Annotated in this window: 58 protein-coding genes, 1 pseudogene and 3 other annotated features (2 of these 62 running past the window's edge); of the genes and pseudogenes, 51 read left to right on the forward strand and 8 right to left on the reverse strand. The window is 41.5% G+C overall.

The features are described from left to right. Positions 1-293 carry the end of a metal-dependent hydrolase gene (locus IRB43_RS00585; RefSeq protein WP_203361490.1) on the forward strand. It extends 388 nt beyond the left edge of the window, so 293 of the gene's 681 nt are visible here — the last part of the coding sequence; its start codon lies beyond the left edge, outside the window; its stop codon occupies positions 291-293. A 158-nt stretch (positions 294-451) separates the two neighbouring features. Next, positions 452-1,762, forward strand: coding sequence for a CBS domain-containing protein (locus IRB43_RS00590; protein ID WP_203361972.1), 1,311 nt, complete (start codon positions 452-454; stop codon positions 1,760-1,762). Between the two features lie 34 nt (positions 1,763-1,796). On the opposite strand, the gene IRB43_RS00595 is transcribed toward IRB43_RS00590, so the two are convergent. Then, positions 1,797-2,099, reverse strand: a complete 303-nt coding sequence (locus tag IRB43_RS00595; RefSeq protein WP_203361491.1) for a YtpI family protein — start codon at positions 2,097-2,099, stop codon at positions 1,797-1,799. 100 nt (positions 2,100-2,199) lie between these two features. On the opposite strand from IRB43_RS00595, the gene IRB43_RS00600 reads away from it, so the two are divergent. Then, positions 2,200-3,144: a DHH family phosphoesterase gene (locus tag IRB43_RS00600; protein ID WP_203361492.1), complete on the forward strand. Its 945-nt coding sequence runs from the start codon at positions 2,200-2,202 to the stop codon at positions 3,142-3,144. Here the strand turns inward: IRB43_RS00600 and ytrI are convergent. Then, positions 3,141-3,650 (reverse strand): sporulation membrane protein YtrI, encoded by a 510-nt coding sequence (gene ytrI / locus IRB43_RS00605; RefSeq protein ID WP_203361493.1) that lies wholly within the window; start codon positions 3,648-3,650, stop codon positions 3,141-3,143. The genes IRB43_RS00600 and ytrI overlap by 4 nt on opposite strands. Beyond that, entirely contained in the window at positions 3,647-3,982 is a 336-nt protein-coding gene (ytrH, locus tag IRB43_RS00610; protein ID WP_203361973.1) for a sporulation membrane protein YtrH, read from the reverse strand. Before ytrH ends, ytrI begins: the two co-directional genes overlap by 4 nt. Before the next feature lie 148 nt (positions 3,983-4,130). On the opposite strand from ytrH, the gene dnaE reads away from it, so the two are divergent. From dnaE to IRB43_RS00650, 8 genes are all read left to right on the forward strand, one after another. Further along, positions 4,131-7,478: a DNA polymerase III subunit alpha gene (gene dnaE / locus IRB43_RS00615; RefSeq protein ID WP_203361494.1), complete on the forward strand. Its 3,348-nt coding sequence runs from the start codon at positions 4,131-4,133 to the stop codon at positions 7,476-7,478. Between the two features lie 113 nt (positions 7,479-7,591). After that, positions 7,592-8,830 (forward strand): NADP-dependent malic enzyme, encoded by a 1,239-nt coding sequence (ystJ, locus tag IRB43_RS00620; protein WP_203361495.1) that lies wholly within the window; start codon positions 7,592-7,594, stop codon positions 8,828-8,830. Positions 8,831-8,834: 4 nt separating this feature from the next. Continuing rightward, complete coding sequence (locus IRB43_RS00625; RefSeq protein ID WP_203361496.1) at positions 8,835-9,446, forward strand: GntR family transcriptional regulator; 612 nt, start codon at positions 8,835-8,837, stop codon at positions 9,444-9,446. A 66-nt stretch (positions 9,447-9,512) separates the two neighbouring features. Further along, entirely contained in the window at positions 9,513-10,385 is an 873-nt protein-coding gene (gene accD, locus IRB43_RS00630; RefSeq protein ID WP_203361497.1) for an acetyl-CoA carboxylase, carboxyltransferase subunit beta, read from the forward strand. Beyond that, a complete protein-coding gene (gene accA, locus IRB43_RS00635; protein WP_203361498.1) occupies positions 10,382-11,335 on the forward strand; it encodes an acetyl-CoA carboxylase carboxyl transferase subunit alpha in 954 nt (317 codons plus the stop codon). Before accD ends, accA begins: the two co-directional genes overlap by 4 nt. 262 nt (positions 11,336-11,597) lie before the next feature. Continuing rightward, positions 11,598-12,557 (forward strand): 6-phosphofructokinase, encoded by a 960-nt coding sequence (gene pfkA, locus IRB43_RS00640; RefSeq protein WP_203361499.1) that lies wholly within the window; start codon positions 11,598-11,600, stop codon positions 12,555-12,557. A 28-nt stretch (positions 12,558-12,585) separates the two neighbouring features. After that, a complete protein-coding gene (pyk, locus tag IRB43_RS00645; RefSeq protein ID WP_203361500.1) occupies positions 12,586-14,349 on the forward strand; it encodes a pyruvate kinase in 1,764 nt (587 codons plus the stop codon). A gap of 77 nt (positions 14,350-14,426) precedes the next feature. Next, complete coding sequence (locus IRB43_RS00650; protein WP_203361501.1) at positions 14,427-14,816, forward strand: FxsA family protein; 390 nt, start codon at positions 14,427-14,429, stop codon at positions 14,814-14,816. Between the two features lie 72 nt (positions 14,817-14,888). Here the strand turns inward: IRB43_RS00650 and ytvI are convergent, their stop codons facing one another. After that, positions 14,889-16,019 carry a sporulation integral membrane protein YtvI gene (ytvI, locus tag IRB43_RS00655; RefSeq protein ID WP_203361502.1) on the reverse strand — a complete coding sequence of 377 codons (1,131 nt, stop codon included), beginning with the start codon at positions 16,017-16,019 and terminating at the stop codon, positions 14,889-14,891. Between the two features lie 99 nt (positions 16,020-16,118). Here ytvI and IRB43_RS00660 point away from each other — a divergent pair, with 99 nt between their 5' ends. From IRB43_RS00660 to thrS, 16 genes are all read left to right on the forward strand, one after another. Then, the gene (locus tag IRB43_RS00660; RefSeq protein ID WP_203361974.1) at positions 16,119-16,577 is read left to right on the forward strand and encodes a DUF441 domain-containing protein; all 459 of its coding nucleotides are present in this window, start codon (positions 16,119-16,121) and stop codon (positions 16,575-16,577) included. A 277-nt stretch (positions 16,578-16,854) separates the two neighbouring features. Then, entirely contained in the window at positions 16,855-17,970 is a 1,116-nt protein-coding gene (citZ, locus tag IRB43_RS00665) for a citrate synthase (protein WP_203361503.1), read from the forward strand. Between the two features lie 113 nt (positions 17,971-18,083). Continuing rightward, positions 18,084-19,352: an NADP-dependent isocitrate dehydrogenase gene (icd, locus tag IRB43_RS00670; protein WP_203361504.1), complete on the forward strand. Its 1,269-nt coding sequence runs from the start codon at positions 18,084-18,086 to the stop codon at positions 19,350-19,352. A gap of 85 nt (positions 19,353-19,437) precedes the next feature. Next, entirely contained in the window at positions 19,438-20,376 is a 939-nt protein-coding gene (gene mdh, locus IRB43_RS00675; RefSeq protein ID WP_203361505.1) for a malate dehydrogenase, read from the forward strand. Positions 20,377-20,554: 178 nt separating this feature from the next. Further along, positions 20,555-21,271: a response regulator transcription factor gene (locus IRB43_RS00680; protein WP_203361506.1), complete on the forward strand. Its 717-nt coding sequence runs from the start codon at positions 20,555-20,557 to the stop codon at positions 21,269-21,271. Then, positions 21,268-23,049, forward strand: a complete 1,782-nt coding sequence (pnpS, locus tag IRB43_RS00685; RefSeq protein ID WP_203361507.1) for a two-component system histidine kinase PnpS — start codon at positions 21,268-21,270, stop codon at positions 23,047-23,049. Before IRB43_RS00680 ends, pnpS begins: the two co-directional genes overlap by 4 nt. A 243-nt stretch (positions 23,050-23,292) precedes the next feature. After that, complete coding sequence (polA, locus tag IRB43_RS00690; RefSeq protein WP_203361508.1) at positions 23,293-25,917, forward strand: DNA polymerase I; 2,625 nt, start codon at positions 23,293-23,295, stop codon at positions 25,915-25,917. Positions 25,918-25,938: 21 nt separating this feature from the next. Further along, a complete protein-coding gene (gene mutM / locus IRB43_RS00695) occupies positions 25,939-26,772 on the forward strand; it encodes a DNA-formamidopyrimidine glycosylase (RefSeq protein ID WP_203361509.1) in 834 nt (277 codons plus the stop codon). 59 nt (positions 26,773-26,831) lie between these two features. Then, positions 26,832-27,464, forward strand: a complete 633-nt coding sequence (gene ytaF / locus IRB43_RS00700; RefSeq protein ID WP_203361510.1) for a sporulation membrane protein YtaF — start codon at positions 26,832-26,834, stop codon at positions 27,462-27,464. 14 nt (positions 27,465-27,478) lie between these two features. Further along, positions 27,479-28,081: a dephospho-CoA kinase gene (gene coaE, locus IRB43_RS00705; RefSeq protein WP_203361511.1), complete on the forward strand. Its 603-nt coding sequence runs from the start codon at positions 27,479-27,481 to the stop codon at positions 28,079-28,081. Between the two features lie 219 nt (positions 28,082-28,300). Then, on the forward strand, positions 28,301-29,329 hold the full coding sequence (locus IRB43_RS00710; protein ID WP_203361512.1) for a glyceraldehyde-3-phosphate dehydrogenase: 1,029 nt from the start codon (positions 28,301-28,303) through the stop codon (positions 29,327-29,329). A 318-nt stretch (positions 29,330-29,647) separates the two neighbouring features. Further along, positions 29,648-30,034 (forward strand): adenosylmethionine decarboxylase, encoded by a 387-nt coding sequence (speD, locus tag IRB43_RS00715; RefSeq protein WP_203361513.1) that lies wholly within the window; start codon positions 29,648-29,650, stop codon positions 30,032-30,034. Between the two features lie 138 nt (positions 30,035-30,172). After that, positions 30,173-30,631, forward strand: coding sequence for a transcriptional regulator NrdR (gene nrdR / locus IRB43_RS00720; RefSeq protein ID WP_203361514.1), 459 nt, complete (start codon positions 30,173-30,175; stop codon positions 30,629-30,631). A gap of 54 nt (positions 30,632-30,685) precedes the next feature. Then, on the forward strand, positions 30,686-32,086 hold the full coding sequence (locus IRB43_RS00725) for a replication initiation and membrane attachment family protein (protein WP_203361515.1): 1,401 nt from the start codon (positions 30,686-30,688) through the stop codon (positions 32,084-32,086). Beyond that, entirely contained in the window at positions 32,073-33,005 is a 933-nt protein-coding gene (gene dnaI, locus IRB43_RS00730; protein WP_203361516.1) for a primosomal protein DnaI, read from the forward strand. Before IRB43_RS00725 ends, dnaI begins: the two co-directional genes overlap by 14 nt. A 62-nt stretch (positions 33,006-33,067) precedes the next feature. After that, positions 33,068-33,296 (forward strand) — a binding site (T-box leader). A gap of 105 nt (positions 33,297-33,401) precedes the next feature. Further along, positions 33,402-35,342, forward strand: a complete 1,941-nt coding sequence (thrS, locus tag IRB43_RS00735) for a threonine--tRNA ligase (protein WP_203361517.1) — start codon at positions 33,402-33,404, stop codon at positions 35,340-35,342. Here the strand turns inward: thrS and IRB43_RS00740 are convergent. Next, complete coding sequence (locus IRB43_RS00740) at positions 35,339-35,575, reverse strand: hypothetical protein (RefSeq protein WP_203361518.1); 237 nt, start codon at positions 35,573-35,575, stop codon at positions 35,339-35,341. The two genes, thrS and IRB43_RS00740, sit on opposite strands and share 4 nt — an antisense overlap. Continuing rightward, positions 35,453-35,587: a sequence feature (ribosomal protein L20 leader region), on the forward strand. (Overlaps the previous gene by 123 nt.) Before the next feature lie 67 nt (positions 35,588-35,654). Between IRB43_RS00740 and infC the strand changes: the two genes are divergently transcribed. The 13 genes from infC (at position 35,655) to IRB43_RS00805 (ending at position 42,087) form a co-directional block, all read left to right on the forward strand. Further along, positions 35,655-36,176: a translation initiation factor IF-3 gene (gene infC, locus IRB43_RS00745; RefSeq protein ID WP_203361975.1), complete on the forward strand. Its 522-nt coding sequence runs from the start codon at positions 35,655-35,657 to the stop codon at positions 36,174-36,176. 19 nt (positions 36,177-36,195) lie between these two features. Beyond that, on the forward strand, positions 36,196-36,396 hold the full coding sequence (gene rpmI / locus IRB43_RS00750) for a 50S ribosomal protein L35 (RefSeq protein ID WP_041097707.1): 201 nt from the start codon (positions 36,196-36,198) through the stop codon (positions 36,394-36,396). Positions 36,397-36,426: 30 nt separating this feature from the next. Further along, positions 36,427-36,786 (forward strand): 50S ribosomal protein L20, encoded by a 360-nt coding sequence (gene rplT, locus IRB43_RS00755; RefSeq protein WP_095477526.1) that lies wholly within the window; start codon positions 36,427-36,429, stop codon positions 36,784-36,786. Between the two features lie 142 nt (positions 36,787-36,928). Next, positions 36,929-37,213, forward strand: a complete 285-nt coding sequence (locus tag IRB43_RS00760) for a DUF1294 domain-containing protein (protein WP_203361519.1) — start codon at positions 36,929-36,931, stop codon at positions 37,211-37,213. A gap of 21 nt (positions 37,214-37,234) precedes the next feature. Next, positions 37,235-37,672: a dUTP diphosphatase gene (dut, locus tag IRB43_RS00765; protein WP_203361520.1), complete on the forward strand. Its 438-nt coding sequence runs from the start codon at positions 37,235-37,237 to the stop codon at positions 37,670-37,672. A 93-nt stretch (positions 37,673-37,765) separates the two neighbouring features. Continuing rightward, positions 37,766-38,851, forward strand: a complete 1,086-nt coding sequence (locus IRB43_RS00770; RefSeq protein ID WP_203361521.1) for a M42 family metallopeptidase — start codon at positions 37,766-37,768, stop codon at positions 38,849-38,851. Between the two features lie 356 nt (positions 38,852-39,207). Then, positions 39,208-39,645 carry a GNAT family N-acetyltransferase gene (locus IRB43_RS00775; protein ID WP_203361522.1) on the forward strand — a complete coding sequence of 146 codons (438 nt, stop codon included), beginning with the start codon at positions 39,208-39,210 and terminating at the stop codon, positions 39,643-39,645. A 12-nt stretch (positions 39,646-39,657) separates the two neighbouring features. Beyond that, the gene (locus tag IRB43_RS00780) at positions 39,658-40,176 is read left to right on the forward strand and encodes a DUF1648 domain-containing protein (RefSeq protein ID WP_203361523.1); all 519 of its coding nucleotides are present in this window, start codon (positions 39,658-39,660) and stop codon (positions 40,174-40,176) included. Positions 40,177-40,324: 148 nt separating this feature from the next. Continuing rightward, a complete protein-coding gene (locus tag IRB43_RS00785) occupies positions 40,325-40,639 on the forward strand; it encodes a hypothetical protein (protein ID WP_203361976.1) in 315 nt (104 codons plus the stop codon). A gap of 51 nt (positions 40,640-40,690) precedes the next feature. Continuing rightward, positions 40,691-40,918 (forward strand): hypothetical protein, encoded by a 228-nt coding sequence (locus IRB43_RS00790; RefSeq protein ID WP_203361524.1) that lies wholly within the window; start codon positions 40,691-40,693, stop codon positions 40,916-40,918. 113 nt (positions 40,919-41,031) lie between these two features. Next, positions 41,032-41,172, forward strand: a complete 141-nt coding sequence (locus IRB43_RS00795) for a hypothetical protein (RefSeq protein ID WP_203361525.1) — start codon at positions 41,032-41,034, stop codon at positions 41,170-41,172. A gap of 28 nt (positions 41,173-41,200) precedes the next feature. After that, positions 41,201-41,596 carry an alpha-helical endospore appendage domain-containing protein gene (locus IRB43_RS00800; protein ID WP_238941729.1) on the forward strand — a complete coding sequence of 132 codons (396 nt, stop codon included), beginning with the start codon at positions 41,201-41,203 and terminating at the stop codon, positions 41,594-41,596. Further along, positions 41,590-42,087, forward strand: a complete 498-nt coding sequence (locus IRB43_RS00805) for a hypothetical protein (RefSeq protein ID WP_203361526.1) — start codon at positions 41,590-41,592, stop codon at positions 42,085-42,087. Before IRB43_RS00800 ends, IRB43_RS00805 begins: the two co-directional genes overlap by 7 nt. Positions 42,088-42,116: 29 nt before the next feature. Here IRB43_RS00805 and IRB43_RS00810 read toward each other — a convergent pair whose 3' ends face one another. Then, positions 42,117-42,863, reverse strand: a complete 747-nt coding sequence (locus IRB43_RS00810; RefSeq protein WP_203361527.1) for an alpha-helical endospore appendage domain-containing protein — start codon at positions 42,861-42,863, stop codon at positions 42,117-42,119. A gap of 200 nt (positions 42,864-43,063) precedes the next feature. Next, complete coding sequence (sspI, locus tag IRB43_RS00815) at positions 43,064-43,273, reverse strand: small acid-soluble spore protein SspI (RefSeq protein WP_203361528.1); 210 nt, start codon at positions 43,271-43,273, stop codon at positions 43,064-43,066. 116 nt (positions 43,274-43,389) lie between these two features. On the opposite strand from sspI, the gene IRB43_RS00820 reads away from it, so the two are divergent. The 5 genes and pseudogenes from IRB43_RS00820 to IRB43_RS18125 all read left to right on the forward strand — a co-directional run bounded on the left by IRB43_RS00820 (position 43,390) and on the right by IRB43_RS18125 (position 49,883). Then, positions 43,390-44,157 (forward strand): TrmH family RNA methyltransferase, encoded by a 768-nt coding sequence (locus IRB43_RS00820; RefSeq protein ID WP_203361529.1) that lies wholly within the window; start codon positions 43,390-43,392, stop codon positions 44,155-44,157. Between the two features lie 45 nt (positions 44,158-44,202). Further along, positions 44,203-44,431 (forward strand) — a binding site (T-box leader). Positions 44,432-44,504: 73 nt separating this feature from the next. Beyond that, positions 44,505-45,539: a phenylalanine--tRNA ligase subunit alpha gene (gene pheS, locus IRB43_RS00825; RefSeq protein WP_203361530.1), complete on the forward strand. Its 1,035-nt coding sequence runs from the start codon at positions 44,505-44,507 to the stop codon at positions 45,537-45,539. An 18-nt stretch (positions 45,540-45,557) separates the two neighbouring features. Continuing rightward, positions 45,558-47,972, forward strand: coding sequence for a phenylalanine--tRNA ligase subunit beta (pheT, locus tag IRB43_RS00830; RefSeq protein WP_203361531.1), 2,415 nt, complete (start codon positions 45,558-45,560; stop codon positions 47,970-47,972). A gap of 768 nt (positions 47,973-48,740) precedes the next feature. Next, positions 48,741-48,926: pseudogene (locus tag IRB43_RS18120) on the forward strand (HAMP domain-containing protein); the annotation flags it as partial. Between the two features lie 138 nt (positions 48,927-49,064). After that, on the forward strand, positions 49,065-49,883 hold the full coding sequence (locus tag IRB43_RS18125) for a methyl-accepting chemotaxis protein (RefSeq protein ID WP_481748102.1): 819 nt from the start codon (positions 49,065-49,067) through the stop codon (positions 49,881-49,883). Positions 49,884-49,981: 98 nt separating this feature from the next. On the opposite strand, the gene rnhC is transcribed toward IRB43_RS18125, so the two are convergent. Beyond that, positions 49,982-50,911 carry a ribonuclease HIII gene (gene rnhC / locus IRB43_RS00840; RefSeq protein ID WP_203361533.1) on the reverse strand — a complete coding sequence of 310 codons (930 nt, stop codon included), beginning with the start codon at positions 50,909-50,911 and terminating at the stop codon, positions 49,982-49,984. A 91-nt stretch (positions 50,912-51,002) separates the two neighbouring features. On the opposite strand from rnhC, the gene zapA reads away from it, so the two are divergent. The 6 genes from zapA to IRB43_RS00870 all read left to right on the forward strand — a co-directional run. Then, positions 51,003-51,263, forward strand: a complete 261-nt coding sequence (gene zapA / locus IRB43_RS00845; RefSeq protein ID WP_203361534.1) for a cell division protein ZapA — start codon at positions 51,003-51,005, stop codon at positions 51,261-51,263. Positions 51,264-51,268: 5 nt separating this feature from the next. Next, positions 51,269-51,817, forward strand: coding sequence for a CvpA family protein (locus IRB43_RS00850; protein ID WP_203361535.1), 549 nt, complete (start codon positions 51,269-51,271; stop codon positions 51,815-51,817). 78 nt (positions 51,818-51,895) lie between these two features. Beyond that, the gene (gene polX, locus IRB43_RS00855) at positions 51,896-53,605 is read left to right on the forward strand and encodes a DNA polymerase/3'-5' exonuclease PolX (protein ID WP_203361536.1); all 1,710 of its coding nucleotides are present in this window, start codon (positions 51,896-51,898) and stop codon (positions 53,603-53,605) included. 19 nt (positions 53,606-53,624) lie between these two features. Beyond that, on the forward strand, positions 53,625-55,979 hold the full coding sequence (locus IRB43_RS00860) for an endonuclease MutS2 (RefSeq protein WP_203361537.1): 2,355 nt from the start codon (positions 53,625-53,627) through the stop codon (positions 55,977-55,979). Between the two features lie 25 nt (positions 55,980-56,004). Beyond that, positions 56,005-56,415, forward strand: coding sequence for a DUF350 domain-containing protein (locus tag IRB43_RS00865; protein ID WP_203361538.1), 411 nt, complete (start codon positions 56,005-56,007; stop codon positions 56,413-56,415). Between the two features lie 166 nt (positions 56,416-56,581). Continuing rightward, on the forward strand, positions 56,582-57,671 hold the 5' portion of the coding sequence (locus IRB43_RS00870; protein ID WP_203361539.1) for an MFS transporter. The gene runs 107 nt beyond the window's last position; only the first 1,090 of its 1,197 coding nucleotides appear in the window; it begins with the start codon at positions 56,582-56,584; the stop codon falls past the right edge of the window.

Below are 57,671 nucleotides of genomic sequence, written 5' to 3' on the forward strand. Positions count from 1 at the left end.
TAATGATTGAAGGTAAAACGATTTATCATGCGGGAGATACTGGCTTATTCTCCGATATGAAGTTAATTGGTGAACGTCATCCGATTGACCTCGCTTTCTTGCCGATTGGTGATAATTTCACAATGGGTCCAGATGACGCTGCGATTGCTGCTCAGTTTTTACGGGCGAAGCAAGTTATTCCGGTTCATTTCAATACGTTCCCACCAATTAAACAAGATCCTTACGTTTTTATTAATCAGCTTGAAGCAAACAATGGTCTCGTACTTGAGCCAGGTGAAGTGATCGAGCTGTAAATCATCATGAAGAGAGTTGTCTCATAAAGGAGGGAGTGTTCCTATTATGAGACAATCTTTTTTCTCTCCTCTCTAAACATTTTTCCGAAAATTGAATCTGACCACTTTTCGTCTTATAATAGCTGTATTAGAGGAGCGGAAAGGAACAGGTGAAACAGTTGATAACGAAACACGAGCAGATTTTACAATATATTGAAGGTTTGCCAATCGGAGAGAAAATATCGGTAAGGCAAATAGCGAAAGCGTTGTCTGTCAGTGAAGGAACGGCTTATCGGGCGATTAAAGATGCGGAAACGAAAGGGTTAGTATCTGCAATTGAACGGGTAGGTACGATTCGGATTGAACAGAAGAAGAAAGAAAATATCGAAAAGCTGACATTTGCTGAAGTGGTGAAAATTATTGATGGACAAGTGCTCGGCGGTCGAGCAGGACTTCATAAAACGCTAAATAAATTCGTGATTGGTGCGATGAAGCTCGAGGCGATGATGAGATATACAGGGCCTGGAAATTTACTGATTGTGGGAAATCGAACGCAAGCGCATGAGCATGCCCTGCAAGCGGGGGCGGCTGTGTTAATTACAGGCGGATTCGATACAGAGGAAGAGGTGAAGAAGCTCGCAGATGAGCTGGAGCTTCCGGTGATCTCTACAAGTTATGACACGTTCACAGTTGCGACAATGATTAACCGTGCCATCTATGATCAGTTAATTAAAAAAGAAGTGGTGCTCGTTGGCGATATTTTTACCGCTTATGATCAAACGGCGGCCTTATCTGTTCACGATACGATCAATGACTGGCTTGAAAAAAACAGGGAAACCTTACATAGTCGGTTCCCTGTTATTGATGATCAATTAAAGGTGCAAGGGATGGTCACCGCAAAGGATATTATGGGACATGATCAAGACTGGCCCATTGAAAAGGTGATGACGAAAAATCCGATTACGGTGAGTGTGAAAACAAGCGTAGCCTCTGCCGCACATATGATGATTTGGGAAGGAATCGAATTGTTGCCAGTTGTGGATGACCAAAATCGGATTCAAGGGATTATTAGCCGTCAAGATGTGTTAAAAGCATTGCAAATGACACAACGGCAGCCACAAATGGGAGAAACGATTAATGATACGATCACGCACCAAATTGATTTATCAGGAAAAGGGGAAAATGTATACACATTTGAAGTGACGCCGCAAATGACGAATCAACTAGGAACGATTTCATATGGCGTGTTCACGACATTAGTGACGGAAGCAGCTAATCAAGCGATGCGCGCTCAGAAAAAAGGGGATTTAGTCATTGAAAATATTACGATTTACTTTATTAAGCCGGTTCAAATGGAGAGTATGCTAGAAATTCATCCAAAAGTACTTGAAGTGGGTCGAAAGTTTGGGAAAGTGGATGTAGAAGTGTTTAATGCAGGCACACTGGTAGGCAAGGCATTGATGATGTGCCAAGTGATTGAGCGAAATTAAAACACCGCTCCGACATAGGAGCGGTGATGAAGTATTAATGATTGAGTTCTTCGGCTTCTTTTTGCGCATAAGGAAGAAAGTGGCGGTACGCTTTCACGCCAGCCCATACACTGCCGAAACCGACAAGCATAAATAGAGCGGCTACAATATAAGCGACTGTTGTTTGTTGGATAAACAGTGTGTTGATTCCAAAACAGCCCACACAAAGACCAAGAGCGATGCTAGATTTAGCGGAGAGCCACTGTCTTTCCATTGGGCGTCTGCTTCGAACATATTGAACTTTATACATGATATAGAAAGAGAAAGATATAACAATAACAAACACTAAAACAGGCATATAGTTTCCTCCATACAATTCTTTGACTATGTTCATTGTACCGAGAATGGGAGAGAAATTCTACCTTAAAAACTTGTCTAGTGTAAAGGAGAAGTAAATTATGAAACAACAAATCATTGAAAAGATTAAAGAGTATAGCACTATTATTATCCACCGTCATGTCCGTCCAGACCCAGATGCTTACGGATCACAAGGGGGACTTGCGGAAATGATTAAAGCTTCTTTTCCAGAAAAGCAAGTGTATACAGTTGGAGAAGAAGAGCCGACGCTTCGCTTTTTGCGTACGCTTGATGTGATTGATGATCAAGTATATGCAGGTGCGCTTGTCATCGTATGTGACACAGCCAACGAGGAAAGAATTTGTGACAAACGCTATAAATTAGCAAAAGAGTGGATCAAAATAGATCATCACCCGAATGAAGATCCTTACGGTGATGTGAGATGGGTAGATACATCATCCAGTTCGACCAGTGAAATGATTTATGATTTATATAAAAGCGGCAAAGAGCATGGGTTGAAAATGAATATGGAAGCTGCCAGACTGTTGTTTGCAGGCATTGTCGGTGACACGGGCCGCTTCCTTTATCCAAGTACGACAGACCGGACAATGGAATATGCGGGAGAATTGATTGAATATAAGTTTGACCGTCATGAACTATTTACTCGCATGTATGAAACGGAAGAAAAAGTAGTGAAACTGCAAGGGCATATTTTGCAGCATTTTCAATTAGAAGAAACAGGAGAAGCAGTTGTGTCGTTGACAAAAGAGCTGCTGAAAGAGTTTGGGGTTGCTCCATCTGAAGCCTCTCTTCTTGTGAGTTGTCTTGGTGAGGTAAAGGGGATCAAAGCTTGGGTCTTTTTCGTAGAAGAAAATGATCAAATTCGCGTTCGCCTTCGCTCGAAAGGTCCTGTGATTAATGAATTAGCTAAAAAATATAATGGCGGAGGTCACCCGCTGGCTGCTGGCGCCTCTGTTTATTCTTGGGAGGAAGCCGAACAAGTGGCGAAAGACCTCAAACAATTGTGCAGCGCATACAACGGCTAATCAGCTTGAAGCGCCAGTTCTAGTTGAACTTGAATCGTGGTGTGAAAGAGCCATTCTTTGACATGGAGTGAATAGCTTTTTTGATTGATTTTGATCGTTTTATTTTCAATGGTTTGACGAAGTAATTCTTTTTGTGAATAGACGGTCTCTAAATCTTTCGCATAAAGAACAGAGAGATCTTCTTTAATGCTCTCCTGTATTTCATAAATGCTTTGGGCGTCATTGATACCATATTTTTCATAGTTTTTAATTTCGATTTTTACTTCCTGTACAGTTAATTTGTGCAGGTTTTTTTTATTCAATTGTTTGTATTCTTCTTGCCAAATTTCTAAATGCTGGGTTAAGTCGCGGATTTCATTTTTTTGCATTTCGATGGTGATCGCTTGTCTCTCTTGCAGGGAGCCAAACATATAAAGAAATAATAGCCAGCTTATGCAGCTGCCGATAACAGCCCCGCTTAACAGCCATTTTCTCCTTTGACGTTTGTGAAAGACAGGGACTCTCATGGCGCAATATGTTCTCCTGTTAGCCAAGCGATAATAATCGTACCTGTATGTGTCCCGCCCAAAGCTGATAAAATCAGCAGAAACTGTTTAAATACTTCTTTTGTCTCGCCTTCTTGAAAGCCGCGTTCAAAGTTTGACAGCGTATCAAATGTGCCGCCGATCGCTGCGACAATGGCCCAGATGTGCAAGCTTTTACTAATTTGCGCGATCCCTGTAAAAATCGGTTTGCCTGTGATAAAGGAAGCCATTCCTCCAAGTAGGGATCCCCCTAACAAAACGCCGAAAGCGATAAAATAGCATTTTAACAATTCTTGAAAAAAGGTATCCGCCATAGCTCCTCCCATTCATGATCCGCCTTTCTTTCTATATATGCAGCCGCTCAAGCTTGTATGAAAACAGAACATATTTTCCTTTTCATCCACTCCCCCTTATAATGTAAGTAAAGGACAGGATGAAATCTGTAAATAAGGGAATGATCAAATGTTCACACATTTACAAATTCAGACAGGTTATAGTTTGCTTTCAAGCACCATTTCCATTGAGAAGCTCATGGCGAAAGCGAAACAACTTGGCTATCAAGCACTAGCGATTACGGATCACAATGTCATGTATGGGGTGATCCCTTTTTATCAAGCGTGTAAAAAAGCAGGGATTAAGCCGCTGATCGGTTTAACCGTTGATGTGAAAAGTGAGTTTACGGATGATGCTTCCTATCCGCTTGTGCTGCTGGCAAAGAGTCAGGCAGGATATCATCATTTGTTAAAAATTTCGAGTGTGATTCAAACAAAAGCAAAAGAAGGCATTCCGATCAAATGGCTCAAAGGATATTCAGCAGGCTTGTTTGCTTTCACTCCAGGTTTAGAAGGGGAAATTGAAGGGTTGCTTCAAAAAGATCAATCAAAAGCGGAAGAAGTCGCTCAAGCTTTCAAACAATTATTTGCGCCGGGGCACTTTTTTTTATCTATGCAGCGGCATGGAAAGCAAGGAGAGGAGATTGTGAATGAAGGGATGAAAGCTTTGAGTAAGAAGCTGTCCATCCCTCTCATTGCCACTCATCACGTTTCATACATTGAAAAGGATGACGCGTTTGCCTTGCAGTGTTTGCAGGCGATTCGTGATGGTGAAAAATTAGCTGATCAAATGATAGACGATCACCAAGGTGCTTATTTCACTTCCCAGCAAGAAATGGAGACCTTGTTTGCGGATGAGCCTGAAGCGCTGCAAAGAACAAATGAAATAGCGGCTGCTTGTGAAGTGGAGTTGTCGTTTGGACGCGCCTTGCTTCCGCGATTTCCACATACTGAGGGAAAATCAGCAGAAGCCTTTTTACAAGAGCTTTGTATTCAAGGGTTAGAAGAAAGGGGCTTGGCTCAGCAGCCGGCCTATAAAGAACGGCTGTTGTATGAGTTAAATATTATCGAGCGCATGGGATTTAGCGACTATTTTCTTATTGTCTGGGATTTTATGAAGTTTGCTAGAAGCCAGCAGATTTTAACAGGTCCAGGACGGGGGTCAGCGGCGGGGTCACTTGTCGCGTATGTGCTTCATATTACGTCAGTGGATCCGCTTGAATACGGTTTATTATTTGAGCGTTTTTTGAATCCGGAACGCGTCTCAATGCCTGATATTGATCTAGATTTTCCGGATCATCGCCGCGATGAAGTGATTCACTATATTTCACAGAAATACGGGGCACTGCATGCCGCTCAAATTATCACGTTCGGTACACTGTCTGCTAAGGCTGTCATGCGTGATGTGGCAAGAGTATTCGGTTTTTCGACGGCAGAAATGGAACAGTTGTCCAAATCGATTCCGACGCGGCCTGGTGTCACATTAAAGCAAGTGTATAAAGAGTCGGAGAAATTTCGCACATGGGTGAGCAGCTCTGCAAACAATGAAAAATTATATAAAACGGCATTAACGTTAGAAGGACTGCCGCGTCATACGTCGACCCATGCAGCAGGAATGGTTATTACAGAACAGCCTTTAACGGAACTGATTGCGATTCAAGAAGGGCATGATGGGCTGTTTCTTACTCAGTTCCCAATGGATACATTGGAGCAATTAGGGCTGTTGAAAATTGACTTATTAGGTTTGCGCAATTTAACGATTTTGGAGCGTATTTTAGAATCTATTTATTATTCAGAAGGAAAAAAGCTAAACTTGAAGAATATACCTTTACAAGATCATCAAACCTTTCAATTATTGGGAAAGGGGCAAACAACGGGTATTTTTCAATTAGAGTCGGAAGGAATGCGAAAGGTGTTGATGCGCCTGCAGCCTAGCCATTTTGAAGATATTGTGGCAGTGAATGCCTTATATCGTCCAGGTCCAATGGAGCATATTCCTGCCTACATTGAGCGCAAGCATGGTCGAACACCTGTGGAGTACCCTCACTCACATATAAAAGAGATTTTAGAGCCAACTTATGGAGTGTTAATTTACCAGGAGCAAATTATGCAAATTGCCTCGAAGTTAGCGGGTTTTTCATTGGGAGAGGCTGATTTGTTAAGAAGGGCTGTCAGCAAGAAAAAGAAAGATGTACTTGATGCTGAGCGCAAGCATTTTGTGCAAGGTGCGCGGCGAAAGGGATACAGTGAAGAAATAGCGGACAAGGTATATCACTTAATTGTTCAATTTGCCAACTACGGATTCAATAGAAGTCATGCCGTTGCTTACAGCGTGATTGCGTATCAGCTGGCCTATTTAAAGGCTCATTATCCCATGAATTTTATGGCTGCCCTTTTAACATCTGCGATCGGCAATGAAGAAAAAGTGAAACAGTATATAAGTGAAGCAAAAACGATGGGCATTCAACTGCTCCCTCCTTCTATTAATGAGAGCCATTTCCCTTTTAAAGCGGAAAAAGAGGGTATTCGCTATAGTCTAGCAGCTATCCGCGGCATTGGCACAAGTGTACTGAAGGCCATTTTGTCCGCGCGAGAAAAAGGTCCGTTTGTCGATTTATTTGACTTTTGCTTGCGGGTGCCTTTGAAAATTGTGAATAGAAAAGCGATAGAGGCATTGATTGCTTCAGGCACCTTTGATGAGTTCGGTCAAGATCGGGCTGTTTTAATGAAAAGTCTGGATGTGGCGATCGATCACGTCGAACTTGTTGGACCTGAAGATGAGGGACTTGGTTTATTTCAGGATACACACTTTTTTCCGAAGCCCAAATATGTGGAAGTAGAGCCAATGGCTATTCAAGAGAAGCTCACTTTAGAAAAAGAAGTGCTGGGCGTGTATGTCTCTGCTCATCCAACTAAACCTTATGAGCGAATGTTTCATGAGTTTGGGAGTGTTCCTATTAACTTGTTAGTGCCCGGGCGTCGTCAAGTAGCTATCGGTATATTTGTGAATGAAGTGAGAGTTATTCGTACAAAAAAAGGGGAAAATATGGCGTTTGTTCAATGTTCGGATGCAAGTGGAGAAATAGAAGGCGTCCTTTTTCCGGGGGTGTATCGCAACACAGCTACCTTCCTGCAAGAGGGTTCGATCCTTTTCTTAAAAGGGGATACAGAGGAGCGAAATGGTCGAAAACAGTTTATTGTGAAAAGTGTCCAAACAACAGAAGAGCTTGAGCGGTTGCAAGAGGAAAAGAGCAAAGTGCTCTATGTAAAAATTCCTCACACGCCGGATGAACATCTTGTTCTCGAAGATGTTCACCACATTTTTCAACGATTTCCGGGACAGACACCGATCGTGTTGCATTATGAAAGAACCTATCAAACGGTCAAGCTAAGAGAGAAAAGTTGGATTAAGCCTTCACAGCAACTCATAACCGAATTGGAAAAGGTCGTTGGAAAAGAATGTGTTGTATTAAAATAACTTAATACTTTACAACCTTCTTTTCATAGTTTATTGTGTTGTAATAGACAAAAGTGTGGTCTGACCACTTTAGAGATTAAGAGTGGATTGTTTTAAGTAGGGAGTGGTAGTAAGTGTCAATTAGAGAAGAAGCATTACATATGCATAAAGTCAACCAAGGAAAATTATCTACAGGGATTAAAACAGAGGTGAGAAACGCGAGAGATTTAAGTCTTGCTTATTCACCTGGTGTAGCTGAGCCTTGTAAAGAAATCTATGAAAAGCCAGAAACGGTTTATGACTATACGATAAAAGGAAATACTGTAGCTGTTGTATCTGATGGAACAGCGGTACTAGGACTTGGAAATATCGGTCCAGAAGCGGCGATGCCAGTTATGGAAGGGAAAGCTGTTTTATTTAAAAGCTTTGCAGGTGTGGATGCTTTTCCGATTTGTTTAAATACGAATGATATCGATAAAATTGTTGAAACAGTGAAGTTAATGGAGCCAACTTTTGGCGGAGTTAATTTAGAAGATATTGCAGCGCCAAACTGTTTTGAAATTGAAGAGCGTTTAAAGAAAGAAACAAACATTCCTGTGTTTCACGATGATCAGCATGGAACAGCCATTGTTACTGTTGCTGGTTTAATCAATGCGTTAAAGCTGACTGGAAGAAAAATGACGGATATTAAAGTGGTGGCTAACGGGGCAGGTGCTGCTGGTATCGCCATTATTAAATTATTAGTTAGTTACGGTGTAAATAATATTATTATGTGTGACTCTCGCGGCGCGATTTATGAAGGGCGTCCAGAAGGCATGAATCCGGTGAAGGAAGAAGTAGCGAAATATACAAATAGAAACGGCGAATCAGGAACATTAGAAGACATCATTAAAGAAGCAGACGTCTTTATTGGTGTATCCGTTGCAGGTGCTTTAACAAAAGAAATGATTGAGACAATGAATCCAGATCCAATTATTTTCGCCATGGCGAATCCAATGCCTGAAATTATGCCAGATGAGGCGAAAGCTGCGGGAGCGAAAGTAGTGGGAACAGGGCGTTCTGACTTTCCGAATCAAGTGAATAATGTGTTGGCTTTCCCGGGTATTTTCCGTGGTGCGCTTGATGTGCGGGCAACACATATTAACGAAAAGATGAAACAAGCAGCAGTAGAAGCCATTGCTAGCTTAATCTCTGAATCGGAATTAAGTGCTGATCGTGTGATCCCTGGTCCGTTTGATCCAAGAGTGGCACCAGCTGTTGCGGCAGCGGTAGCGAAAGCAGCGATGGAAACGGGTGTTGCTCGTTTGAAGGTGGATCCGGAAGAAATTAGAGATCGGACTATGCAATTATCGGTTATTGGAAAAGGAGAATAATGAGGTGACTCTCTCTCGTTCTCCTTCCAAGTTTGAGAAAGTTGTTGGGCAAATCCGGCAGATCATTTTGGACGATGGCTTAATTCCAGGTGATAAGCTTCCTTCTGAAAGGGAATTGTCAGAGCGGTTATCTGTTGCTCGCTCTTCTGTCAGGGAAGCGCTTAGAGCACTTGAACTGCTTGGACTGATTGAAACGAAGCGCGGAGAAGGAACCTTTCTCCGTGACTTTCGTGATCATCAGCTCATTGAACTCCTCAGTACATTTATTTTACAAACGGATAAGAAGAAGCAGGATGTTATCCAAACGAAAGAAATCGTGGAGCTTGGCTGCTTATCTTTTGTGATTCAGCAAGACCACTTAGACGCCGAATTATCCATCATTGCAGAGGAAATGAAGGCGATTGATTATACAGAAGAGGAGTTCTTTTCCGCTATGATGGATTTATGTGGGAATGAGCTGTTGAAAAAGATTTGGATGATTGTCTCAGACTATGCCGCTTCTTTCTATTCAGTTGACCGCATGGTGACTAGTAAGCCTCATTTTTTGAACTTGATGGAGCAATTAAAAAAGAAAAATATGCCAGCTGTATTTGAAGCATACAAGCAACTTAGTTAAACCATCTCACATGAACAGAAATCTCAACTAAACGAGTTGAAAGCCTTTACAGGGGGAGGATACACGTTGATTAAAGACTTATTTCATAAACAAAAGCCAAAGAAGAAAAAGTATGCGACTATTCCTTCTGCAGCAAGTAAGCAGGATGTGCCTGAAGGGATTATGCAGAAATGTCCAAAGTGCAAAAAAATCATGTATACAAAGGAATTAAAGAAAAATATGCAGATTTGTTTGCAATGTGATTATCACTATGGGATGAATGCCTTCGAACGCCGGGATTCTTTTATCGATGAGGGGACGTTTAAAGAGCTAGATGAAAACTTGCGCTCAGCGAACCCGCTCGACTTTCCAGACTACATCGAGAAGGTCGAGAAAGATCGAGAGAAAACAAAACTGAATGAAGCGATTTTAACTGGCGTAGGTAAAGTGAACGGCTATGAGGTAGTCGTGGCTATTATGGATTCAAACTTCCGAATGGGAAGCATGGGGTCTGTGGTAGGAGAGAAAATTACAAGAGCGATTGAAGAAGCTGGCCGTCTTGGCGTGCCTTTCATCATCTTTACAGCCTCTGGAGGAGCCAGAATGCAAGAAGGTGTGCTGTCTTTAATGCAGATGGCGAAAACGAGTGTCGCTTTAAAACGCTTTAGCGACCAAGGCGGATTAATTATTTCTATTATGACACACCCGACAACAGGCGGGGTATCAGCAAGTTTTGCTTCGTTAGGTGATTACAATTTTGCCGAGCCGGGCGCCTTAATTGGTTTTGCTGGGCGACGTATTATTGAACAAACCATTCGTGAAGATCTGCCAGAAGATTTTCAAACAGCTGAGTTTCTATTAAAGCATGGCCAATTAGATGCTGTGATTCATCGTCATGAGATGAAGGAAAAGATCGGCCTATTATTAGAGATACATCAACCGGGTGGTGAATTAGTATGATCGGATTAGAATTTGAAAAGCCGGTGTTGGAGTTGAAGGAGAAGATTGCTGAGCTAAAAGAATTTACCTCCAATTCAGATGTGGACTTGACGGAGGAAATCCAAAGGCTTGAAGAGCGACTTCGCAAACTAGAGAAAGACATTTATGAAAGCATGAGACCGTGGGATCGTGTTCAAATGGCACGCCATCCAGAACGGCCGACGACGCTTGACTACATTGAACACTTGTTTACAGATTTTATGGAACTTCATGGTGACCGTTTATTTGGAGATGATGAAGCGATCGTTGGCGGTGTGGCAAAATATCACGGTCTTCCGGTTACTGTGATCGGTCATCAGCGCGGACGTGATACGAAAGAAAACATTCGTCGTACATTCGGTATGCCACACCCAGAAGGTTATCGCAAAGCCCTTCGTCTGATGAAGCAAGCAGTGAAATTTAAGCGTCCGATCATTTGCTTAATTGATACAAAGGGAGCTTACCCTGGGAAAGCAGCGGAAGAACGAGGCCAAAGTGAAGCCATTGCCAAAAATTTATTTGAAATGGCAGGCATGGATGTTCCTGTTATCTGTATCGTCATTGGAGAAGGCGGTAGCGGCGGAGCATTAGCTCTTGGTGTAGGGGATCGCTTATTTATGCTTGAAAATTCCACTTATTCCGTTATTTCTCCAGAGGGAGCGGCGGCTTTATTGTGGAAAGATGCATCTCAAGCAAAGCGCGCAGCAGAGACGATGAAAATTACAGCTGGCGATTTAAAAGAACTGGGCATTATCGATGAAATTATTCCGGAAGTAAGCGGAGGCGCTCATCGCAACGTTAAGCAGCAATCGGAGTTTATAGATGCGGTGTTAAAAAGATCTTTAGTTGAATTATTGAAACAGTCATCTGCAGAGATTTTGGAAAAACGCTATGAAAAATACAAAAAAATTGGTGCGTATTTGCAAGAATAGCAAAAGAAGAGAACAAGTTGCTTAAACGGCGCTTGTTCTTTTTTGTTAGTTTTTATTAAAATAGATCATTTTTTGACTCGCTTTTGAACAGTAGATATTCCCTACATATGTCATATAATTTTTGGAAAATTGAATTTTCGTGGTGTATTTATTGATAAAGCTATCGTTAGACGTTGTGAAGGTCAGACCTTTCTGTTATTTTAAAATAGATAAGCTAACTTTTGCATGACAATTACATAAAAATCATTATGAGGTGATCAATGTGAAGCGTATCGGAGTTTTAACGAGTGGCGGCGATGCACCAGGAATGAATGCTGCTGTACGTGCAGTTGTGCGGAAAGCGATTTATGAGGGAGTAGAAGTATATGGTGTTTACCAAGGATACCAAGGTTTAATTGCTGGCCATATTGAAAAGATGGAGGTAGGATCAGTCGGTGACATTATTCATCGCGGTGGTACGATGCTTCGTTCAGCGAGATGTCCAGAATTCACAACGAAAGAAGGGCAACAAAAAGGAGTACAACAGTTAAAAGCACTCGGGATTGAGGGGTTAATTGTCATTGGTGGAGATGGTTCTTATCGTGGAGCTAAAGCATTAACAGAGCTTGGTTTTCCTTGTGTTGGGGTGCCTGGTACGATCGATAATGATATTCCGGGAACAGACTTTACGATCGGCTTTGATACCGCATTAAATACAGTCATTGATGCCATCGATAAAATTAGGGATACAGCCAGTTCACATGAGCGCACCTTTGTGGTAGAAGTAATGGGACGAAATGCGGGAGATTTAGCGCTTTGGGCAGGGTTATCTGCAGGGGCAGAAACGATTTTGATTCCGGAGGATCCATTTGATATGAAGTCCATTAAAGACCGGTTATTGAAAGGGCATGAGCGCGGAAAAAGACATAGTATCATTATCGTAGCTGAAGGTGTAATGAGTGGAAATGAATTTGCTAAGAAGTTAGAAGAGGAGACTCAGTTCGATACAAGAGTCTCTGTTCTAGGTCATATGCAGCGCGGTGGTTCTCCAACGGCTGTTGATCGTATGCTAGCTAGTCGATTGGGGGCGAGAGCTGTAGAACTGCTCATCGAAGGAAAAGGCGGACGAGCTGTAGGAATTGAGAAAAATCGATTAGTGGACTACGATATTAGTGAAGCGTTAGCGATGCCTCATCAGCTTGACTTAGATATTTATCGTTTATCAAAAGAATTATCCATTTAAATGACACCTACGTTGAGGAGGATACAAAATGAGAAAGACAAAGATTGTATGTACGATTGGTCCTGCAAGTGAAAGTTTAGAGATGCTGACCAGCTTAATGGAAGCCGGAATGAATGTTGCTCGATTAAATTTCTCCCATGGAAACCATGAGGAGCATGCCCAGCGGATACAAACAATTAGGAAAGCCGCAGAGATCACAGGAAAGCCAATAGGCATTTTATTAGATACGAAAGGTCCGGAAATCAGAACGCATAATATGGAAAATGACGCGGTTGAATTAGTAGCGGGCAGCCGTGTGATCGTGTCTATGACGGAAGTCCTTGGTACGCATGAGAAATTTTCGATTACTTATAGCGGTTTAATCGATGATGTAACAAAAGGCAGCAAGATTTTATTAGATGATGGATTAATCGCTTTAGAAGTAGTGGAGATTGATCAACAGCAAAAGGAAATTTATACAAAAGTGTTAAATAGCGGCACGTTGAAAAATAAAAAAGGTGTCAATGTGCCTGGCGTGTCCGTGAACCTTCCAGGCATTACAGCAAAAGATGCGGAAGATATTGAATTTGGCATTCGTCAAGACATTGATTTTATCGCGGCTTCCTTTGTTCGCCGTCCATCCGATGTGTTAGAAATTCGCGAGCTGCTCGAAAAGCATGGGGCAGATCATATTCAAATCATTCCAAAAATCGAGAACCAAGAAGGTGTTGATAATATTGACAGCATTCTTGAAGTATCTGATGGTTTGATGGTGGCGCGTGGAGACTTAGGAGTAGAAATTCCAGCAGAAGAGGTGCCGCTTGTACAGAAAAATTTAATTTTAAAATGCAATGTGCTTGGAAAGCCGGTCATTACGGCGACACAAATGCTCGATTCGATGCAGCGGAACCCGCGTCCAACTCGGGCAGAAGCGAGCGATGTAGCGAATGCGATTTTTGACGGAACGGATGCGATTATGTTATCAGGAGAAACAGCTGCAGGAATGTACCCGGTCGAAGCGGTCCAAACGATGCATAATATTGCTGATCGCACAGAGAAGGCTCTGAACTACTCAGATATTTTAACAAGTCGCAGTAAATTGAGTGGTCGCCGGACAATGACCGATGCGATTGGACAGTCAGTGGCACATACATCCAATAATTTAGAGGTTCAAGCGATTGTGACACCGACCGAAAGCGGCCACACAGCGCGAATGATCTCTCGCTACCGGTCAAAGGCACCAATTGTAGCGGTTACGTCTAATGAGCGCATCTCACGAAGTCTTTCGCTTGTTTGGGGAGTGTTTCCGAACATTGGTCCGAAAGTGAAGACAACCGATGAAATGCTCGAATTAGCTGTGCAGCAAAGCCTAGCTTCCGGTATGGTCAAGCATGGAGATTTAATTGTGATCACAGCCGGTGTTCCAGTAGGTGAATCAGGCACAACGAATTTAATGAAAATTCATATCGTCGGCGATGTTTTAATGAAAGGGCAAGGCATCGGCCGCAAATCGGCTTATGGAAAAGTGGTCATCGCTAAAAATGCTGCTGAGGCACTTCAAAAAGTGGAGGAAGGGGCCATTTTAGTTACGCTCGGTACAGATAAAGAAATGATGCCAGCAATTGAAAAATGTACAGCAATCATTACAGAAGAAGGCGGGTTAACAAGCCATGCTGCTGTTGTCGGTATTAATTTAGGTATTCCAGTGATTGTCGGTGTGTACGAGGCTGTGTCTGCGCTGAAGGAAGGACAGGAAATTACGGTTGATGCCGCTCGCGGAATTATTTACAACGGTCACGCAAACGTACTATAAGCGGTTCTTTTTTCTATTGTAGGGCTGGATGGTATAATCAAATGTATAATTTGTATGTGATAAAGGAGAATCATTCTATGAGAGCGATTATTCCATTCTTCATTATTATTCCAGCCTTAGAAATTGGTTTATTGATGTATTTTGGGAAAACATTAGGTATTTGGCTAACCATTTCACTCATTTTAGGAACAGGCTTTCTAGGAGCCTATTTGGCTAAGAAACAAGGGTTACAAACGATGGAAAAGCTGAAAATGGACATTCAAACTGGTCAATATATCGGGGATGCTGTCATTGATGGGGTTTGTATATTGGTAGGAGGGCTCCTGTTACTAACTCCTGGATTTATTACGGACATTACAGGCTGTCTATTGTTGTTCCCTGTTACAAGGAAATACTTTAAGCCGCTGGTATATAAGTTCTTTCGTCGGTGGTTTCAAGGCGGAAGCAATATTATTATTATGAAATAGACATAGCCGAAACCTTTCTCATTGTTCATGAAAGCCAGGTATCAAAAAAACGTCAGCGCTAGTGCTGACGTTTTACTTTTGGGAGGGGGGAGCTTCTTTTCCCATAATATAATTTCGTAGATCCGAAAATACTCCTGCATTTTGCAGGGATTTCAGAATCACTAACGTAACTGGACCTAAAATCAATCCAAAGAAGCCAACGAGCTTAAAACCGATAAATAAAGCTACTAACGTAGCAAGAGGGTCTAAACCGATGCTCGATGACAAAATCTTCGGCTCCATAATTTGCCGTTGAACGACGACAACGGTGTAAAGAATCGTTAACCCAATAGCAAGGCTTGTATCCCCGGCAATAAATTCATAAATAATCCAAGGGACAAATATAGCCCCTGTTCCTAAGTAAGGAAGAACATCAACGAGGCCAGTAATTAAAGCGAGTGTAATCGCGTAATTGACTTTTAAGATCAGAAAGCCAATCAATACGATGACCGTCGTGATGGAAACGAGCGTCATCGTCGCCTTCACATATCCAAACAGCGCTTGCTTCAGTGAAGAAAATACGCGAACTAAGCTGAAAGTCGCTTTGTTGGGCAAATACGTAGAAAAATGCCGGTGAAGACGCTCCCAGTCCTTGCTAATAAAAAAGGCAGCAAGGAAAGAGAAAATGATCACAGTCGCGAAGTTTGGAATCCAAGAGATTAAATTAGGCAGCTTTAAAAAGAAATTTTGCAAAAAGTCTCCTGCCGTTGCAGCAAAACTTCGGCTGGCGTTTTGGATGTTCGTTAAGATGGTTTCTTGCTGATCGGTTTCTAACGATTGAAACATGCCGGATATTCGTTCATAAAAAGGAATGATTTGAGAAGCGAATAGTTCTTCAAAATACTTCACCATCGTGTTGATATGATTCGGCACGACTCTGGCAAAATAATTCGCTCCTGATACAATTTCCGCAATAAGCAGCGTAATAATGCCAGCAAATAAAGCGATGATAGTGACGATCGCTGTCACGACTGCGGCCGGACGAGGGAATTTAGCCTTGTTTTCCAAAAAACGTATGAACGGTTTCATTAAAAAGGCAATGGCAAATCCGATAATAAACGGATAAGTTACTTTTGTAATATAATATAAAGCGACAAAAAGTAAAATGGTGGATACAATGACAATGAACAATCTAACGAGCCGATCCCTATTGATTGGACTCATTCACATACCTCCGTTAATAAGCTCATGTTTGTCCTTATTGTAACGTTTTGGTTAGTGGAAGAAAAGAATAAAGCCTAGAAGAAAGAGAAAGGAATGCTTATGTTACAGTCTTATTTATTTTTATTATTGCTATTGTTGATCAGTGTTATTGCTAAAAATCAATCACTTTTAATTGCTGTCTCCGTTTTATTAGTGATGAAAACGGTTGGCGTGGATGAAAAAGTTTTCTCTATGTTTCAGTCAAAAGGAATCAATTGGGGGGTCACGATTATTACGATCGCTGTTCTAGCTCCGATTGCTACTGGGGAGATTGGGTTTAAAGAGCTGCAGGCAGCACTCAAATCCTCCTATGCCTGGATTGCACTTGTTTCGGGTATGGTTGTTGCTTTATTAGGCAAGCAGGGAATCACGTTATTAGCGGCCGATCCTCATATTACAACTGCGCTCGTATTTGGAACAATCGCAGCAGTTGCTTTGTTTAATGGTGTCGCCGTTGGCCCAGTGATTGGAGCGGGGATTGCCTATGTAGCTATGAAATTATTTGAGTCGTTTCAATAGTCATTGAAAGAAATTGTATTTTAATATAGAATTAAATAATTTTACAGTATAACATGAAATATTCCTTATTCATGTTTTTAAAGTAAAATATTTTTGACTATTTTTCGACGCTTTTGATTCACAAAACATATATACTTGTTTATAATAGGAAATGAAAGCGCAACCTTTTACCAATTCTATTGTTACCTTTGCTTTGCAAGCGCTGAGCAAACGCTCAATAAGGTGTTGGTTTAAAAAAGGTACATGGGGAAATTTAAAGGCGAAGGAGAGAAAAAATATGACTACAACTCGTGGATTAGAAGGAGTAGTTGCAACAACGTCATCAGTTAGTTCTATTATTGATGATACTCTTACATATGCAGGCTATAACATTGATGACTTAGCAGAGAATGCGAGCTTTGAAGAAGTTATTTATTTGCTTTGGCACCGCCGTCTTCCTACACAATCTGAGCTTGATGAATTAAAGCAGCAATTAGCGGATAATTATGCTATTCCTCAAGAAGTATTAAACCACTTTAAAATGTATCCTATTGATCAAGTCCATCCTATGGCAGCATTGCGTACCGCTGTATCTTTATTAGGTTTATATGATAACGAAGCAGATGTGATGACAGAAGAAGCGAATTATCGAAAAGCGATTCGTCTTCAAGCGAAAATTGCGACGCTTGTCCCGGCTTTTGCGCGCATTCGTAAAGGTCAAGATCCCGTTGCTCCACGCAAAGATTTAGGACTAGCTGCTAACTTTTTATACATGCTATCTGGCAAAGAGCCTGAAGCAGTGGAAATAGAAGCTTTTGATAAAGCGCTTGTACTGCACGCCGATCATGAACTAAATGCTTCCACATTTACGGCTCGCGTATGTGTGGCTACATTATCAGATGTATATTCTGGTATTACTGCAGCGATCAGTGCCTTGAAAGGTCCTCTTCATGGCGGAGCGAATGAACAAGTAATGAAAATGCTTACTGAAATTGGTTCAGTAGATAATGTAGAGCCTTACATTTTAAGCAAACTAAACAATAAAGAAAAAATTATGGGATTTGGCCATCGCGTATACCGCAAAGGTGATCCGCGCGCGAAACATTTACGTGAAATGTCTAAAAAATTAACAGCGCTTACTGGCGAACCACAATGGTATGAAATGTCTACACAAATTGAAGAATTAGTAACATCTCAAAAGAATTTGCCGCCAAATGTAGACTTTTACTCAGCATCTGTCTACCACAGCTTAGGAATCGAGCATGATTTATTTACGCCGATCTTCGCTGTAAGCCGTGTATCTGGCTGGCTCGCACATATTTTAGAGCAATATTCAAACAACCGTTTAATTCGTCCTCGTGCGGAGTATACGGGACCAGATATGCAAAAATTTGTGCCGATTAATGAACGTTAATAATTCTGATATTTACAAAATGAATAAAAATTGTTGTAATATATAATGGTAAGTACAAAGGTTAGATGGCCTGTGCCTCTAACCTTTGATTCCGGAATTGGAGGTATTGTAAGATGACTCAAGGCGAAAAAATTACTGTACAAAATGGTGTGTTAAACGTACCAAATCATCCGATTATTCCATTTATCGAAGGGGACGGAATTGGTCCTGATATTTGGGCAGCAGCTTCTCGTGTATTAGACGCAGCTGTTGAAAAAGCTTACAACGGTGAAAAGAAAATCGAATGGAAGGAAGTATACGCTGGTGAGAAAGCGTTCAATAAAACTGGCGAATGGCTTCCTGCTGAAACTTTAGAATTAATTCGTGAATATTTAATTGCAATTAAAGGTCCTTTAACAACTCCGGTTGGTGGCGGTATTCGTTCATTAAACGTAGCGTTACGTCAAGAACTGGATCTATTCGTATGTCTTCGTCCGGTACGCTATTTCGATGGAGTGCCTTCACCGATCAAGCGTCCTGAAGACACTGACATGGTTATTTTCCGTGAAAACACAGAAGATATTTATGCGGGTATTGAATATGCGGAAGGTTCAGAAGGGGTTAAGAAATTATTAGACTTCCTTCAAAATGAAATGGGTGTGAACAAAATCCGCTTCCCTGAAACATCAGGTCTTGGTATTAAGCCAGTTTCAAAAGAAGGTACAAGCCGTCTTGTTCGTTCAGCGATTAACTATGCGATTAAAGAAGGCCGCAAGTCTGTTACTTTAGTACATAAAGGTAACATCATGAAATTTACTGAAGGCGCCTTTAAAAACTGGGGATATGAACTAGCTGAAAAAGAATTCGGCGATCAAGTATTTACTTGGGCACAATATGACAAAATTAAAGAAGAGCAAGGTGCAGAAGCAGCAAACAAAGCGCAAGCGGATGCAGAAGCAGCTGGCAAAATCATCGTAAAAGATGCGATTGCTGATATTTTCCTTCAACAAATTCTAACTCGTCCAAAAGAGTTTGATGTAGTTGCGACAATGAACTTGAACGGAGATTATATTTCTGATGCGTTAGCAGCTCAAGTTGGCGGTATCGGTATCGCTCCAGGTGCAAACATCAACTACGAAACTGGACATGCTATTTTTGAAGCAACACATGGTACAGCTCCAAAATATGCTGGTTTAGATAAAGTAAACCCTTCATCTGTTCTTCTTTCAGGTGTATTAATGCTTGAACACTTAGGCTGGAATGAAGCAGCTCAAATGATCACAAAATCTGTAGAGCAAACAATTGCTTCTAAAGTGGTAACTTATGACTTTGCTCGCCTAATGGAAGGTGCAACAGAAGTAAAAACTTCTGAATTTGCGGATGAATTAATTAAAAACCTATAATTAGTTAGTTAGCCAAGGCGATTTCAAAGGGCCCGTCCCTCATGAGATCGCCTTGGTATTACATATTTTTAGGGAGGGCTTAAATATGAGTTTGCAACGTAAAAAGATTTCTGTTATTGGCGCAGGTTTCACTGGTGCAACAACTGCTTTCTTACTTGCTCAAAAAGAACTTGGAGATGTCGTGTTAGTCGATATTCCACAAGCGGAAGGTCCTACAAAAGGAAAGGCGCTTGATATGCTTGAAGCAAGTCCTATACAAGGATTTGATGCAAACATCATCGGTACTTCTGACTATGTAGATACAAAGGACTCTGACATCGTCATCATCACTGCTGGTATCGCTCGTAAGCCAGGAATGAGCCGTGATGACTTAGTTCAAACGAACCAAAAAGTAATGAAAGCTGTAACAAGCGAAGTCGTGAAAAACTCTCCAAACTGTACTATTATCGTGTTAACAAACCCAGTGGATGCGATGACTTATACAGTTTATAAAGAATCTGGTTTCCCTAAAAACCGTGTAATTGGACAATCAGGTGTTCTTGATACCGCTCGTTTCCGTACGTTCGTCGCTCAAGAATTAAATCTTTCAGTGAAAGATATTACTGGTTTCGTTCTAGGTGGACATGGCGATGATATGGTTCCGCTTGTGCGCTATTCTTATGCTGGCGGAATTCCATTAGAAACATTAATTCCGAAAGATCGTTTAGAGGCAATCGTGGAACGTACTCGTAAAGGAGGCGGCGAAATCGTCGCGCTTTTAGGTAACGGTTCTGCCTATTATGCTCCTGCAGCTGCACTTGTTGAAATGGCAGAAGCCGTTCTTAAAGACCAACGCCGTGTGCTTCCTTCTATCGCTTACTTAGAAGGCGAATACGGATTCGACGGCATTTACCTTGGGGTGCCAACCATCCTTGGTAAAGAGGGTATTGAACAAATTATTGAACTTGAACTAACAGAAGATGAAAAAGCAGCGCTTGCTAAATCGGCTGACTCTGTTCGCAAAGTAATGCAAATTCTTGCTTAATTTGAATCATAAGAAAGAAGATGTCTCGCTTAGGGAGGCATCTTCTTTTTTAGGCGATGCTTCTATCGCTTTTCTTGATCCAGCTCCAGGCGCCTTTCGCTTTTCTTGTTCTTTCGCAAATGGTTTAAATTATATATAATAGATTAGAATGGTTATTATTTCATTTGAGGAGGCTGGCATGACGAAGAAGATTTTGGTTGTTGACGATGAGCAATCCATTGTCACGTTAATTAAATATAATTTAGAACAATCGGGTTATCAAGTGATTACGGCGTTTGATGGCCGGGAGGGGCTTGATAAAGCGATCGAGGAAAGTCCAGATTTAATGATTCTTGATTGGATGCTTCCAGGGATGGATGGGATGGAAGTATGTAAAGAGTTGAGGCAGAGAAAGGTCAGTACTCCTATTTTGATGCTTACAGCAAAGGATGAAGAATTTGATAAAGTACTTGGGCTTGAATTAGGGGCGGATGATTATATGACCAAGCCATTTAGCCCTAGGGAATTGTTGGCGCGTGTGAAAGCAATCTTACGCAGATTGCAGCATGTTGTGAAAGAGGAAGAAGTAGTTGAGAATGAGGATCGTTACTTCGAGGTCGCCGAGTTGAAAATTTACCCTGATCAATATGAGGCTTATTTTCTAGATAACTTAATTGAATTGACGCCAAAAGAGTTTGAATTATTGCTTTATTTGGTGGAGAATAAAGGACGGGTATTGACGCGTGATCAATTGTTAAGCGCAGTATGGAAATATGATTTTGTTGGAGATACACGAATTGTCGATGTTCATATTAGTCATTTGCGTGAAAAGATCGAACAAAATACGAGAAAACCTCAATACATAAAGACCATTAGAGGGCTTGGTTATAAGCTTGAGGAGCCTAAAACTGTATGATGAAGCTTCGCACTCGCTTAGTGTTGGGGCTGACTTTTCTTGTCGTTCTCGTTCTTATTGCCCTCGGTGTCGTGTTAAGCGAAATGTTTAAAACGTATAATTTGCAAACGTTAAATGAGCGTTTAGAGGAAGAGACCGTTCTTTTAGCAGATCAAATTGACCGGGAAGGCGGCATTTCTGAATTAACAGAAGAGCGAGTGGAAAAATGGAGTGAACAGTTGAAGGTTCGTGTCTCTATTATAGATCCCTCGGGTCATTTGCTTTTTGATAGTGAGATGTATGATTCAACAGAAAAGTCTGAGTATCAGAAATTAGTTAAGCGAATTGCTAAACTAAAAGAACCGAAAAATTATCAAGAGGCCTTAGCGCTTAAATACAATGAGCAGTTTCATTGGCGAGTCATTCAAAATCGTGAAGGAGGAACGGAAGGAATCGTCATCCTCAATACGAAAGTGGACGATCTTAGTCATGTTTATAGACAAATTTGGCTGATTTTACTCATTTCCATTGGGGCAACGCTACTGTTAATTATTTTATTAGGCACGAAGATCACCAGTCGGTATACAAAGCCCATTGAATCCGCCACGAAAGTAGCGATTGAATTAGCAAAAGGAAATTACCGGGCGAGAACGTATGATGCGCCAACGAATGAAGTGGGCATGCTGAATACGTCAATTAATATATTGGCTCGAAACTTGCAAGAAATGATGCAAGCGCAAGAAGTGCATCAAAATCGGCTGACGGCGTTAATCGAAAATATGGAAAGCGGTATTTTGCTGCTGGATGATCGTGGATTTATCATCGTTGTCAATAAATCGTTTAAAAAGTTCTTTCATGTAAAGAATGAACGACTTATTAAAAAAAGATATTATGAAGCGATTCAGTATAAAGAAGTGATTGACATTATTGAAGAAGTGTTTATGACGGAAGAAAATGTACGCAGGCAGCTACTGCTTTCTCTCGGCATTGAACGTAAACACTTTGAAGTCTCCGGTGCTCCAATCATTGGAACGAATGATGAGTGGAAAGGCATTTTAATTGTGTTTCATGATATTACAGAAATCAAAAAGCTAGAACAGATGAGAAAAGACTTCGTTGCCAATGTCTCCCATGAGCTTAAAACGCCGATTACTTCCATTAAAGGTTTCACGGAGACGCTGTTAGATGGAGCGATGAATGACCCAGAAGCATTGTCGATGTTTTTAAACATTATTTTAAAAGAAAGCGAACGAATGCAAACACTGGTGATGGATTTGTTGGATTTATCTAAAATTGAACAAAAGGGAATCGTGTTAAATTTAAAGCCCGTATGTGTGGATGAAGTGATCGAAGAGATTATTCCTACTCTTGAACATCGCATGACTAATAAACAGATCGAATTAACACTGAATATGGCAAAAGGCCTTGAAATTATTGGGGATTTCTATCGCTTGAAACAGGTGTTTATTAATTTAATTAACAACGCGATTTTATATACGCAAGAGGGAGGCTCTATTCAGATTAAGGGGCTCGATCAAGGATCTTATGTAGAAGTTCAAGTGTCTGATAATGGAATCGGCATTAAAGAGGAAGAAGTGCCGCGCATTTTTGAAAGGTTTTATCGCGTAGATAAAGCGAGAAGCCGTAACTCTGGTGGAACAGGTCTAGGTCTTGCGATTGTTAAACATATATTAGAAGCGCATGACGGCAAAATTTCTGTGCGCAGTAAAGTCAATGAAGGAACGACTTTCATTGTTACGTTGAAAAAACAGCCGGACATTGAAGGGGAATCAGTATAATTATGTCTCTTTTACAAAAGGTTAATATGTCCTTTACATGTAGTTTATAAATAGAGCGTATAATATAACTTATCAACCCCCTTTATCCAAAAGGCTGTCCTTTAGAGGGGCTTTATGTCCCTCGCTTTTTTTTGGGTTGGTGGGTTGGTGGAAGGCCGTTATTTTCTTTTTTTATTCTAGGCATGATAGAATAAGAAAGAAAATAGCGGCTTTTTATGTTGTTATATAAGGAGGAGATACGGATTGAAGAAAAAACTGGTTTTAATTGATGGAAATAGTGTAGCCTATCGGGCATTTTTTGCTCTTCCTTTATTACACAATGATAAGGGAATACATACGAATGCCGTTTATGGGTTTACGATGATGCTCATGAAAATTTTAAAGGAAGAGCAGCCTACTCATATACTTGTCGCTTTCGATGCAGGGAAAACGACTTTTCGGCATGAAACTTATCAAGAATATAAAGGAGGACGGCAAAAAACGCCTCCTGAGCTATCGGAGCAATTTCCATACTTACGCGAATTATTAAATTGTTATCATATTCCTTACTTTGAATTAGAGAACTATGAAGCGGATGATATTATCGGAACGTTGTCACTACAAGCGGAAAAAGAGGGCTTTGAAGTGAAGGTTTTCTCTGGAGATAAGGATTTGACGCAATTAAGCTCAGAAGCGACCACTGTTTGTATTACCCGAAAAGGAATCACTGATATTGAAGTGTATACGCCGGATCATGTTCAGGAAAAATATGGTCTTGTACCAGAGCAAATCATTGATATGAAAGGGTTAATGGGTGATTCTTCAGATAATATTCCAGGCGTGCCGGGAGTGGGAGAAAAAACAGCGATTAAGCTGTTAAAGCAATTTCAATCTGTGGAACAATTGCTTAACTCCATTGATGAAGTAAGTGGAAAGAAGTTAAAAGAAAAACTTGAAGAACATAAAGAATTAGCGTTAATGAGCAAAAAGCTGGCGACCATTTTGCGAGAGGTGCCGATGGATGTATCTCTAGACAGCTTACAATATGAAGATCCCGATAATGATCAAGTGTATGAATTGTTTAAGGATCTTGGCTTTCATTCATTGTTAGATAAACTAGATCGGCCGGCAGGCGAAGCGGCTGTTCATGAAGTTGTGAATTATAAGAAGGAAACAGAATTAGATGAAGCGTTCTTTCACCAGCAGTCTTCATTTTATTTAGAAATGATTACAGATAACTATCATCATGCAGATATTGTCGGGTTTAGTATAGCCGCAGAAGATCATCTCTCTTATATCCCTGCTGACGTCGCATTTGCTTCTCCTGCTTTTAAGGCATGGGCGGAAAGTGAACAGTATAAGAAGTCTGTGTTTGATGCGAAACGTACGGTGATTGGATTAAGACGGCATGGAATTGAGCTGAAAGGGATTGATTTTGATTTACTGTTAGCTTCCTATTTAATTAACCCATCCGAATCGCCAGAGGATTTTTCGGCAGTAGCGAAACTGCATGGGCTCGGAACGATTCAGCCGGATGAAGCGGTGTATGGAAAAGGGGCTAAACTCAAACTGCCAGAAGAAGAAGTATATGCTGAGCATATTGCTTCTAAAGCAGCAGCACTAGAGCAGTTAAAGGCCACTTGTTTGCAGGAATTAGAGGACAATCAGCAACTAGAACTTTTTTATGATTTGGAACTGCCGCTTGCTCTTATTTTAGCGGATATGGAATCTGAAGGTGTACAAGTGGATGTTGACCGTTTAAAGCAAATGGGCGAAGAACTGAAGCAACAACTGTCTGTGATTGAACAAACAATTTATGAGCTGGCTGGTATGGAATTTAATATTAATTCTCCGAAACAGCTAGGGAGCGTTCTTTTTGAAAAGCTTGGTTTGCCTCCGATTAAGAAGACAAAAACAGGTTACTCTACGTCGGCCGATGTATTAGAGAAGCTCGCTCCATCACATGAAATTGTTGAACATATTCTTCATTATCGCCAACTTGGGAAATTGCAATCGACGTATATTGAAGGTTTGTTGAAGGTAGTGAGCAGTCACCACAAAATTCATACTCGATTTAATCAAGCATTGACGCAAACAGGGCGACTCAGCTCAACGGAACCGAACTTACAAAACATTCCGATTCGATTAGAAGAAGGAAGAAAGATTCGCCAAGCATTCGTGCCAACGAATAGTGAGTCTGTGATTTTTGCCGCTGATTACTCACAAATTGAATTGAGAGTGTTAGCTCATATTGCGAATGATGAAAAACTAATTGAAGCGTTTCTTCAAGGATTAGATATTCATACCGCTACAGCAATGGATGTGTTCCATGTATCGAAAGAAGAAGTCGATGGCAATATGCGTCGTCAAGCAAAAGCGGTGAATTTCGGCATTGTTTATGGGATTAGTGATTACGGCCTGTCGCAAAACTTGGGTATTACGAGAAAAGAAGCGGCGGACTTTATTGAACGGTATTTAATGACTTATCCAGGTGTGAAAGAATATATGGATGACATTATTCGTGAAGCGAAAGAAAAAGGATATGTGACCACGCTATTGCATCGGAGACGTTATATTCCTGAAATTACAAGCCGCAATTTTAATTTGCGTAGTTTTGGAGAAAGAACGGCGATGAACACACCGATTCAAGGAAGTGCCGCTGATATTATAAAAAAAGCGATGATCGATGTAGCGGAGCGATTAGAAAAGGAAAAGCTACAATCGAAATTGCTACTGCAAGTGCACGATGAATTAATTTTTGAAGTGCCGAAAGAGGAAATTGAAGTGATGAGCAAGCTTGTCCCGGAAGTTATGGAGCAAGCTTTGACATTGAAAGTGCCGCTCAAAGTCGACTTTTCTTACGGTGCGACTTGGTATGATGCAAAATAAAGTGGAAGGGGGAAGAGGAATTTGCCGGAACTTCCAGAGGTAGAAACAGTCCGGCGAACGCTCATCCAGCTGGTTGTTGGGAAGACGATTCAGAAAGTGGAGATTCGCTGGACAAATATTATTAAAAAACCCGAACAGGCCGAGCAATTTGCTGATGCGCTTGTCGGAGAAACCATTCGTGATATAGCAAGAAGAGGAAAATTTTTAATCTTTGAATTAGATCATTATGCGCTCGTTTCTCATTTGCGCATGGAAGGAAAATATCGCCTCCATGAAAAAGGGGAGGAGGAAGAGCCGCACACGCATGTTGTCTTTACATTTACCGATGGAACCGAATTGCGTTATCGCGATGTGCGCAAATTTGGAACGATGCATCTCTTTTCTAAGGGTGAAGAGTATCACGCACTTCCTCTTTCTCAACTGGGACCGGAGCCTTTTTCGGAAGAATTCTCTCTCGATTATATGAGAGCCAAGTTGAAAAAAACAGAACGAATGATCAAAGCGGTATTGCTTGATCAAAAGATCTTCGTTGGACTCGGCAATATTTATGTGGATGAGGCATTGTTTCGGGCAAATATTCACCCGGAACGAAAAGCAAGTAACTTGCAAGAAGAGGAAATCATGAGCCTTCATCAAGAAATTGTGGCTACACTGAGTGAGGCGGTTGAACAAGGTGGAAGCACCATTCGTTCCTACGTCAATAGCCAAGGACAGATGGGAATGTTTCAGCAAAAGCTGTTTGTATACGGCAAAAAAGGAGAACCGTGCCATACATGCGGAACAGCCATTGAAAAAATGAAAGTAGCTGGGCGCGGCACACATATTTGCCCTAATTGTCAGCCTTTGTCCAAATGAACCTTCTATCCGTTCCTTCATATACTATCGTAATCATTCGATAGGGAGGAATTGGCTTCATGGATGCGTATCTTTCATTGTATATGCTTGCTATCGCTGTTAGCTTAGACAGTTTCAGTGCCGGGGTTGCTTATGGGCTGAAGCAATTGAAACTTCCAGTGAAGTCTTCTATTCTTTTGTCCATTTGTTCGGCCGGTTCTTTGCTTGTTGCGATGTCAACGGGTCATGTATTAAGCCGGTTTATTTCAGAGCAAGTTGCGAGCCACATTGGTGGATTTATTTTAATTGGTCTTGGCGCTTGGGTGCTTTGGCAATTTTTCCGTACAGATCATCAAAACAATCGGTTAGAGGACCAGCCGCTTGTGTACTTAGAGCTCAAACGATTGGGCATCGTGATTCAAATTTTAAAAAGTCCTACGGCAGCTGACCTTGATCAATCCGGCACCATTTCTGGTATAGAAGCATTGCTGCTTGGGCTGGCGTTATCACTAGATTCCTTTGGGGCGGGAATTGGAGCAGCTTTTCTTGATTTTCCTCCGCTACTGTTGGCTGCTTCGGTTGCTGGAATGAACTTTTTATTTGTAACGAGCGGACTATGGTGCGGAAGGAAATTTGCGAATGTACGGTGGATGCAGCGAGTCGCATTTTTGCCAGGCATTTTATTAATTCTATTAGGTACGTTGAAAATGTGAAAGGTTGGGGGAAAATGGCTACGATAATCGGGCTAACGGGTGGCATTGCTAGTGGCAAAAGCACGGTGAGCCAAATGTTGAAAGAAAAAGGATTTGCAATAGTGGATGCAGATGTAGCGGCGCGTGCCGTTGTAGAACCTGGTCAGCCGGCGTTGCAACAAATTGTTGAGACGTTTGGAGAAGAAATTTTACAAACAGATGGCACGCTTGATCGTTTGAAGCTGGGACAACGTATTTTTAATCATGAAGAAGAACGGAAAAAGCTGAATGACATCATTCATCCAGCTGTCCGTCAGTTTATGCTGGCCGAGAAAGAAGAAGCCATTCAAGCTGGGAGCAAAACGATCATTATGGACATTCCTTTATTATTTGAAAGTCAATTAACATGGATGGTGGAAAAAGTCATCGTTGTTTATGTAAATGAAGAGACTCAATTACATAGGTTAATGGCTCGCAACGGCTTTGATGAAGTCACTGCGAAATCCCGAATCGCATCCCAGCTGAGTCTCCGTGATAAAGCTACTCAAGCGGATGCAGTGATTAATAATAACGGAACGATGGAAGAAACGAAAAAGCAGCTCGAACAAATTTTAATCGATTGGCAGTTAGAGCCATAAACCGTCCTTTTTAGAAGGGCGGTTTTTTATCTTTTTAGGCGAGAAGACCAGCCAGTCAGATCCATGTTGACGGCAGTTTTCTTAGCCTACTTTTCTGAATAGTTAAATTTCTTATTTTCATCATTTAAAGGTTCCATTAAAAATTAATTATGTTATACTAATTAAAGCAAAACAAACAATTAAGTATATAACATTTGTGGATATAGGAGGAGCCGGTATATGAAGGCGAAAGTAGCAATTAACGGATTTGGCCGTATCGGAAGAATGGTATTTCGTAAAGCGATTTTAGAGGAAGGGTTGGATATTGTAGCAGTAAATGCAAGCTATCCACCAGAGACTCTTGCTCATTTGATTAAGTATGACACAAATCATGGCAAGTTTGAGGGAGACGTAGCAACGGAAGAAAACGCATTAGTTGTAAACGGTAAGCGTATTCAACTGTTAAGCAGCCGTGATCCACTAGAACTTCCTTGGAAAGATCTTGATATCGATATCGTCATTGAAGCAACAGGTAAATTTAACGCTCGCGACAAAGCGGCACTTCACCTTCAAGCAGGAGCGAAGAAAGTCATTTTAACAGCACCTGGTAAGAACGAAGATGTTACCATCGTTATGGGTGTGAATGATGAAGCGTTAAACATTGCTGAACATGATGTGATCTCGAATGCTTCTTGTACAACAAACTGCTTGGCTCCAGTAGCGAAAGTGTTAAATGAGAAATTTGGCATCGAGAATGGTTTAATGACAACTGTTCATGCTTATACAAATGACCAAAAGAATATCGACAATCCGCATAAAGACTTACGCCGTGCTCGCGCATGTGCGCAATCGATTATCCCGACTTCAACTGGAGCGGCTAAAGCCTTGTCGCTGGTTCTTCCTGAGTTAAAAGGCAAGCTTCACGGTATGGCGTTGCGCGTGCCAACTTCTAACGTTTCTCTCGTAGACCTTGTGGTTGACTTGAAGCGTGAAGTAACAGTAGAAGAAGTAAATGAAGCATTTATTGAAGCATCTCAAGGTGAGTTAAAAGGCATCCTTGATTTCACGACAGAGCCGTTAGTATCTGTTGATTTCAATACAAATCCGCACTCTTCTATTGTAGACGGATTATCTACAATCGTAATGGAAGGCACAAAAGTGAAAGTTCTTTCTTGGTATGATAACGAGTGGGGCTATTCTTGCCGCGTGGTTGACTTAGTGAATTATGTAGCAGAAGAAATGAAAAAAAAAGCTGAAGTAACAGCCTAATTTCAAATAATATTCAGGTCGGTTTGGGCAAACACCCCAAGCCGGCTTTGTCTTGTTTTGAAAATGATAAATCCTTAGCGTCCGGCTATACTATAAGAGCGGGCGTTTTTCTTTTGTTCGCCATCCCCTTTTATGACAATAAAAAAACTTTCAGAATGGATATTGCAAATTCGAACGGATCAAAGTATACTAATCCTCGTGAAACAAAATAGCTACTTAAAGGGTTAGGACCTCTTCGGACTAACTTTCCCCCGTGGTAGTTATCACTTTTACAAAAGCCTATGGTGAAAAAAATCATTGTAAAAGGGGGAAACGATCATGGAAACAATGGGTCGTCACGTAATTTCAGAACTATGGGGCTGTAACTTAGAAAAATTAAATGATATGGAAAAAATCGAGCAAATTTTTGTGGATGCTGCACTAAAATCAGGCGCGGAAATTCGCGAAGTAGCGTTTCATAAATTTGCGCCACAAGGAGTAAGTGGAGTAGTCATTATTTCTGAATCTCATTTAACGATTCACAGCTTCCCAGAGCATGGATATGCAAGCATTGATGTGTATACATGCGGAGATTTAGATCCGAATATCGCTGCTAACTATATTGCAGAGGCTTTAGAGGCAGAAACGCGTGAAACAATTGAGTTGCCTCGTGGAATGGGCCCTGTACAACCTGTACAAGCGAAAGAAAAAGCAACTATAAGCTAACAAACACAAGGTGTATGCGAGATAAGCATACGCCTTTTCATATTGTAGAACAAAGAGCGTAACTTCTTTTCTTGTGCATTCTTTATCTTTTTTATATGATAGGATAAATATAAGCAAATTGAAATCGGAGTTGATACGATGAAATGTCCGGCTTGTCAGTATAATGGCACACGTGTCATCGATTCCCGACCGATAGATGATGGACGCTCGATTCGGCGTCGGCGGGAATGCGAATCTTGTGCTTACCGGTTCACTACGTTTGAAAAGGTGGAAGATTTACCACTGATTGTTGTGAAAAAAGAAGGAACACGAGAAGAATTTAATCGGGACAAAATGTTGCGCGGCTTAGTAAAGGCATGTGAGAAGCGCCCTGTTTCCCTGGAGCAGTTAGAAAACATTTCTTTAGATGTAGAGAAAGATATTCGCAGTCAAGGGTATTCAGAAATCGATTCAGATAAGATCGGTGAAATGGTCATGGACCGCCTAGCGGAAGTGGATGAAGTCGCTTATGTTCGTTTCGCCTCTGTGTACCGACAATTTAAAGATATTAATGTTTTTTTAGATGAGTTAAAGGAATTAATTAAAAAAGTGAAATAACAGGCTGGAGGCAGACAGTTCTCTAGCTTTTTTCGTCGAAAGGTTAGATAAACGATGACCCCACACTGGAATGAAATTCAACCCGTCGATGAGTACAAGGCTTGTCTAAGCGGAGTACTGCATGACATGGATCGCAAAATATTGACATTTCTTTATCAGCCGTTAATCGGTGCGAAATGCTTTAGTTTATATATGACATTATGGGCGGAAGTAGAAGAGAATAGACTTGTCGCTCGTGTCTCTAACCATTATTATTTAATGAATTTTATGGATATGAGCATTCAAGACATATATAAAGAACGCTTAAAGTTAGAAGCGCTTGGTTTGTTAAAAACGTACGCGAAAAGAAGAGGCGATATCCGTGAATTTATTTATGAGTTGCAACCGCCGCTCACGCCAGAACAGTTTTTTCATGACGGTATGTTAAATGTATTTCTTTATCGAAAAGTGGGCCGTTCCCATTTTCAAAGGTTAAAAGAATTTTTTGCTGATCAACTTATCCCGAAACAAGAGTATCACGATGTCACAAGAGACTTTCAAGAAGTGTTTTCTGCCGGGCCGCCGGCAATGAGCGAAGAAGCGATGGAGATGAGTCAAGTTTCCGGAAATCAACAATTTATTTCGAAGGAGGAAGGAAAGGGGATTCCTCTTTCTGAAGATAGTTTTGATTTCAGTCTGCTTGAAAGTGCTTTAAAAGGGGCGATGCTCTCAAAAGTGGTATTGACTCCTTCTGTGAAGGAAACCATTGCGAAATTATCTGTTCTTTATGGGATCGGACCGTTTGACATGAAAAACTTACTGTTGTCCTCGATGGATGAAAGGGATGCCATTGATATTGAAGTGCTGAGAAAGTCGGCTCGTGATTGGTATCAGCTTGAGAAAAACAGCGAGCTTCCAGAGCTTATCCATCTTGTTCAGCCTGTGCCACTGCGAACAGTGCAACATGAACCGATTACGCAAGAGGAACAGTTAATGCATTATTTAGAAACGACCTCTCCACGGCAAATATTGATCGATATTTCAGGGAGTTTGCCATCAAAGGCAGATTTAAAAGTTATGGAAGGTGTGATGTTTCAACATAAGTTACCTGCTGGTGTGGTCAATGTATTGATTCAGTATGTCCTTCTTAAAACAGATATGAAATTGACGAAAAGCTACGTCGAGAAAATCGCCTCTCATTGGGCGCGGAAGAAGATCAAAACCGTGAAAGAAGCGATGGAGCTGGCAAAAAGTGAGCATCGTCAATATTTAGACTGGGCTAATCATAAAAAACAACCGAATAAAAAAGCCGCGATCCGCACGGAAAAGTTGCCCGGCTGGTTTCACGAAACGGAAGAGACCAGGAAACCTTCACAACAGGAGTCAGCGGACGTGGCAGCGAAAAGACGTGAACTGGAAGAAAAAATTAAAAATAGCCGATTGCAAAGGCAGGTGAAACAAGGTGAAGAAAATTGATGAAACCATCAAACGATTGACAAGCTCCTCTGATTTTCAAAAACGTTATGAAGAGATGCGGACAGAGATTTTAAATGATCCGTCCATTCAACAATTTCTTAGGGAGCATCGACAAGAGATCTCATCAGATGTGCTGAATAAAAATTTAATGAAATTATATGAATATAAATCACAAAGCTTTTCATGTGATAAATGCCCGAGCCTTGATGGCTGTATCAATATGATGAAGGGGTTTGAGCCGAAGTTGGTGTGGCGTCGGGGCGGCATTGATATTGACTACTATCGCTGCCCGAACAAAATTCGTGACGATGAAAAACGTAAAAATGAAAAATTAATTACTAGCATTTACGTCCCGAAAGACATTTTGTATGCGACATTTACGAACTTGGATTTGCAGGATCCTGATCGTTGGCAGGCGATTGAAGCGGCGCAGCACTTTACAGAAGCGTATTCGAAAGATCCGCATACGAAAGGTTTATTTATTCATGGACCGTTTGGTGTGGGGAAATCATATTTGCTCGGGGCGATCGCCAACGACCTGGCAGATAAACATGTTTCGTCGCTTATCGTTTATTTTCCGGAGTTCATCCGTGAAATGAAACAATCCTTTAATGATCAGTCGATGAATAGTAAGCTTGAAGTCGTGAAAAAGGCTCCTATCTTAATGCTAGATGACATTGGAGCGGAGTCAATGTCTAGCTGGATGCGCGATGATATTCTCGGAACAATTTTGCAGTTCCGGATGCTTGAAGGTTTGCCAACGTTCTTTACATCCAATTTTAGCTATGCAGAATTAGAACATCATTTAACTTACTCGCAGCGGGGAGAAAAGGAAGAACTGAAAGCGAAGCGAGTGATGGAGCGGCTCCGATATTTAACCGTACCGGTAGAAATGAAAGGCCAAAATCGACGGAAATAATGAGGAAGCCTATTGATTTTCATGTAAGTAAGTTCTATAATACGTACATACATGATAAATAGTAACAGGTGATGACGAGGACACGAGTCTTTTTTTACGGTTTCTAGAGAGGGAAAGCTAGGCTGAAACTTTCCTAACACGAAAAAAACACTTACCACCTCTGAACCACGGCCGTGAACACAAAAATTGTTAGTAATGGACCGCCGGCAGCAGCCGTTATCTGAACTGGAGATTTCAACATGTTTTGTTGAAAAAGTAGGGTGGAATCGCGATCAAAACCTCGTCCCTTCATTTAATTGAAGGGGTGGGGTTTTTTATTTTTGGCTTTGTTAAACAATAACACTACACTTTTTAACAAAGCTTAATTTTTTTACTATAAAGAAGGAGTTGGAAGTAATGTCTGACATGATGAAAATTACATTCCCTGATGGATCCGTCAAGGAGTTTTCTAAAGGCACAACGACAGAAGCAATTGCCCAATCCATTAGCCCAGGATTAAAAAAGAAAGCATTAGCTGGGAAAGTTAACGGCAAGCTATTTGATTTACGCACACCCATTGAAGAAGATGGTCGCTTAGAAATCGTAACACCTGATCATGAAGATGCGCTAGAAATTTTGCGTCACAGTACAGCGCATTTAATGGCTCAAGCGATTAAACGCATCTATGGAGCAGAAAATGTGAAGTTAGGTGTCGGTCCAGTGATCGAAGGTGGATTTTATTACGATATCGATTTAGAAGAATCGATCACGCCAGAAGACTTGCCGAAGATCGAAAAAGAAATGAAGAAAATCATCGGCGAGAACATTGAAGTCGTTCGCAAAGAAGTAAGCCGCAATGAAGCGCTGAAGTTTTATCAAGAAATTGGCGATGAGTACAAAATTGAGCTGATCGGCGCGATTCCTGAAGAGGAAACGGTGACAATGTATGAGCAAGGCGACTTTATCGACCTTTGCCGTGGTGTTCACGTCCCTTCCACAAATAAAATTAAAGAATTTAAGTTGCTGAGCATTGCTGGTGCTTACTGGCGCGGAGACAGCAACAACAAAATGCTTCAACGTATTTACGGGACAGCGTTCTTCACAAAAGAAGAGTTAAAAAACCATCTACACATGCTTGAAGAAGCGAAAGAGCGCGATCACCGTAAAATCGGTAAAGAGTTAAACTTATTCATGAACTCGCAAAAAGTGGGGCAAGGACTTCCGATGTGGCTACCTAAAGGGGCAACGATTCGTCGCATCGTTGAGCGCTACATTGTCGATAAAGAAGAAAGCCTTGGCTACAATCACGTCTATACACCGGTAATGGGAAGCGTGGAGCTGTATAAAACGAGCGGTCACTGGGAGCATTATCAAGAGAACATGTTCCCGATGATGGAAATGGATAATGAGCAATTAGTGCTTCGCCCAATGAACTGCCCGCATCATATGATGATTTATAAAAATGGCATCCACTCTTATCGTCAGTTGCCGATCCGTATTGCGGAACTAGGTACGATGCACCGCTATGAAATGTCAGGTGCATTATCAGGACTTCAGCGTGTACGTGGAATGACATTGAATGATGCTCATATCTTTGTCCGTCCGGATCAAATTAAAGAAGAGTTCAAGCGTGTAGTAGAATTAATTCTCGAAGTATACAAAGATTTCGATTTGAACGATTATTCTTTCCGTTTATCTTATCGTGATCCAGCTGATACAGAGAAATATTTCGATGACGATGAAATGTGGGAAAAAGCACAAGGGATGTTAAAAGAGGCGATGGATGAGCTTGGCCTTGAGTACTACGAAGCAGAGGGAGAAGCGGCATTCTACGGTCCGAAGTTAGACGTAATGGTCAAAACAGCCTTAGGGAAAGAGGAAACTTTATCAACAGCACAGCTTGATTTCCTATTGCCAGAGCGTTTTGAATTAACATACGTTGGTGAAGATGGTAAGCAGCATCGTCCAGTCGTTATTCACCGCGGTGTCGTATCGACAATGGAACGTTTCGTTGCCTTCTTAATCGAAGAATACAAAGGAGCCTTCCCAACGTGGTTAGCACCGATCCAAGTACAAGTGATTCCGGTATCTGCCGATGTTCATTTTGATTATGCGAAGGAAGTGCAAGAAAGCTTGCGCGCAGCTGGCATCCGTGCAGAACTTGATGATCGCGACGAGAAAATCGGCTACAAAATCCGCGAAGCCCAAATTCAAAAAACACCGTACATGCTTGTTGTGGGTGATAAAGAAATCGAAACAAAGTCCGTTAATGTTCGTAAGTACGGTGAACAAAAATCAGAGACAATTGCTTTCAATAACTTCTTAGAAATGATTAAGAAAGAAGCGAAAAAAGGTTAATTTGAAAAAAATCCTTGATCTTTTGTTCGAGCTTTGTTAATATAATTTTTGTTGATCATAATGAATTGACGAATATGATTCGTTGTGATATAGTTACTAAGGTGAACAGAATACACAAGCAGAAGCACCCGCTTCTCACCTGATTGACGCGCCAAGCAGTTGGCAGGTTTGAATGTAATGATTAATGGCCGGTTTATGGCTATTTCAATGCGGGTATGCTCATATACCCGCATTTTTTATTGCCTTTAAACAGTTGACGTTAATGTGTATTCGTAAATATACGTGTATTCTAATAAACCTTGGAGGTGGCTAATTATTAGCAAAGATATGTTTGTAAACGAGGGAATTCGTTCCCGTGAAGTCCGTCTCATTGACCAAAATGGCGAGCAGTTAGGAATTAAATCAAAATTCGATGCGCTCGAAATTGCTTCACGCGTTAATCTTGATCTTGTGCTTGTTGCTCCAAATGCTAAACCACCAGTAGCTCGTATTATGGATTACGGTAAGTTTAAATTTGAACAGCAGAAGAAAGAGAAAGAGGCTCGTAAAAATCAAAAAATCATTAATCTTAAAGAAGTTCGTCTTAGTCCGACGATTGAAGAGCATGATTTTAATACGAAACTTCGCAATGCCATCAAATTCCTTGAAAAAGGGGATAAAGTGAAAGCTTCGATCCGTTTCAAGGGACGTGCGATTACTCATAAGGAAATTGGACAACGCGTTCTTGACCGTTTTTCAAAAGCTTGTGAGGAAGTGGCTACTGTTGAGACTAAACCAAAAATGGATGGTCGCAGTATGTTCTTAATCTTAGCACCTAAAAACGAAAAGCAATAAGTTTGAGGAGGAATTACAAATGCCAAAAATGAAAACCCACCGCGGCTCAGCTAAGCGTTTCAAAAAAACAGGTTCTGGTAAATTAAAACGTTCTCATGGCTACACAAGTCACTTATTTGCCAACAAATCTACAAAACAAAAACGTAAGCTTCGCAAAGGAACGCTTGTATCTAAAGGCGATTTCAAACGCATTCGTCACATGTTAGACAATCTTAAGTAAGACTAGGAACCATTATAGGAGGGAAATATTATGCCACGCGTAAAAGGCGGAACAGTAACTCGCAGACGTCGTAAAAAAGTTCTTAAATTAGCAAAAGGTTTTTTCGGTGCTAAACACCGTTTATATAAAGTTGCCAACCAACAAGTAATGAAATCTTTACAATATGCTTACCGTGATCGTCGTCAGAAAAAACGCGACTTCCGTAAGCTTTGGATCACTCGTATCAATGCAGCAGCTCGCATGAACGGTCTTTCTTACAGCCGTTTAATGCACGGTTTAAAACTTGCTGAAATCGAAGTGAACCGCAAAATGCTTGCTGACTTAGCAATTAGCGATGAGAAAGCATTTGCTCAATTAGCAGACGCTGCAAAAGCTCAATTAAACAAATAATATTTGTTCAAAATCAGACCGCCATTCAGGTGTGTCTGATTTTTTATTGGGCAAGAAAACAAAGGATGCCAACAAAACAAGATCAGACTCAGTAATTAAGCCTGTCCAATGAGCAAAAACACAGCAATTTCTGAAAAGCGAAATGTTTGATACAATAAATGCTGGGAGGTTATCCAATTTGTTCATTTATTTTGTTCTCATCAATGTGATTAGTTATGCGGTGATGGCCAATGATAAGAGGAAGGCGAAACGCGGAGCTTGGCGGACGAGTGGGTTCACACTATGGCTGTTAGCATTTACTGGGGGAGCGGTTGGCAGCTGGGTAGCGATGCAGACAAATCGTCATAAAACAAAGCATGCTTCCTTTAAATATGGCATGCCGGTATTAGCGGTGATCGACCTCGGATTACTTGCCTATTTTTCATAAAGGATAAGGAGAGTTACCACAATGAACTATAACTTAAAGATAAAACGACTACATAATGAGGCTCTTTTACCATTTCAAGCGAATCCAGGAGATGCTGGATTAGATTTATTTTCTGCGGAAGAAAAAATAATCAAGCCGGGAGAGGCGGAATTAATTAGCACAGGAATTAGCATGGAGTTGCCAAAAGGAACGGAAGCGCAAGTGAGACCGAGAAGTGGCTTAGCGTTAAAGCATGCGGTGACGGTATTAAATAGCCCAGGTACGATCGATGAAGGATATAGAGGAGAAATTAAAGTCATCCTCATCAACCATGGAAAGGCAGACTTTCAAGTAGAGAAGCAAATGAGAATTGCCCAAATGGTGATTGCACCTGTGGCGACAGTAACGATCACTCAAGTGGAAGAGCTCTCTCAGTCGGAGAGAGGAGCAGGAGGCTTTGGGTCCTCAGGTGTAAAATAAAACAGTCTTGCGAGTATACGGAAATTTTGAATATTTGAGTAAAATTGCGTATACTGAAAACGGATACATATTTTTCGTAAAGGAGGCTTTTCCATGCCAAAAATGGATGAAACATTAACGATGCTGAAAGAACTGACAGATGCGAAAGGAATTCCTGGGAATGAACGCGAAGTGCGCGCTGTCATGAAAAAATATATTGAGCCGCTTTCAGATGAAGTCACAACCGACAACTTAGGAAGCTTAATTGCGAAAAAAGCAGGCGACGAAAATGGACCGAAAATCATGGTAGCTGGTCACTTAGACGAAGTTGGTTTCATGATTACTCAAATCGATGATAAAGGCTTCCTTCGTTTTCAAACAGTCGGTGGCTGGTGGGGGCAAGTGATGCTTGCTCAACGTGTGACAATTGTAACGAGAAAAGGTGATGTTACGGGGATCATCGGATCAAAGCCTCCGCATATTTTATCGCCAGAAGCTCGTAAAAAACCGGTAGAGATTAAAGATATGTTCATTGATATCGGTGCTTCTAGTAAAGAAGAAGCGATGGAGTGGGGCATTCGTCCAGGCGACATGGTCGTACCTTATTTCGAATTCACGGTGATGAACAATGAAAAAATGCTGTTAGCGAAAGCATGGGATAACCGCATTGGCTGTGCGATTGCGATTGACGTCATGAAATATGTGAAAGACAAGCAACATCAAAATGTCGTGTACGGCGTAGGTACAGTGCAAGAAGAGGTCGGGCTCCGCGGGGCGAAAACAGCCGCTCAAACGATTAAACCAGATATCGCTTTTGGAGTAGATGTTGGTATTGCTGGTGATACGCCAGGTATCTCTGAAAAAGAAGCAATGAGCAAAATGGGCAAAGGTCCGCAAATTATTCTGTATGATGCATCCATGGTGTCTCATAAAGGGCTGCGTGACTTTGTAACCGATGTGGCTGATGAGTTGAACATTCCATATCAATTCGATGCCATGGCTGGCGGAGGCACAGACTCAGGTGCCATTCATGTCACATCAGGTGGCGTCCCTAGCTTATCCGTAACGATTGCGACACGCTACATCCACTCGCATGCCGCAATGCTTCACCGCGACGACTACGAAAACGCCGTCAAACTACTTGGGGAAGTCATCCTCCGTCTAGACCGCGATACTGTGAACAAAATTACATTTGACTAAGAAAAGCGAAAGATGCCGTTTAACGGCGTATGGACTGTAGCGATCCGTACGAGATAAAGGAAACACGATGAACGTCAGTGAATCGATGTTGACTTATCGTAAGGAGGATCGAGGAAGTCCACTAGACGTTGGCATCTGTAGCTGGACAAAAAAGAAAAGCGAAAGATGCCATTTAGCGTGACAAGCAAATTCATTTGCTTGTCACGCTTTTTTTATGAACGTATATCAAGGTTAGCCTGATGATATTTGCTAAATTTACAAATACATATATTTAGATTCTGTGAAAATATTTAAAATTTACTCACTTTTTTGATATCCTTAAAAAGATGGATGAAAACGGAAAGAGAGGGATGGCAATGGGGAATTCAACCATTAAAGAATTGATGACGGAAGAGGGCATAAGGAGTGCCTATCCCGTAATGAAACAGCTGCGGACGCATTTAGATGAACAGATGTATCTTGATTTGGTACTAGAAGCACAGGAAAAAGAGCAATACAAACTGTGTGCTTTATTTCATGATGAAGAAATAGTCGCAGTCATTGGTTTTCAGCCGATGACGACGTTGTACTATGGGCGTTTCGTTTGGGTGTGTGATTTAGTGACAGCTGCAGATCAGCGTTCGAAAGGCTATGGAGAGACTTTGCTTATATACGTTCATGAATGGGCAGCCGCTCATCATTATGAAAGTGTTGCCTTATCTTCAGGATTGCAACGAGTAGATGCTCACCGTTTTTATAAAGACAAAATGAACTATGACAAAGTGAGCTTTGTGTTTAAGCATACTTTGTCGTAAAGGAGGGGACATATGACGTTAAAAAATCAACCAGTATTAAAGATCCCGTCAACAATTTTGGAGAAGATCTCTACCGTATTGTCTTTACTATTGCTTATACTTAATGTCATTTACCTGCTTATTCAATGGGGAGAGCTGCCGAATCAAGTACCCATTCATTTTGGGGTTACAGGGGAGGCTGACGGTTGGGGAGGCAAAGGAATGATTTGGTTCTTGCCCATTATGGCTTTTCTTTTATGGATAGGACTCACTTTGTTAGAACGAGTGCCACATCTACATAACTATAGCGGTTTAACAGAAGAAAATGTGGAGTCTCAATACCGTAACTCGCGAATGATGCTCAATGTGATGAAGACGGAAATCATTATTTTCATGGTATTAGGCAGTTATCAAAGCGTACAAGTCGCGCATGGGCATCAATTTGGTCTTGGCATATGGGAGCTTCCTATCTTTTTAGGTGTGATGTTCAGTACGATGGGGTTTTTTATGTATCGAGCGTTCAAGTTAAAACAAACAAGCGATTCTCTGTAACGGAGGGTCGTTTTTTTATTAGGCAATTACCTATTTTTACAGAAGACAATCGCCCTCTTTGTATAAACTGCATAGCATGTTAATGGAAAGGCAAGGAGATCAATTAAAACGGAAAGGGAGAATGTTTGCAATGAATGAGGGCATATCAATGTTACCCGGAGTAGAACAAGAGGCAAGAGCTGCAGATGAAAGAATTATTGGTCGTCCTTTTGGATTCGGCAGACCATTTGGATTCGGTTTTGGTAGACCATTCGGATTCGGATTTGGCAGACCGTTTGGGTTTGGCAGACCGTTTGGGTTTGGCTTTGGCCGTCCATTTTGGGGAGGTCCATTCTGGGGAGCACCTTTCTTAGGCGGATTTGCCGGAGGGTTGTTAGCTAGTTCGTTATATCCTCCTTATTATGGTTACCCAGGATATGGATATGGTTATGGATATGGATATCCATACGGAGGCTTTTATTAAGTCAAAAGAGGAGAAACAATATTAATTACCTTTAAAGGAGAGAGAATAATTATGTGGGATCAACATTTTGGTGAACAAGACTTTTTAGATACGATGGATGAAAGACAACAGCCTTACTACCAACAGCCGTATTATCCTTACCCGTACCCTAGACCTAGACCGCCATATTATCCGCAATATCCGTACTACCCGCATCATCATCATCATCCGCATCATCACCATCATTATCCGTATCAGCCATACTCGCAGTATCCAGGGCAGGGGTATGGCGGCTGGTAACAACAAACTTGGCTACTAGATGGATATCTAGTAGCCAGTTGGCTATGGAATAATTACATATGCATAACGCCAGTAAAAACGGCGAGACTAAGTGACAAAAGGAGTGATTTGCTATGAAAAATAATGCTAATTATCCCGTTGCTTCATTAAATGAACATCAAGTAAAAAGAATTCAGTCGTTAGAGAAAGAACTGCGGCAAGAAATGAGCGAAAATATTGTGTTAATTGCTTATGATGAAATAGAAGATAAGTAAAGAGGTTTGTTAGGAACTTATTTTTCGGATGATTAATACATTAATTAGAGAATCCGAAAAAGGAGTGAAAGTCATTATGAGTATGCCGTCCATCCCGAAAGAACCTCATCGTCCCGATAAAAATGAAGTCATTATCGATTTATTAGAATCGATTGCCCTAGAAGAAATTGCTCTATCACATATCCTTAATGCAGAAGCGGAAAAAATCCAAGCGTTTGTTGGCGAGTGTTTAGATTTTCCGACGAAACCTAATAATCATGAGATCATTAAGTTTAATAAATCTGTTCAAAGTCTGATTGAAACCGTCGTCATGAAAGAATGGCTACTGCTGAAGAAGTTAGAGAGTGTCATGGAGTTAATTCCAAGTCATCACAGCAAATGCCATTGTACGACATGTAAAGGCAAAGGGCATCACCCATGTTAACTTGTAACAAGCATCATGAGCACGCGCTTTCTCATTCGATAGCGGCAGCTGATGAATCGCTAGCTACTTTTGCATCAGCATTAGTTTTACTGGCTGAAGCGGAACAATCTGCAAAGATCGAAAATGATGTAATAAAAGATTTGACGACTTCGATTTGTACAGAAATCGCTCAACTGCAAAAGCTGTCATTTAAAAAACATAAACATATGCGAGCATATATTGAGCAATCGGATAAGACTTGTTTCATTCCTTCTTCAGAGCAGTGCTATACGTTAAATGAGACGATATCGAAACTGTATCCGATTGTCAATTCTTTATCACTCACACTGGAAGAACGAATGGAACTGTATGAGCTAGTACAAGAAAATCAACAATGGTATAAAAAACGGAGAGAGTTATTTTCTTATTCGCATCGCTTTGACAATGACCCGGCAACTACTTGGCTTTCGATTTATTGTCCTTTTGTCGAGAAGGAGAAACCTGCGCTGTAGTCGCGCAGGTTCCTTGATAAAGAACTTATTTATTCTTCTGTACAGTCTTTAATATCGATTGCTTTGTTTGCAGGAATAGTAATGTTTACAGTGAAGGTATCAGCAGGGTCAGTTTGGTTTGTGAACACAAATTCCACATTTTGACCATTATTAGAAATAGTGGCTACGAAGTCATAGTTTGTATTTCCGATCGTTCCTTCTCCTTCTAGAGTGGCTTCATCGTCAGCAGCACTACAGTCTGAGAAATCAGTGACAAATCCTTCAAATCTAAAATCTCCTGAACCTCCAGGAACGACAAATTGTAATACAACTTCATTAAATCTAGGGTTGGCACAAGGGCCACAGAAACGAATTCTTAAAGGTGATGCCAATCCTGTAATAGGATCTTGACCTGTTTCAGTTTTTACAGCTGTAAGACCGCCACGGTTATAGAAAATGGAACAAGTTTCGCAACCGAATGGTGGTGGTGGTCCAGGTTCTTCTGGTTCCTCAGGAATTTCTAAAATTTCTTCCAACTTAAATAATAAAATTAATTCTTTGGCAATAACCTTCTTTAACACTTTCTCTACGCTTCTGTTCACTCTTAACAAATCTTGCAGATTAGGAGCAGGAGTGAGAGTAGATCCGAGAGTACCCACCACTTTTTGAATCTTTTCTGCTTCGGCATTGACAACATGCGCAAGAGCAATTTCTTCTAAAGCAACAGATGCTAACAATAAATTGATAGCGTCATTACGGCTAATGGACGTGTTGTCCGGTAATTGAGGTGCTGTCATATTTTTCATCCTTTCAAATTTTTTTATCTTACATGAGTACTATATTCACTTGAATACATAACAGAAATGGACAAATATCTAAAATAGAGTAGATTTGAATAAAAGGGCGTTAAACTCATAGATTGAAACAAAAGAGGCCGAGTCAAAAGTTTATACTTTGGCTCAGCCTCTTTCTTATAACATTTCAGAGATTTGGTTTTTCACTGTTTTAATCCATCTTCTAGTGTTTGCAGCATATGCTGTTTCTCTTGCTCATCAGCGTGCTGCCAAAATACTTCAAACAATACCCCAAGTCCCGGAAGCATTTTTTCTTCATTTCGCTGGATCGCATCGACAATTGTTTGCTCTAGTTGTTGCTGTGAACTGCCAGTAATGTTGTTTAACACCGCTTGCCTTAAATTAAAATTCATCGCCATTGCCCCTCCTTGCTGTAGTCATTATTACTTTCTCCTTTCCTTCCATTTAATATGCGAAAAAAATAAGCTATAATGAAACGAAATCCCTATGTATTGAAGGAGCGGAAAAAGTGAAGTTTATTCAATCAACGAAAAACCCTCAAGTGAAACAGTGGAAAAAGCTGTTAACGAAGAAAGAGCGAGAGAAAACAGGACTTTATTTACTTGAAGGTCTTCATTTAGTAGAAGAGGCATTGAAGCATAAAGAAGAGATTGTGGAATTAATCGCTTCAGAAGATTTATCATTACCGACACATTGGAATGTGGATGGTGTTGAAATGACGATTGTCACAGCGGATATTACAAAAGAGCTGGCCGATACAGAGACAAATCAAGGCGTGTTTGCGGTTTGCCGCAAACGCCCATTGCCGGATTCTTTATCAGGCCGGACGTATTTATTAATCGATGCTGTGCAAGATCCAGGAAATATCGGAACAATGATTCGCACAGCGGATGCAGCAGGTTTAGATGGCGTGATTTTAGGAACAGGCTGTGCCGATCTTTATAATCCGAAAGTGCTTCGTTCAGCGCAAGGCAGTCATTTTCATTTGCCGCTCATTCAAATGCCGCTTGATCAAGCGATTCAACAATTAAAACAGGAACAAATTCCGGTATTCGGTACATCATTGCAACAAGCAGCGGATTATCGGGAAGCGGAAGTACAAGATTCTTTTGCTCTTCTCGTGGGGAACGAAGGCAGTGGTGTCAATGAATCGCTGTTAGCGGAGACGACGAGCAATGTGTTTATTCCGATTTATGGTGGCAGCGAATCGTTAAATGTGGCGGTTGCGGCTGGCATCTTGCTGTATCATTTCAAACATTCATTGAAAAACGTTTGAACTTTTGAGTGAATATATACTATAATAAGAACAAATTGTATAAGGCAAAAGGCAATGATAGAGAAGAGTAGTTTACGCTGTTTTTTTCAGGGAGAAAGTGCCGCAGACTGAAAGCACTTTTATGAAACGGTAAGCGAAGTTCACCTCTTGAGCCGGCATCAGGACCGCCCTAGGCGTAAAGATGCCCCGGTGAAGAACCGTTACAGCAATGAAGTGAACGTGTGTTTGAGCATGTTAATAAGGGTGGTACCGCGACCAAAGCCTCGTCCCTTTTTTGGGAGACGGGGCTTTTTTGTGTTTACGATACTAAACTGCTTTTTGCCAATGAAAAAAGGAGGAATTACACTGTGGAACAGCAATTACAGCAATTACAAACAGAAGCATTAGCCCAAATTGAAACAGCCGCTGATTTAAAACAGCTGAATGACATTCGGGTCGCTTATTTAGGAAAAAAAGGGCCTGTGACAGAAGTACTGAAAGGCATGGGGAAATTATCAGCGGAAGAACGTCCGAAAATGGGGGCGCTTGCGAATGAAGTGCGTGGAGCGATTGCTTCAGCGATCGAAGCAAAGCAAACGACATTAGAGCAACAAGCGATTCAAGAGCAATTAGCAAAAGAAACAGTGGATATTACCTTGCCAGGTCGACCAGTGAAAACAGGCAATCATCATCCGCTCACACGAGTTGTAGAAGAAATTGAAGATTTATTTATCGGTATGGGCTATTCTGTAGCAGAAGGTCCAGAAGTGGAAAAGGATTACTACAACTTTGAAGCGCTCAACTTGCCGAAAGGTCATCCGGCACGTGATATGCAGGATTCTTTCTATATTACAGAAGATATTTTGCTTCGTACGCATACTTCTCCGGTTCAAGCGCGCACAATGGAAAAAAATACAGAAAAAGGCCCAATTAAAATTATTTGTCCAGGAAAAGTGTTCCGTCGTGACAATGATGATGCGACACACTCCCATCAATTTATGCAAATTGAAGGTCTTGTCGTTGATGAAAACATTAGCATGGGCGACTTAAAAGGTACTCTTCAAGCGTTTGCGAAAAAAATGTTCGGTGAAGATCGTGAAATTCGTTTACGTCCAAGCTTCTTCCCATTCACGGAACCATCGGTTGAAGTCGACGTTAGCTGTATGTGCGGCGGCAAAGGCTGTAACATTTGTAAGCAGACGGGTTGGATTGAAGTGTTAGGAGCAGGAATGGTGCATCCGAATGTGCTTGAAATGGCTGGTTATGACTCGAAGAAATATACAGGCTTTGCGTTCGGTATGGGAGCGGAACGAATTGCTATGCTGAAATATGGCATTGATGATATTCGTCTTTTCTACACAGATGATCTGCGCTTCTTAAAACAATTTTCGGTACATGAATAATTAGGAGGGAAATGAAAAATGTTCGTTTCATATAAATGGCTGAGCGAGTACGTCAATCTTGACGGAATGCCGGCAAAAGAATTAGCAGAAAAAATTACCCGCAGCGGAATTGAAGTAGAAAGTGTTGAGCATTTAGGGGAAGGTATTAAAAATGTCGTTGTTGGTCATGTGCTAGAGCGTGAACAGCATCCGAATGCGGATAAATTAAATAAATGTTTAGTTGATGTCGGTGAGGAAGAGCCGGTTCAAATTATTTGCGGAGCGCCAAACGTTGATAAAGGTCAAAAGGTCGTTGTCGCAAAAGTAGGCGCTGTTCTTCCTGGTGATTTCAAAATTAAAAAAGCAAAGCTGCGCGGCGAAGCATCACATGGGATGATTTGCTCGCTGCAAGAGCTTGGCATCGAAAGCAAATTAGTGGCAAAAGAATTTGCAGAAGGTATTTTCGTCTTCCCGAATGATGTGACACCAGGTGAAGATGCGCTTCAACAATTAAACTTAGATGATGAAGTGCTAGAGCTCGGCTTAACACCGAACCGTTCTGATTGCTTAAGCATGTTAGGTGTGGCTTATGAAGTGGCAGCCATTCTCGGCACAAATGTCAAACTTCCTGCATTGGAAGTAAACGAAGTAAATGAAAAAGCAGAGGAACATATCGACATTCGTATCGAGGCGAAGGAAGATAACCCTCTTTATATTGCTCGTGTTGTCAAAAATGTCAAGATCGCTCCATCCCCACTTTGGCTGCAAACTCGACTCATGGCAGCGGGCATTCGTCCTCATAACAATGTCGTGGATATCACGAACTATATTTTATTAGAATATGGTCAACCGCTTCACGCCTTTGATTATGATCGTCTAGGCTCAAAAGAAATCGTTGTGCGCCGCGCGAATGAAGGCGAAAAAATCGTTACATTGGATGATGCCGAACGTACCTTATCAGCTGAGCATTTAGTGATCACAAACGGCCAAGAGCCAGTCGCGATTGCTGGTGTAATGGGTGGAGCCAACTCTGAAGTGCAAGCAGATACAACGACGGTTCTCATCGAATCTGCGTATTTTGATGGTCAACGTGTGCGCCAAGCGTCCAAAGATCATGGCTTACGTTCAGAAGCGAGTGCTCGTTTTGAAAAAGGTGTCGACCCGAATCGTGTGCAAGCAGCGGCTGACCGTGCCGCTCAATTAATGGTGGAGCTAGCTGGCGGAGAAGTGCTTTCTGGCCGCGTCGTAGCTGGAGAAATGGCGGCAGAGCCGAAAGTCGTTTCTCTTACGCTAGAAAAACTGAATCGTGTCCTTGGTACCGAGTTACAAGTAGCTGAGGTGGAAGATATTTTCCGTCGTTTGCAATTTGATGTGCAAACGGATAACAATGAATTCATTGTGACTGTTCCTACTCGTCGCGGCGATATCACGATCCCTGAAGATTTAGTGGAAGAAGTGGCACGTATGTATGGGTATGATCACTTGCCAACGACACTTCCAACAGTGGAATCGAAGCCAGGCCGATTAACCGATTATCAATTAAAACGTCGCGTTGTTCGCCGTTATTTAGAAGGGGCAGGCTTAAATCAAGCGATCACTTATTCTTTAACAAGTGAGAAAAAATCAACACAATACGCATTAGAAACTCGTGAGCCTGTCGCTTTAGCGATGCCGATGAGCGAAGAGCGTGCGTTTTTACGCTTAAGTCTTGTTCCGCAGTTACTTGAAGTTATTGCTTATAACAACGCTCGCCAAATTGATTCATTAGCTCTTTATGAAGTAGGTTCTGTTTTCTTAAAAGAAGCAGAGGGCGAGTTACCTTTTGAAGAGGAACATGTAGCTGGTGCGATTACTGGACTATGGGAAGAAAATGCTTGGCAAGGAGAAAAGAAAGCTGTTGATTTCTTCGTAGCGAAAGGCGTACTAGAAGGTTTATTTGCTCGACTTGGTCTAGAACAACGCATCGCTTACAAAAAAGCAGAAGTAGAAGGGATGCACCCAGGACGTACAGCAGCGATTGAACTCGATGGTCAATTGATCGGATTTGTCGGTCAAGTGCATCCTCAGCAAGCGAAAGATCTCGATTTGAAAGAAACATATGTATTCGAATTGCGATTAAGCACGCTATTCGAAGCGGAAAAAGACGCGGTTGCTTACGAGCCAATTCCTCGTTTCCCTTCCATTACTCGCGACATCGCGCTAGTTGTCGAACGCCAAGTAGAAGCAGGGGCCTTGCAAGCCGTCATTCAAGAAGCTGGTGGCGAACTGTTGAAAGGCGTTCATGTATTTGACCTATACGAAGGGGAGCATATGGAACCAGGTAAGAAATCCGTTGCCTTCACTTTAACATACGCCGATCCAGCGAAAACACTGACAGATGAAGAAGTAGTGAAAGTACACAACGGTGTCCTCGAAGCGCTAAAAGAAAAAGCTGGCGCTGAACTACGAAGCTAATTTAGTCGTTCTCTCATATGGAAGCAGCATTATATATTTTAGAAGATACTCTAATTAGGGTATCTTCTTTTCGTATGGAAAAATTTCAAAAATATGAAAGTTGTCTTATCTCTATTTGTCAAAAAATTCGCCTGGAAATTCTTAATAAACTTATAGGTTATCCGATACAATATGTGACTAATCATGGTTGAGAACTAGCAAGTAGATGTGGTGTGAAAGGTGGAAGAAACAGTGAGAAGTTTGAAGGCAAAGGTTTTAAGTGCATTTTTCGTTATTATTGGATTGACACTTGTTATGGGGGTTTTTAATGCAATATCTTTATCCGCTATTAACAAGGACTCTCAAGAAATAATAAAAAAAGATCTCCCTCTGTTAATGTTAGATGAAAAATTACGATTCAATATCTCCCAACGAGTTTCAAGTGCTCGCGGTTATATTATTTTCGGTGATCAAAGCTTTCGGGATGAATTTGATCGCTATACAGAAGATAGTAAACAGCTTCAAGAAGAGTTGCTTTCAATGAACCACTCAGCATCAGCGAAAGAATTAGTAGAAAAAAGCGTGCAATGGCGAAATTTGCTCAACGAAGAGGTTTTTGCCCTTTATGATCAAGGGAACAAAGAAGCAGCGCTGAAAAATTTAAACAATAAAGTCATTCCGCTTGGCAGAGAAATCATGAAAGAATTTAATCAAATGGCTGAGAAAAGAGAGGGGGAAATTAAAGAGCAAGGAGAAAGAGTGATCCAGTCGGGAAATAAGATTGCCTTTATGGTCAAAACTATTGTAGCTGTCGTGGTCATTCTTGGGATAGTTATTGCCATTTATATTGCTAACTCTTTAACAAAACCAATTACCCGTGTCGTGACGAGAATGAAAGCTATTTCGAATGGCGATTTGACACAGGAAGACTTAAAAGTAACTACGAAAGATGAAATCGGTGAATTAGTTCGCGCAGTAAATACAATGAACAAACAAATTCGGACGATGACGTTAGAAATCCAAGAAGTATCAGATATAGTGGCTAGTCAAAGTGAGGAATTGACACAATCATCACAAGAGGTAGGGGAAGGAAGTCTGCAAATAGCCACTACGATGGAAGAGTTAGCTAAAGCAGCGGAATCACAAGCTCATACAACGTCAGAATTGGCGGATTCTATGAATAAGCTTATGAGCAATATTCAAGATGCTAATGGGAATAGTATAAAAGTATCGGAAGTATCGGAGGATGTTTTAGTATTATCAAAACAAGGGAATCAATCGATGATGGACTCCATGACGAAAATGAATGTTATTGATGAGAATGTAAAAGAGGCTGTAACAAAAGTACAAAGCCTGTATGAACATACAAAAGGAATTACTCAGCTAGTACAAGTGATCTCATCTATTTCTGAGCAAACGAATATGTTAGCTTTAAATGCAGCGATCGAGGCAGCTAGAGCTGGTGAGCATGGCAAAGGTTTTGCAGTCGTGGCAGGGGAAGTTCGAAAATTGTCTGAACAAGTAGGAAGTTCTGTTGCAGAAATTACCAATATCGTGACAACGATTCAAAGTGAAACGGCCTCGGTCGTTCGCTCTCTTGAGGAAAGCTTTGAGCTAGTAGACCAAGGAACGATTCAAATCAAACAAACAGGTGAAGCTTTCGATATCATTACGTCTTCTATTGAAGATGTTGTACATAAAATTCAAACGGTCACAAACGATTTGTCTGAAATTGTACAAGAAACAGAAGAAATGGAAGGCGCAATCGCCAGTATTGCTTCTGTTTCAGAAGAAGCAGCGGCAGGAGTAGAAGAGACAGCTGCTTCTTCTGAACAATCGACCATTTCCATGCAGGAAATTTCCAGCAACGCTGATTCATTAGCAGGTCTTGCAGAGAAGTTAACGACGCTCGTACGGCGATTCAAAGTATAAATTTGAGCATCCCTATTTTGGTAGGGATGCTTTTCGGTCTGGATGTTTTAAAAATCCTTTCGTAATCGAAGAGGGGGTTCTTGTCAATCGCTATCATATTATCTTCTATTGATAAGTCGTTTTGCTTTTTCTGTATTAGCAAAATGCCGTTTCGTAAAATGCAGAAGAGCCCCTTCGCCTTTTTCTTGAATCAGACGGGCAGCGGCAACATCCACTTGGCTTCCTGCTCCTTTCGGGATGGTGAACCCCGCTTGTTTGCTTAATTTGTCCATTTCTTTGACAAAGGCGTAGCGGGCGATGATCGAAGCGGCCGCTACGGCAATATGAACGCTTTCGCCTTTTGTACTGAAATAGACGTTTTCTTGGAAAATTCGTTTTTGCCCGTTTAAATAGCGATAATACGTTGTTTTTTCAGCAAATTGGTCGATTAGTACGGCTTCGGGACGATCAGGTAAGATTTTTTCGTGCAGTTTGATCAGCGCTTGATTGTGAAGGAGTGCTTTTATTTTTCCTTGTGACATTCCTTGCATTTGCCATTCGTTATACTTTTCATTGTGTAAAATGAGCAAGCTGTAAGGAATGACTTGGACAATTCGTTTCGCTAGATTGATAATTTGCGCATCGGTTAAATTTTTGGAATCTTGGACACCAATCGCTTGGAGCGCGGCGATTTGTTCCTTTTTCACAAAAGCCGCAACGACCGTAATGGGGCCAAAATAATCCCCAGTTCCAACTTCATCACTTCCAATTACGGACAGGGAGTGAAAATTAGCTGGCAGCGCATTTGCGACAGTGTTTTTCTTTTTCGCCGGAGCCGCAGCCGTTTCTCCGCTCCAGCGAGCAGTTTCTGTCCCAGCTCCTTTTCCTTGGAACAACACTTTCCCAGAACGATAGCCCGTGATGGAACAATTGGCGGTCTTTGCAGCAAATACAGCGCCTGTTGGCAGTTTACCTGTGGCATGGACCTCATAATATTTCTTCATTTCTTCAAGCGTGCGGTTCGTGACCGTTAATACAGTATGACTCAATGAGAACTCTCCTTTATGCTTTCGACTTTTCACACAATAATACTCATGGTATGATAACAGGTAGGATTCTTTAGAATGGAGGCCATTCAAATTGCAAGATAGAGAAAAAGCTCGGGTTACAGTAGAAATACATGGACATCATTATACTATTGTTGGGACAGAATCGAAAAGCCATATTCGTGACGTGGCCAATATGGTGGACGAAAAAATGCGTGAGATTAGCATAAAGAATCCAATGCTAGATTTAAATAAAATTGCTGTATTAACTGCTGTTAACACAGTTCATGAATATTTGAAGCTTCAAGAAGAAGTGGAACAATTAAAGGAAGAATTAAAAAAGTTAAAGGATTGATCTCGATGATCGACATCATTTTATTTATGTTTTTATTAGCAGGCATTGCCATAGGGTTAAAACGAGGCTTTATCTTGCAAGTGTTTCATATAGTTGGCTCGATTATTGCTGTCATTGCAGCGATTTCCATGCGGGAACGAGTGGCGCCGATGCTTCACTGGATTCCGATGCCTCCAATCGAGAATACACCGATCTTTCAATACATCCCTGATCATTTTGAAGCCTTTTATTATGGAACGATTGCTTTTATCCTGTTGTTTTTCGTTGTGAAAACCGCCATGTCGATTTTAGCTTCTTTCCTCAATGTGCTGGCGAGCATTCCGATTATAAAAGAAATCAACAAAATTGGCGGAGGACTTCTCGGTTTTGCCGAAATTTACCTCGTTTTATTTGTTCTGCTGTACATAGGCGCTTTTTTTGCAGGGACGAATATCCAGGTGATGGTGGCAGAGTCTACGATTGCTAATTATATGCTTTACGATACCCCTTATTTATCCGAAGCATTAAGAACGTTTAATCCTATGAGTTATGTGAACAACAACTTCTCTTTTTAATAGAGAAGTTTTTATTTTACCTAGTTTTTCTGCTAGTATATAAGGAAGATAGTCATTTGGAAAGCATGGTGAGCTATTATGATCAATAAAAAAGATATCATTCGTTTATTAGAGAAAATTGCGATATATATGGAGTTAAAGGGGGACAACCCGTTTAAAATATCGGCGTTTCGCAAGGCGGCGGCAGCGCTAGAAAATGATGAAAGAAGTTTGCCGGAAATTGATGACGTGACGAAGCTTGCGGGGATTGGAAAAGGAACGGCGGCTGTGATTGAAGAATACCGCGAAACAGGTCAATCGACGGTGTTAGCAGAACTGCAAGAAGAGGTGCCAGCTGGATTGATTCCGCTGTTGCAGCTTCCAGGGCTTGGCGGCAAAAAAATTGCCAAATTATATAAAGAACTTAGCATTACGAATGTTGATGAATTAAAGGAAGCATGTGAAACAAATCGTGTCAGAGACCTTGCTGGATTTGGGGCAAAAACAGAGGAAAAGATTTTAGCTGCGATTGCTAAAGTTGGACAACGGCCGGAACGATTGCCTATTTCCTACATGTTACCTGTTGCTGAGTCGATTGAAGCAGAGTTGGCTTCGATGAAGGAAGTATTAAAATTTTCCCGAGCCGGAAGCTTGCGCCGTTTGCGGGAAACGATCAAGGACTTGGATTTCATCATTGCGACAAAAGAAGCGGTGACCGTGAAGGAGCAATTATTAGAGCTGCCAACAATTAAAGAAATCATTGCAGCCGGAGAGACAAAGGTTTCAGTCATTCTTGAAGGAGAATGGGATGTATCTGTCGATTTCCGCCTTGTGAAGGAAGCGGAATTTGCTTCTACTCTTCACCATTTCACCGGTTCGAAAGACCATAATGTCCGCATGCGCCAGTTAGCGAAAGAGCGCGGGGAGAAAATAAGTGAGTACGGGGTAGAACATAATGAAACGGGTGAAATCAAAACGTTTCAGTCAGAAGAGGACTTCTACCATCATTTTGGCTTGCCGTGGATTCCCCCGGAAATTCGGGAAGATGGGACGGAAGTGGAGCGGTTTACAGCAGAAGGAAGTCTGTTGGATGAAAAGCAGATCAAAGGCGATCTTCATATGCATACGACATGGTCAGATGGAGCGAATTCGATTGAAGAAATGGTCGAGGCGTGCCGAGCGAGAGGGTACGAATATATGGCGATTACCGATCACTCTCGCTATTTAAAGGTAGCAAATGGATTATCCATTGAACGACTATTAAAGCAAAATGAAGAAATTCGTCGATTAAATGCCAAATATGATGATATTGAAATCTTATCAGGTATTGAAATGGACATTTTACCAGATGGGACATTAGATTATGATGATAAGCTGTTGAGCGAACTTGATTTTGTCATCGCATCGATCCATTCGAGTTTTTCTCAAGCACAAAACATCATTATGGATCGTTTAAAAACGGCGTTAAGCAATCCACATGTCGATTTAATCGCTCACCCGACAGGCAGAATTATCGGCCGCCGAGATGGTTATGATGTCAATATGGAGATGTTGATTCAACTAGCGAAGGAAACGAATACTGCGCTTGAATTAAATGCGAATCCGCATCGGCTTGATTTATGCGCTGAGCATCTTCGACAGGCGCAGGAGGCGGGAGTGAAAGTGATGATCAATACGGACGCTCATGCGATTGAACATCTTGATTTTATGACGATCGGTGTGAAAGCTGCACGCAAAGGCTGGCTTCGTCCGGAAACGGTCATAAACACCTACAGCAAAGCAGCATTTTTAGCTTTTTTAAATAGATGATTGGGAGGAAATTTTTTCCGTGAATAAAAAAGTATTAGCGACCCTTGAGTTTGACAAAATTAAGGAGCAATTGGCGAAACATGCCGCCTCTTCATTAGGAAGAGAACAAGCAGAAACGTTAATGCCGGCTCTTTCTTATGAAGAAGTGGTTCGGCTGCAGGAAGAGACTGATGAAGCGTCTCAAGTGTTACGGATGAAAGGGCATGCCCCTCTTGGCGGCATTTACAACATCCGCCCTCATGTGAAGCGTTCCCAAATTGGTGGAATGCTCAATGGAATGGAGTTTGTTCAAATTGCCAGCACCATTTATGCTGGGCGCATGATGAAACATTTCATTAATGGACTGATGGAAGAAGGGGAGCACTTGCCGATTCTTGCAGAAAAGGCAGAAATGATTCCCGTATTGACGCCGCTCGAACATCGAATTAAGCATACAGTGGATGAACATGGAGGAGTGTTAGATTCAGCAAGTGATGCGTTAAGACATATTCGCCAGCAGCTGAGAGCCAATGAAGGCCGCATTCGCAGCAAGCTGGAAAGTTTAATTCGAGGAAAAAACGCGCAAACGATGCTGTCCGATGCGATTATTACGATTCGAAACGATCGTTATGTTCTTCCGGTGAAACAGGAATACCGCGGCCATTATGGCGGGATTGTTCACGATCAATCGTCTTCCGGACAAACACTATTTATTGAGCCGGAATCTGTTGTCGAAATGAACAATCAAGTGCGCGAGTTAAAATTAAAAGAAGCATTAGAAATTGAACGGATTTTTACCGAGTTAACAGCGGAAGTGGAGCTGCATGGATCAGAGCTATATCATTTAACCGGTCTGCTCGGTGAGTTAGACTTTATGTTTACAAAAGCGAAATATGGCAAGACGATTAAAGGATCGAAGCCGAATGTGAACCCAAATGGCTACATTCGTCTCCATAAAGCGAGACATCCGCTCTTGCCGATTGCTGAAGCAGTCCCGAGCGATATCGAGCTTGGAAAAGACTTCAACACGATTGTCATCACCGGACCGAATACAGGGGGAAAAACGGTCACGTTAAAAACGGTCGGATTGACGACGTTAATGGCGCAAGCTGGGCTGCCTATTCCGGCTCTTGATGGCTCGGAAACAGCTGTTTTTCAGTCGGTATTTGCTGATATTGGCGATGAGCAATCGATTGAACAAAGCTTAAGTACATTCTCTTCTCATATGGTGAACATTGTCGACATTTTACAAGAAGTGAATCATGAAAGCTTAGTGCTGTTTGATGAGTTAGGAGCAGGAACAGACCCGCAAGAAGGAGCGGCTTTGGCGATTTCGATTTTAGATGAAGTGCATCGCCGCGGGTCCCGAGTGATTGCGACGACTCACTATCCGGAGTTAAAGGCGTATGGCTATAACCGTGAAGGGGTTATCAATGCGAGTGTCGAGTTTAATGTGGAAACATTAAGTCCGACGTATCGATTATTAATTGGTGTGCCAGGTCGAAGCAACGCCTTTGAAATTTCGAAACGTCTGGGGCTCAATCACGATATCATTGATCAAGCCCGCAGCTTAATTGGCGCAGATACGAATGAAGTCGATCAAATGATTGCTTCGCTTGAACAAAGCCGGAAGAAGGCGGAGGAAGAAGAGAAGGAAGCACGAGATTATTTAAAGATGGCAGAAAAGCTCCATCAAGATATGCAAAAGCAAATGCAAGATTTCTATGCGCATGAAGAAGCGCTGGCGGAAAAGGCACGTGAAAAAGCCGCGGCAATCGTTGAGCAAGCGAAAGCCGAAGCCGAAGCGGTCATGAAAGATTTACGCAAAATGCAGCTAGAGCAGCGGGCAAATATTAAAGAGCATGAATTAATTGAAGCGAAGCGCCGGCTAGAGGAAGCCATTCCAGAAACAGCGAAGCCAAAAAAGAAAAAAGCAACTTCTGCACAGCGCATCTTTAAACCTGGGGATGAAGTCAAGGTGTTAAGCTTTGGTCAAAAAGGTCACCTCATTGAAAAAAGCGGAGATAAGGAATGGCATGTCCAAATGGGCATTATGAAAATGAAGGTAGAAGAATCGGATTTGGAGTGGATCAAGTCCGAGAAAAAAGCCGAGCCGAAACCGATCGCAACTCTTCGCGGGAAGGACTTCCATGTTAGTCTTGAATTGGACCTTCGAGGGGAACGTTATGAAGATGCTTTATTGAAGGTAGAGAAATATATTGATGATGCTTTACTTGCCGGTTATTCTCGCGTATCCATTATTCATGGCAAGGGAACTGGTGCTTTAAGAAAAGGTGTACAAGAATTCTTGAAAAATCATCGGTCCGTTAAGGGAAGCCGTTTCGGTGAAGCGGGAGAAGGAGGCAGCGGCGTCACCGTTGTTGAGCTCAAGTAATGCATAATGGAGGGACGTTGCGAGGATGAACCAATTTTGGGAAAATCATTTCGTTCAGCTTGCCGGATATATTAGTGTCGTTATTGTCTGCGTAATTTTATTTTTAGCTGTGTTTGAACTTGTGACAAAGTATCGTAATTGGGAAGAAATCAAAAAAGGAAATATGGCTGTTGCGATGGCAACAGGGGGGAAAATCTTTGGGATTACCAACGTGTTTCGCCACTCGATTTTGCATAATGATTCTTTGCTTGCGATGGTCGGGTGGGGAATATGCGGTTTCATTCTTCTGCTGATCGGCTACTTTATCTTTGAGTTTTTAACCCCTCACTTTAAAATTGATGAAGAGATTGAAAAAGACAATCGGGCAGTTGGGTTTATCTCTATGGTCATCTCCATCGGTCTATCTTATGTCATTGGTGCAGCGCTATTAGGATAAGGGAGAGGAAAGATGGAAACTTTAGCGAAAGTGTTACTTATAGTGGGCGGCGGCTTTTTTGCCATCGGTGTCATTTATTTACTTTTTCTTGCTTAGTGAAATGAAAAAACTTCCTTAGTATGGGAAGTTTTTTTCATGAATAGCTCAATTAATAGGAGAGGTTCTCATGAAAAAAGAATGGACAAGCCTGCAAAAGACGGGGCTTTTCGTTGTGATCGCTGTGCTGTTTACTGATATGATCATGTATAGTTTGCTTGTGCCGATTACTCCTTACATTGATGAAACGTATCAGCCGAGTGCGACGATGATGGGTGCGTTATTTAGCACGTATGCTGTGGGGTTGTTAATCGCGACTCCTTTTTTAGGGCGATTATCGGATCAGATCGGCCGGAAAATCCCGATGCTTTTAGGGATTTTTGCACTTATTATTGCCACATTATTATTTATTGTGGCAGACCAGATGTGGATGTTAATTGTTGCCCGTTTTATACAAGGGATAGCAGCCGGGGCTTCATGGACGGCTGGCTTTGCCTTACTGGCTGATTTATTTCCGGGGAAAAGCCGAGGACCGATCATGGGCTTCGCCTTATCGGCTGTGTCTGCGGGCACGTTGCTCGGTGCGCCAGTTGGCGGTTGGTTATTTCAGGTGGGCGGCTACCAATTGCCATTCATCGTGACGATCGTGTGCAATATATTCATTTTGTTAGTGACGCTATTTTTTCTGAAAGAACCAAAACGGGCATCTTCTCCATCACAAAGCGGAATCCTTTCTTTATTAAAAGTACGGGAGATTAGATGGATTACCGCTGTGATTTTGATTGGCGAGGGGATCATCACGATGCTTGAGCCTGTGCTGCCGGTATACGCTGCCAATCAATTAGGAATGGGTGCACAAGCCATCGGTTTGTTTTTCGGTGTGATGACGATTGCTTATGGTATAAGTTCGCCAATTTCAGGCGCCATCTCTAGTAAATACAATCCTTATCCAATCATGATGATCGGTTTATTTTGGATGGCACTATCCTTGCCGTTTCTTGTCATCAGTACATCGGTTTGGATTCTTGTATTTGCCGGTATCGCGCTTGGTGGAGCGGCTGGCTTTGCTCTTTCTCCCACTCTGGCGGCTTTAGGAGAAGTCGTGGATGACAATGGAGGAGATGGAGAGGAATACGGAACGGCTTATGCCTTTTTTAATATGCTGTTTGCTTTTGCGATGATCATCGGACCGTTGCTTGGGGGAGCTTTAACGGATGTTA

Source organism: Bacillus sp. REN10 (assembly GCF_016820555.1).
In the GTDB taxonomy this organism is placed as follows: domain Bacteria; phylum Bacillota; class Bacilli; order Bacillales; family Domibacillaceae; genus Bacillus_CE.

Coding starts and splice junctions, on each gene's coding strand:
- IRB43_RS00595 (WP_203361491.1), bottom strand. CDS start 2,099: ATGCCTGTTTTAGTGTTTGTTATTGTTATATCTTTCTCTTTCTATATC.
- IRB43_RS00600 (WP_203361492.1), top strand. CDS start 2,200: ATGAAACAACAAATCATTGAAAAGATTAAAGAGTATAGCACTATTATT.
- ytrI (WP_203361493.1), bottom strand. CDS start 3,650: ATGAGAGTCCCTGTCTTTCACAAACGTCAAAGGAGAAAATGGCTGTTA.
- ytrH (WP_203361973.1), bottom strand. CDS start 3,982: ATGGCGGATACCTTTTTTCAAGAATTGTTAAAATGCTATTTTATCGCT.
- dnaE (WP_203361494.1), top strand. CDS start 4,131: ATGTTCACACATTTACAAATTCAGACAGGTTATAGTTTGCTTTCAAGC.
- accA (WP_203361498.1), top strand. CDS start 10,382: ATGATCGGATTAGAATTTGAAAAGCCGGTGTTGGAGTTGAAGGAGAAG.
- pyk (WP_203361500.1), top strand. CDS start 12,586: ATGAGAAAGACAAAGATTGTATGTACGATTGGTCCTGCAAGTGAAAGT.
- IRB43_RS00650 (WP_203361501.1), top strand. CDS start 14,427: ATGAGAGCGATTATTCCATTCTTCATTATTATTCCAGCCTTAGAAATT.
- ytvI (WP_203361502.1), bottom strand. CDS start 16,019: ATGAGTCCAATCAATAGGGATCGGCTCGTTAGATTGTTCATTGTCATT.
- IRB43_RS00660 (WP_203361974.1), top strand. CDS start 16,119: ATGTTACAGTCTTATTTATTTTTATTATTGCTATTGTTGATCAGTGTT.
- citZ (WP_203361503.1), top strand. CDS start 16,855: ATGACTACAACTCGTGGATTAGAAGGAGTAGTTGCAACAACGTCATCA.
- icd (WP_203361504.1), top strand. CDS start 18,084: ATGACTCAAGGCGAAAAAATTACTGTACAAAATGGTGTGTTAAACGTA.
- mdh (WP_203361505.1), top strand. CDS start 19,438: ATGAGTTTGCAACGTAAAAAGATTTCTGTTATTGGCGCAGGTTTCACT.
- IRB43_RS00680 (WP_203361506.1), top strand. CDS start 20,555: ATGACGAAGAAGATTTTGGTTGTTGACGATGAGCAATCCATTGTCACG.
- pnpS (WP_203361507.1), top strand. CDS start 21,268: ATGATGAAGCTTCGCACTCGCTTAGTGTTGGGGCTGACTTTTCTTGTC.
- ytaF (WP_203361510.1), top strand. CDS start 26,832: ATGGATGCGTATCTTTCATTGTATATGCTTGCTATCGCTGTTAGCTTA.
- coaE (WP_203361511.1), top strand. CDS start 27,479: ATGGCTACGATAATCGGGCTAACGGGTGGCATTGCTAGTGGCAAAAGC.
- IRB43_RS00710 (WP_203361512.1), top strand. CDS start 28,301: ATGAAGGCGAAAGTAGCAATTAACGGATTTGGCCGTATCGGAAGAATG.
- speD (WP_203361513.1), top strand. CDS start 29,648: ATGGAAACAATGGGTCGTCACGTAATTTCAGAACTATGGGGCTGTAAC.
- nrdR (WP_203361514.1), top strand. CDS start 30,173: ATGAAATGTCCGGCTTGTCAGTATAATGGCACACGTGTCATCGATTCC.
- IRB43_RS00725 (WP_203361515.1), top strand. CDS start 30,686: ATGACCCCACACTGGAATGAAATTCAACCCGTCGATGAGTACAAGGCT.
- thrS (WP_203361517.1), top strand. CDS start 33,402: ATGTCTGACATGATGAAAATTACATTCCCTGATGGATCCGTCAAGGAG.
- IRB43_RS00740 (WP_203361518.1), bottom strand. CDS start 35,575: ATGCGGGTATATGAGCATACCCGCATTGAAATAGCCATAAACCGGCCA.
- rpmI (WP_041097707.1), top strand. CDS start 36,196: ATGCCAAAAATGAAAACCCACCGCGGCTCAGCTAAGCGTTTCAAAAAA.
- rplT (WP_095477526.1), top strand. CDS start 36,427: ATGCCACGCGTAAAAGGCGGAACAGTAACTCGCAGACGTCGTAAAAAA.
- IRB43_RS00760 (WP_203361519.1), top strand. CDS start 36,929: ATGTTTGATACAATAAATGCTGGGAGGTTATCCAATTTGTTCATTTAT.
- dut (WP_203361520.1), top strand. CDS start 37,235: ATGAACTATAACTTAAAGATAAAACGACTACATAATGAGGCTCTTTTA.
- IRB43_RS00770 (WP_203361521.1), top strand. CDS start 37,766: ATGCCAAAAATGGATGAAACATTAACGATGCTGAAAGAACTGACAGAT.
- IRB43_RS00775 (WP_203361522.1), top strand. CDS start 39,208: ATGGGGAATTCAACCATTAAAGAATTGATGACGGAAGAGGGCATAAGG.
- IRB43_RS00780 (WP_203361523.1), top strand. CDS start 39,658: ATGACGTTAAAAAATCAACCAGTATTAAAGATCCCGTCAACAATTTTG.
- IRB43_RS00785 (WP_203361976.1), top strand. CDS start 40,325: ATGTTACCCGGAGTAGAACAAGAGGCAAGAGCTGCAGATGAAAGAATT.
- IRB43_RS00790 (WP_203361524.1), top strand. CDS start 40,691: ATGTGGGATCAACATTTTGGTGAACAAGACTTTTTAGATACGATGGAT.
- IRB43_RS00795 (WP_203361525.1), top strand. CDS start 41,032: ATGAAAAATAATGCTAATTATCCCGTTGCTTCATTAAATGAACATCAA.
- IRB43_RS00800 (WP_238941729.1), top strand. CDS start 41,201: ATGATTAATACATTAATTAGAGAATCCGAAAAAGGAGTGAAAGTCATT.
- IRB43_RS00805 (WP_203361526.1), top strand. CDS start 41,590: ATGTTAACTTGTAACAAGCATCATGAGCACGCGCTTTCTCATTCGATA.
- IRB43_RS00810 (WP_203361527.1), bottom strand. CDS start 42,863: ATGACAGCACCTCAATTACCGGACAACACGTCCATTAGCCGTAATGAC.
- sspI (WP_203361528.1), bottom strand. CDS start 43,273: ATGAATTTTAATTTAAGGCAAGCGGTGTTAAACAACATTACTGGCAGT.
- pheT (WP_203361531.1), top strand. CDS start 45,558: ATGTTCGTTTCATATAAATGGCTGAGCGAGTACGTCAATCTTGACGGA.
- IRB43_RS18125 (WP_481748102.1), top strand. CDS start 49,065: ATGGAAGAGTTAGCTAAAGCAGCGGAATCACAAGCTCATACAACGTCA.
- IRB43_RS00850 (WP_203361535.1), top strand. CDS start 51,269: ATGATCGACATCATTTTATTTATGTTTTTATTAGCAGGCATTGCCATA.
- polX (WP_203361536.1), top strand. CDS start 51,896: ATGATCAATAAAAAAGATATCATTCGTTTATTAGAGAAAATTGCGATA.
- IRB43_RS00865 (WP_203361538.1), top strand. CDS start 56,005: ATGAACCAATTTTGGGAAAATCATTTCGTTCAGCTTGCCGGATATATT.